This window comes from Hylemonella gracilis ATCC 19624 (genome assembly GCF_000211835.1).
GTDB classification, from domain to species: Bacteria; Pseudomonadota; Gammaproteobacteria; order Burkholderiales; family Burkholderiaceae_C; genus Hylemonella; species Hylemonella gracilis.
On the sequence record NZ_AEGR01000029.1, the window covers coordinates 57,672 to 113,346 of the forward strand.

54 protein-coding genes and 1 tRNA gene (2 of these 55 only partly in view) are annotated in these 55,675 nt (G+C 63.6%); 40 read left to right on the forward strand and 15 right to left on the reverse strand.

What is annotated here, in order from left to right; genetic code table 11:
• Nucleotides 1-130 carry the final stretch of an urea carboxylase gene (gene uca / locus HGR_RS02280; RefSeq protein ID WP_006296448.1) on the forward strand. The gene continues 3,524 nt to the left of window position 1, outside the view, so 130 of the gene's 3,654 nt are visible here — the last part of the coding sequence; its start codon lies off the left edge, out of view; its stop codon occupies nucleotides 128-130.
• Between the two features lie 116 nt (nucleotides 131-246).
• Here uca and HGR_RS02285 read toward each other — a convergent pair whose 3' ends face one another.
• Complete coding sequence (locus HGR_RS02285) at nucleotides 247-1,218, reverse strand: LysR family transcriptional regulator (RefSeq protein WP_006296449.1); 972 nt, start codon at nucleotides 1,216-1,218, stop codon at nucleotides 247-249.
• A gap of 189 nt (nucleotides 1,219-1,407) precedes the next feature.
• Between HGR_RS02285 and HGR_RS02290 the strand changes: the two genes are divergently transcribed.
• The 6 genes from HGR_RS02290 (at nucleotide 1,408) to HGR_RS02320 (ending at nucleotide 7,510) form a co-directional block, all read left to right on the forward strand.
• Entirely contained in the window at nucleotides 1,408-2,514 is a 1,107-nt protein-coding gene (locus HGR_RS02290; RefSeq protein WP_006296450.1) for an alpha/beta hydrolase, read from the forward strand.
• A 435-nt stretch (nucleotides 2,515-2,949) separates the two neighbouring features.
• Nucleotides 2,950-3,351: a (R)-mandelonitrile lyase gene (locus tag HGR_RS02300; protein ID WP_039852073.1), complete on the forward strand. Its 402-nt coding sequence runs from the start codon at nucleotides 2,950-2,952 to the stop codon at nucleotides 3,349-3,351.
• Between the two features lie 74 nt (nucleotides 3,352-3,425).
• Nucleotides 3,426-4,169: an SDR family oxidoreductase gene (locus tag HGR_RS02305; RefSeq protein WP_006296453.1), complete on the forward strand. Its 744-nt coding sequence runs from the start codon at nucleotides 3,426-3,428 to the stop codon at nucleotides 4,167-4,169.
• Between the two features lie 17 nt (nucleotides 4,170-4,186).
• The gene (locus HGR_RS02310; RefSeq protein WP_237701358.1) at nucleotides 4,187-4,651 is read left to right on the forward strand and encodes a cyclophilin-like fold protein; all 465 of its coding nucleotides are present in this window, start codon (nucleotides 4,187-4,189) and stop codon (nucleotides 4,649-4,651) included.
• A gap of 112 nt (nucleotides 4,652-4,763) precedes the next feature.
• Nucleotides 4,764-5,237, forward strand: a complete 474-nt coding sequence (locus HGR_RS02315; protein WP_006296455.1) for a (2Fe-2S)-binding protein — start codon at nucleotides 4,764-4,766, stop codon at nucleotides 5,235-5,237.
• The gene (locus HGR_RS02320; protein ID WP_006296456.1) at nucleotides 5,237-7,510 is read left to right on the forward strand and encodes a xanthine dehydrogenase family protein molybdopterin-binding subunit; all 2,274 of its coding nucleotides are present in this window, start codon (nucleotides 5,237-5,239) and stop codon (nucleotides 7,508-7,510) included. Before HGR_RS02315 ends, HGR_RS02320 begins: the two co-directional genes overlap by 1 nt.
• A gap of 166 nt (nucleotides 7,511-7,676) precedes the next feature.
• Here HGR_RS02320 and garD read toward each other — a convergent pair whose 3' ends face one another.
• The 8 genes from garD to HGR_RS02360 form a co-directional block, all read right to left on the reverse strand.
• Nucleotides 7,677-9,272, reverse strand: coding sequence for a galactarate dehydratase (gene garD, locus HGR_RS02325; RefSeq protein WP_039852121.1), 1,596 nt, complete (start codon nucleotides 9,270-9,272; stop codon nucleotides 7,677-7,679).
• Between the two features lie 22 nt (nucleotides 9,273-9,294).
• Nucleotides 9,295-10,377, reverse strand: a complete 1,083-nt coding sequence (locus HGR_RS02330) for a lactonase family protein (RefSeq protein WP_006296458.1) — start codon at nucleotides 10,375-10,377, stop codon at nucleotides 9,295-9,297.
• A gap of 88 nt (nucleotides 10,378-10,465) precedes the next feature.
• The gene (locus tag HGR_RS02335; protein WP_006296459.1) at nucleotides 10,466-11,473 is read right to left on the reverse strand and encodes a Bug family tripartite tricarboxylate transporter substrate binding protein; all 1,008 of its coding nucleotides are present in this window, start codon (nucleotides 11,471-11,473) and stop codon (nucleotides 10,466-10,468) included.
• A 125-nt stretch (nucleotides 11,474-11,598) separates the two neighbouring features.
• Nucleotides 11,599-12,894, reverse strand: coding sequence for a glucarate dehydratase family protein (locus HGR_RS02340; protein ID WP_006296460.1), 1,296 nt, complete (start codon nucleotides 12,892-12,894; stop codon nucleotides 11,599-11,601).
• 34 nt (nucleotides 12,895-12,928) lie between these two features.
• On the reverse strand, nucleotides 12,929-14,221 hold the full coding sequence (locus tag HGR_RS02345; RefSeq protein WP_006296461.1) for a TRAP transporter large permease: 1,293 nt from the start codon (nucleotides 14,219-14,221) through the stop codon (nucleotides 12,929-12,931).
• A 65-nt stretch (nucleotides 14,222-14,286) separates the two neighbouring features.
• Entirely contained in the window at nucleotides 14,287-14,826 is a 540-nt protein-coding gene (locus HGR_RS02350; RefSeq protein WP_006296462.1) for a TRAP transporter small permease, read from the reverse strand.
• A gap of 95 nt (nucleotides 14,827-14,921) precedes the next feature.
• On the reverse strand, nucleotides 14,922-15,899 hold the full coding sequence (locus HGR_RS02355; RefSeq protein ID WP_006296463.1) for a TRAP transporter substrate-binding protein: 978 nt from the start codon (nucleotides 15,897-15,899) through the stop codon (nucleotides 14,922-14,924).
• A 40-nt stretch (nucleotides 15,900-15,939) separates the two neighbouring features.
• Nucleotides 15,940-16,767 carry an NAD-dependent epimerase/dehydratase family protein gene (locus tag HGR_RS02360; protein WP_006296464.1) on the reverse strand — a complete coding sequence of 276 codons (828 nt, stop codon included), beginning with the start codon at nucleotides 16,765-16,767 and terminating at the stop codon, nucleotides 15,940-15,942.
• Between the two features lie 123 nt (nucleotides 16,768-16,890).
• Between HGR_RS02360 and HGR_RS02365 the strand changes: the two genes are divergently transcribed.
• The 6 genes from HGR_RS02365 (at nucleotide 16,891) to HGR_RS02390 (ending at nucleotide 23,794) form a co-directional block, all read left to right on the forward strand.
• Entirely contained in the window at nucleotides 16,891-17,655 is a 765-nt protein-coding gene (locus tag HGR_RS02365; protein ID WP_050797364.1) for a FadR/GntR family transcriptional regulator, read from the forward strand.
• 193 nt (nucleotides 17,656-17,848) lie between these two features.
• On the forward strand, nucleotides 17,849-18,760 hold the full coding sequence (kdgD, locus tag HGR_RS02370; protein WP_006296466.1) for a 5-dehydro-4-deoxyglucarate dehydratase: 912 nt from the start codon (nucleotides 17,849-17,851) through the stop codon (nucleotides 18,758-18,760).
• Nucleotides 18,761-18,879: 119 nt separating this feature from the next.
• On the forward strand, nucleotides 18,880-19,854 hold the full coding sequence (locus tag HGR_RS02375; protein ID WP_006296467.1) for a Bug family tripartite tricarboxylate transporter substrate binding protein: 975 nt from the start codon (nucleotides 18,880-18,882) through the stop codon (nucleotides 19,852-19,854).
• A gap of 31 nt (nucleotides 19,855-19,885) precedes the next feature.
• Nucleotides 19,886-20,842: a Bug family tripartite tricarboxylate transporter substrate binding protein gene (locus HGR_RS02380; RefSeq protein WP_006296468.1), complete on the forward strand. Its 957-nt coding sequence runs from the start codon at nucleotides 19,886-19,888 to the stop codon at nucleotides 20,840-20,842.
• A gap of 58 nt (nucleotides 20,843-20,900) precedes the next feature.
• Nucleotides 20,901-22,235, forward strand: a complete 1,335-nt coding sequence (gudD, locus tag HGR_RS02385; RefSeq protein ID WP_006296469.1) for a glucarate dehydratase — start codon at nucleotides 20,901-20,903, stop codon at nucleotides 22,233-22,235.
• Nucleotides 22,236-22,300: 65 nt separating this feature from the next.
• Nucleotides 22,301-23,794: an aldehyde dehydrogenase (NADP(+)) gene (locus HGR_RS02390; protein ID WP_006296470.1), complete on the forward strand. Its 1,494-nt coding sequence runs from the start codon at nucleotides 22,301-22,303 to the stop codon at nucleotides 23,792-23,794.
• A gap of 123 nt (nucleotides 23,795-23,917) precedes the next feature.
• On the opposite strand, the gene HGR_RS02395 is transcribed toward HGR_RS02390, so the two are convergent.
• The 3 genes from HGR_RS02395 to HGR_RS02405 form a co-directional block, all read right to left on the reverse strand.
• Nucleotides 23,918-24,364 (reverse strand): GatB/YqeY domain-containing protein, encoded by a 447-nt coding sequence (locus HGR_RS02395; RefSeq protein ID WP_006296471.1) that lies wholly within the window; start codon nucleotides 24,362-24,364, stop codon nucleotides 23,918-23,920.
• A 118-nt stretch (nucleotides 24,365-24,482) separates the two neighbouring features.
• A complete protein-coding gene (rpsU, locus tag HGR_RS02400; RefSeq protein WP_006296472.1) occupies nucleotides 24,483-24,695 on the reverse strand; it encodes a 30S ribosomal protein S21 in 213 nt (70 codons plus the stop codon).
• 293 nt (nucleotides 24,696-24,988) lie between these two features.
• Complete coding sequence (locus tag HGR_RS02405) at nucleotides 24,989-26,302, reverse strand: BaiN/RdsA family NAD(P)/FAD-dependent oxidoreductase (RefSeq protein WP_006296474.1); 1,314 nt, start codon at nucleotides 26,300-26,302, stop codon at nucleotides 24,989-24,991.
• A 296-nt stretch (nucleotides 26,303-26,598) separates the two neighbouring features.
• Between HGR_RS02405 and HGR_RS02410 the strand changes: the two genes are divergently transcribed.
• Together HGR_RS02410 and tsaD are read left to right on the forward strand one after the other, a co-directional pair.
• A complete protein-coding gene (locus HGR_RS02410; protein ID WP_237701359.1) occupies nucleotides 26,599-27,711 on the forward strand; it encodes an HD-GYP domain-containing protein in 1,113 nt (370 codons plus the stop codon).
• A 38-nt stretch (nucleotides 27,712-27,749) separates the two neighbouring features.
• Nucleotides 27,750-28,859, forward strand: coding sequence for a tRNA (adenosine(37)-N6)-threonylcarbamoyltransferase complex transferase subunit TsaD (tsaD, locus tag HGR_RS02415; protein ID WP_050797365.1), 1,110 nt, complete (start codon nucleotides 27,750-27,752; stop codon nucleotides 28,857-28,859).
• Nucleotides 28,860-28,983: 124 nt separating this feature from the next.
• Here tsaD and HGR_RS02420 read toward each other — a convergent pair whose 3' ends face one another.
• On the reverse strand, nucleotides 28,984-29,367 hold the full coding sequence (locus HGR_RS02420) for an Hsp20/alpha crystallin family protein (RefSeq protein WP_006296480.1): 384 nt from the start codon (nucleotides 29,365-29,367) through the stop codon (nucleotides 28,984-28,986).
• Nucleotides 29,368-29,520: 153 nt separating this feature from the next.
• Here HGR_RS02420 and HGR_RS02425 point away from each other — a divergent pair, with 153 nt between their 5' ends.
• From HGR_RS02425 to HGR_RS02545, 25 genes are all read left to right on the forward strand, one after another.
• Complete coding sequence (locus HGR_RS02425; RefSeq protein ID WP_006296482.1) at nucleotides 29,521-30,819, forward strand: branched-chain amino acid ABC transporter substrate-binding protein; 1,299 nt, start codon at nucleotides 29,521-29,523, stop codon at nucleotides 30,817-30,819.
• An 84-nt stretch (nucleotides 30,820-30,903) separates the two neighbouring features.
• A complete protein-coding gene (locus tag HGR_RS02430) occupies nucleotides 30,904-32,079 on the forward strand; it encodes a pyridoxal phosphate-dependent aminotransferase (RefSeq protein ID WP_006296483.1) in 1,176 nt (391 codons plus the stop codon).
• Between the two features lie 241 nt (nucleotides 32,080-32,320).
• A complete protein-coding gene (rpsO, locus tag HGR_RS02435; protein WP_006296484.1) occupies nucleotides 32,321-32,587 on the forward strand; it encodes a 30S ribosomal protein S15 in 267 nt (88 codons plus the stop codon).
• 255 nt (nucleotides 32,588-32,842) lie between these two features.
• Entirely contained in the window at nucleotides 32,843-34,996 is a 2,154-nt protein-coding gene (gene pnp, locus HGR_RS02440) for a polyribonucleotide nucleotidyltransferase (RefSeq protein ID WP_006296485.1), read from the forward strand.
• Nucleotides 34,997-35,015: 19 nt separating this feature from the next.
• Nucleotides 35,016-36,005 (forward strand): NAD(P)H-quinone oxidoreductase, encoded by a 990-nt coding sequence (locus HGR_RS02445; RefSeq protein WP_006296486.1) that lies wholly within the window; start codon nucleotides 35,016-35,018, stop codon nucleotides 36,003-36,005.
• A 7-nt stretch (nucleotides 36,006-36,012) separates the two neighbouring features.
• Nucleotides 36,013-36,756 (forward strand): triose-phosphate isomerase, encoded by a 744-nt coding sequence (tpiA, locus tag HGR_RS02450; RefSeq protein ID WP_006296487.1) that lies wholly within the window; start codon nucleotides 36,013-36,015, stop codon nucleotides 36,754-36,756.
• Nucleotides 36,757-36,827: 71 nt separating this feature from the next.
• Nucleotides 36,828-37,244: a preprotein translocase subunit SecG gene (gene secG, locus HGR_RS02455; protein ID WP_006296488.1), complete on the forward strand. Its 417-nt coding sequence runs from the start codon at nucleotides 36,828-36,830 to the stop codon at nucleotides 37,242-37,244.
• 233 nt (nucleotides 37,245-37,477) lie between these two features.
• Nucleotides 37,478-37,562, forward strand: a tRNA-Leu gene (locus HGR_RS02460).
• An 86-nt stretch (nucleotides 37,563-37,648) separates the two neighbouring features.
• Nucleotides 37,649-38,008, forward strand: coding sequence for an NADH-quinone oxidoreductase subunit A (locus HGR_RS02465; protein WP_006296489.1), 360 nt, complete (start codon nucleotides 37,649-37,651; stop codon nucleotides 38,006-38,008).
• Nucleotides 38,009-38,071: 63 nt separating this feature from the next.
• Nucleotides 38,072-38,551, forward strand: coding sequence for a NuoB/complex I 20 kDa subunit family protein (locus tag HGR_RS02470; RefSeq protein ID WP_006296490.1), 480 nt, complete (start codon nucleotides 38,072-38,074; stop codon nucleotides 38,549-38,551).
• A gap of 37 nt (nucleotides 38,552-38,588) precedes the next feature.
• Nucleotides 38,589-39,197 carry an NADH-quinone oxidoreductase subunit C gene (locus tag HGR_RS02475; protein WP_006296491.1) on the forward strand — a complete coding sequence of 203 codons (609 nt, stop codon included), beginning with the start codon at nucleotides 38,589-38,591 and terminating at the stop codon, nucleotides 39,195-39,197.
• A gap of 13 nt (nucleotides 39,198-39,210) precedes the next feature.
• On the forward strand, nucleotides 39,211-40,464 hold the full coding sequence (locus tag HGR_RS02480; protein WP_006296492.1) for an NADH-quinone oxidoreductase subunit D: 1,254 nt from the start codon (nucleotides 39,211-39,213) through the stop codon (nucleotides 40,462-40,464).
• Complete coding sequence (gene nuoE / locus HGR_RS02485; protein WP_006296493.1) at nucleotides 40,461-41,006, forward strand: NADH-quinone oxidoreductase subunit NuoE; 546 nt, start codon at nucleotides 40,461-40,463, stop codon at nucleotides 41,004-41,006. The genes HGR_RS02480 and nuoE overlap by 4 nt, the downstream gene beginning before the upstream one ends.
• A complete protein-coding gene (gene nuoF, locus HGR_RS02490; protein ID WP_006296494.1) occupies nucleotides 41,003-42,346 on the forward strand; it encodes an NADH-quinone oxidoreductase subunit NuoF in 1,344 nt (447 codons plus the stop codon). The genes nuoE and nuoF overlap by 4 nt, the downstream gene beginning before the upstream one ends.
• Before the next feature lie 8 nt (nucleotides 42,347-42,354).
• The gene (gene nuoG / locus HGR_RS02495) at nucleotides 42,355-44,481 is read left to right on the forward strand and encodes an NADH-quinone oxidoreductase subunit NuoG (protein WP_006296495.1); all 2,127 of its coding nucleotides are present in this window, start codon (nucleotides 42,355-42,357) and stop codon (nucleotides 44,479-44,481) included.
• Nucleotides 44,478-45,554, forward strand: a complete 1,077-nt coding sequence (gene nuoH, locus HGR_RS02500) for an NADH-quinone oxidoreductase subunit NuoH (protein WP_006296496.1) — start codon at nucleotides 44,478-44,480, stop codon at nucleotides 45,552-45,554. Before nuoG ends, nuoH begins: the two co-directional genes overlap by 4 nt.
• A gap of 9 nt (nucleotides 45,555-45,563) precedes the next feature.
• Nucleotides 45,564-46,106, forward strand: a complete 543-nt coding sequence (nuoI, locus tag HGR_RS02505) for an NADH-quinone oxidoreductase subunit NuoI (RefSeq protein WP_006296497.1) — start codon at nucleotides 45,564-45,566, stop codon at nucleotides 46,104-46,106.
• 93 nt (nucleotides 46,107-46,199) lie between these two features.
• A complete protein-coding gene (locus HGR_RS02510; protein WP_006296498.1) occupies nucleotides 46,200-46,853 on the forward strand; it encodes an NADH-quinone oxidoreductase subunit J in 654 nt (217 codons plus the stop codon).
• The gene (gene nuoK / locus HGR_RS02515; RefSeq protein ID WP_006296499.1) at nucleotides 46,850-47,158 is read left to right on the forward strand and encodes an NADH-quinone oxidoreductase subunit NuoK; all 309 of its coding nucleotides are present in this window, start codon (nucleotides 46,850-46,852) and stop codon (nucleotides 47,156-47,158) included. The genes HGR_RS02510 and nuoK overlap by 4 nt, the downstream gene beginning before the upstream one ends.
• Before the next feature lie 34 nt (nucleotides 47,159-47,192).
• On the forward strand, nucleotides 47,193-49,274 hold the full coding sequence (nuoL, locus tag HGR_RS02520; protein ID WP_006296500.1) for an NADH-quinone oxidoreductase subunit L: 2,082 nt from the start codon (nucleotides 47,193-47,195) through the stop codon (nucleotides 49,272-49,274).
• 33 nt (nucleotides 49,275-49,307) lie between these two features.
• Nucleotides 49,308-50,807, forward strand: coding sequence for an NADH-quinone oxidoreductase subunit M (locus tag HGR_RS02525; RefSeq protein WP_006296501.1), 1,500 nt, complete (start codon nucleotides 49,308-49,310; stop codon nucleotides 50,805-50,807).
• Nucleotides 50,808-50,862: 55 nt separating this feature from the next.
• The gene (gene nuoN, locus HGR_RS02530) at nucleotides 50,863-52,362 is read left to right on the forward strand and encodes an NADH-quinone oxidoreductase subunit NuoN (protein WP_006296502.1); all 1,500 of its coding nucleotides are present in this window, start codon (nucleotides 50,863-50,865) and stop codon (nucleotides 52,360-52,362) included.
• A gap of 21 nt (nucleotides 52,363-52,383) precedes the next feature.
• Entirely contained in the window at nucleotides 52,384-52,695 is a 312-nt protein-coding gene (locus HGR_RS02535) for a DUF2818 family protein (protein ID WP_006296503.1), read from the forward strand.
• Between the two features lie 82 nt (nucleotides 52,696-52,777).
• Nucleotides 52,778-53,383 (forward strand): NUDIX domain-containing protein, encoded by a 606-nt coding sequence (locus tag HGR_RS02540; protein ID WP_006296504.1) that lies wholly within the window; start codon nucleotides 52,778-52,780, stop codon nucleotides 53,381-53,383.
• Nucleotides 53,384-53,408: 25 nt separating this feature from the next.
• Nucleotides 53,409-53,909, forward strand: coding sequence for a DUF1178 family protein (locus tag HGR_RS02545; RefSeq protein ID WP_006296505.1), 501 nt, complete (start codon nucleotides 53,409-53,411; stop codon nucleotides 53,907-53,909).
• 16 nt (nucleotides 53,910-53,925) lie between these two features.
• Here the strand turns inward: HGR_RS02545 and HGR_RS02550 are convergent, their stop codons facing one another.
• On the reverse strand, nucleotides 53,926-54,423 hold the full coding sequence (locus HGR_RS02550; protein WP_039852084.1) for a TspO/MBR family protein: 498 nt from the start codon (nucleotides 54,421-54,423) through the stop codon (nucleotides 53,926-53,928).
• Nucleotides 54,424-54,477: 54 nt separating this feature from the next.
• Nucleotides 54,478-55,675, reverse strand: partial view of an ABC transporter transmembrane domain-containing protein gene (locus HGR_RS02555; protein ID WP_039852085.1) — the 3' portion only. 626 nt of this gene lie beyond the right edge of the window; 1,198 of the gene's 1,824 nt are visible here — the last part of the coding sequence; the start codon falls outside the window, past its right edge — the gene reads right to left on this strand; it ends in the stop codon at nucleotides 54,478-54,480.

A 55,675-nucleotide genomic window follows, 5' to 3' on the forward strand; every position in this document is an offset into this window, starting at 1 on the left:
CGTGCTGGAGTCCATGAAGATGGAAATCGCCCTGCAGGCGCCCTGCAAGGGCGTGGTGCGTGAGCTGCGCGTGCAGCCGGGCGCGCCCGTGCGCGCGGGGCAATACGTGGTGGTGCTGGAGGAGGGGTGAGCGTGGCTTGCACAGCTGGCCGACCTCGCCCACTCTCAGTGGAACTTTGTTGACAGACGCCGCATGGCGTGGACAGATGCGCTTCCAGGTCAATCGCGAATCGTTGAAGTTCCGGCTCAATGCCGTCGCCGAGGTTTCCCACTTCGTTGCGAAGCCGCGACCAGCTCCTTGTCGGACAGCACATAGTCCGGGCTGTCCAGCAAACGGGTGATCGCCAGATCCAGAAAGGCTCGCACGCGCTTGGGTTGCGCGGCGCGACTGCCGTAGTAGATGTGCAGCCCCATGTGATGGCTGATGTGGGGCAGCAGCAAGGGCACCAGCCGCCCGGCGCGGATGTGGGCCGCGACCAGAAAGTTGGCCAGCTGACCCATCACCTGACCGCACAGCACGGCCTCCAGTTCAAGCTCCGCGTCATTGGTCGAAAAAGCCGGTGACATGTGCCGGTGCTCGATGTCGCCATGGACAGTGAGGTACCAAGGGAACACCTTGCCCGTGGCCGGAAGCCGATAGACGCTGCAGCGATGGGCCGCCAAATCGTCCAAGGTGGCCGGAACGCCATGCGTGGCCAAGTAGGAGGGCGCTGCGCAGACGATCAGTTGCATGGGGAACAGCTGGCGGCTGATGACGCCTTCCTCCGCCGTCGCACCAATGCGAAAACCCACGTCCACGCGACTGCTCACCCAATTGCCGATGCCGTCGTCCAACTGAACGTCGGGCTGGATGCCTGGGTACAGCCGACAGAACTCGTCCAGTAGTGGCATCAGCAGGGCTGCGAAGCACGATTTGGGGCCAACGATGCGCAGCGGCCCGGCGATTTCGTCTTTGGCATCGCGGGCCAAGGCCAGTGCGCGGTCCAGCGCCGCCAGCGCGGGCTGCGTGTTCTCCAGAAAGTGCTGTCCCTCTTCCGTCAGCGCCAGGCTGCGCGTGGTGCGGTGCAGCAGGCGCACGCCCAGATGCTGCTCCAGCTGCGCGATGGCCTGACTGGCAGCCTGTGGCGTCACGCCATGCGCCAGCGCGGCTCGCCGGATGCTGCCCAACTCGACCGCCTTGGCGAAGGTGGCGATGGCCTTGAATTCATTGATCGGCATCCGCCGATTATCAATTTTCTCTTGTCACTGATGCAAGTCGAAATGGACTAGTTGCTTGCAACCCAAGTCCCTACAGTTTGGGCTCAAGCCGACAGCCTCTTGGAACTTTTGGGGCTTTTCGAGCAAGGCCGCCGCGCAACTGACAACGCAACCCCGCCGTCTGAACACGGCCCATTCGGAGAAATCGCGATGAACAAGCAACGTGAAACGGACACCGCAATCGCCCAGCATGACGCGCCCGACTCAGCGCGCCGAGACTTGTTGAAAATGGCCGGGAGCGGCATTGCCGCCTTGAGTGTGGGTGCGGCCGCGATGGGGCAAGCCCATGCGCAGTCCAAGATGCAACTCGGCACCACATGGGACAAGACGTTTCCCAAGAGCGCCAAGGTCGATCACAAGAAGGTCACCTTCAAGAACCGCTATGGCATCACCTTGGCAGCCGATCTGTACCAGCCCCAGGGCACGGGCGGCAAGCTGGCGGCGATCGCCGTCGGCGGTCCGTTTGGCGCGGTCAAGGAACAATCGTCGGGGCTCTATGCACAAACGATGGCGGAACGCGGCTTCATCACGCTGGCGTTCGACCCCTCCTATACCGGAGAAAGCGGCGGTGAGCCGCGCAATGTCGCCTCACCGGACATCAACACCGAGGACTTCAGCGCCGCCGTGGATTTTCTCGGCTTGTTGCCCAACGTGGACCGCGAGCGCATTGGCATCATCGGCATCTGCGGCTGGGGCGGCATGGCCTTGAATGCCGTTGCCGTGGACAAGCGCGTCAAGGCCGTCGTGGCCAGCACCATGTATGACATGACACGCGTCATGTCCAAGGGCTACAACGACAGTGTGACCCTCGAACAGCGAACGCAATTGCTGGAACAGTTGAGTCGGCAGCGCTGGAAGGATGCGGAAAAGGGAAGTCCTGCCTATCAACCGCCCTACAACAAGCTGCAGGGTGGCGAAGCACGGTTCTTGGTGGATTACCACGACTATTACGCGACGCCGCGTGGCTACCATCCGCGCGCGGTCAACTCCCTCAATGCGTGGACGCAAACGACACCCCTGTCGTTCATGAACATGCCGATACTGAGCTACATCAAGGAAATCTCTCCGCGGCCGGTCTTGTTCATCCACGGCGAAAAGGCCCATTCGCGCTACTTCAGCGAAACCGCCTATGCGGCGGCGGCCGAGCCCAAGGAGCTCATGATCATTCCGGGGGCTAGCCACGTTGATCTCTACGACCGTGTGAACGTGATCCCGTTCGACAAGCTGACTTCTTTTTTCAAGCAGCACCTGGCATAGGCATGATGGCCCCGGAGTCGGGGCGCGGTGCACATCACATCCAACCGGTTTTTCAGTGCTCGTTCATGTGGAAAGGCAATCCCATGCCCAACAGAACCTTTGGAACGACGAGCGGCTGGAGGGTCTTGAGATCGCGGGCCATCTACAGGCTGGGGCTGTCACTGCTTTTCACGGCACTGTGTGGTGGCCATTCAGCCCAGGCCATCGGTTCTGGGTCGTCGGCAGTGGCTCCCGAGTCCGCTCAGGCACTCAGAAAATCGGAGGAGCGACGCATGTGGATGACCGTTGGAGACAAGCACCGCTTTTCCATCACTCTCGCCGACACCGATGCCGCGCGCGCGTTTGCCGCGCTGGAGCGGCAACAGGCCTCCACGGCGGGGCGCTGACAAAAATTTCAGCCAGGCACTACTGGAGGAAGGAAAAAGAGGAAAAAAGATGGAACACAAACGTTGTGGCTCACAAGCTTCAGTGCAGGGACCAGCCGCCTGGTTCACAGGCCGGGTACGCATCGATCCCATACACCTTCAGGCGCAGGAGCCGTCACGCGTGACAGCGGGTCTTGTGACCTTCGAACCTGGCGCGCGCACGAACTGGCATACGCATCCGCTTGGACAGTTGCTGATCGTCACCTCAGGCAAGGGGTGGACCCAATGCGAACACGGTGAACGCGTGGAGGTGAACGCTGGCGACAGCATTTGGTGTCCGCCAGGCCATAAGCATTGGCATGGCGCGACCGACGCCACGGCCATGAGCCACATTGCCATCACCGAAATGCTGGGAGGTAAGGCCGTGGATTGGCTGGAGCCAGTCAGCGAAGCTCAGTACCTGGCTATTTGAAGTTGAGCGATGAAATGGCCGCGCAGTTGTCGTTCAGATAAAAGGTTCATTGACCGAACAGAAAGAAGCAGAAGATGATCAAGAACAACGTGATTGTGATTACCGGTGCATCCGCGGGAATTGGCGAAGCCACTGCCAAACTGCTTGCCCGCAAGGGCGCCAAAGTGGTCCTGGGCGCGCGACGCGAGGACAAGTTGAAACGCATCGCGGATGAAATCAGGCAAAGTGGTGGAGACGCCGTTTATCAAGTCCTGGACGTGACCCGGCGGGAGGACAACGACAACATCGTCAAATTGGCAAAAGACACCTTTGGCAAGGTGGACAGCATCTTCCTCAACGCGGGACTCATGCCCAGTTCCCCGCTATCGGCCATGAAGACGGACGAATGGCACCAGATGGTGGATGTGAATATCAAGGGTGTCCTCAACGGTGTTGCCGCGGTGTTGCCGACCTTCGTGAAGCAAAAGTCCGGCCATGTGATCGCCGTTTCTTCCGTGGCTGGTCTGAAAGCTTATCCAGCGGGTGCCGTTTACGGTGGAACCAAATGGTTCGTGCGCGACTTCATGGAAGTTCTGCGCATGGAGTCGGCGTTGGAAGGCACCAACATCCGTACCGCGACCCTGTATCCGGCGGCGATCAACACCGAGTTGTTGAGCACGATCACCGACACAGCGGCCAAGACACAGATGGAGGGTCTGTACGCGACCTACGGCATCCCGCCGGAACGTATCGCCGATGTGGTGGCCTTTGCAATGGACATGCCGCAGGACACCACGGTCAATGAATTCACCGTGGGCCCGGCCAAACAGCCCTGGTAATGGATCATCTGAGGAAAATGTTGATGAAGGTCCGGTTTCTCACGACGTCGATGGGGGCGAATGCCGCATGGCCGTTGCTTTGGGTGACCATGCTGTGCTTCGTCCCGACAGCCCGCGCACAGGAGAACCTCGTGAAGATTCGAATTGCTCTGGAGTCCTCAACGGTGATGGCAACGCTGGACGATAACCCGACGGCACGGGACTTCGCTGCTCTGCTTCCGCTGACTTTGCAGCTTGAAGACTACGCATCCACGGAGAAGATCAGCGATTTGCCGAAAAGGCTGACACGGGATGGTGCACCCAGTGCGTCCACGGGTAACGTGGGCGACATTTCGCTCTATGCCCCCTGGGGAAATCTCGCCATCTTTTATCGACAAGGTCCCCACGCGCCAGGACTCATACGGATAGGGCGGATCACATCTGGAATTGAGGTGCTGAGCCATCCAGGGTCCATGCGTGCAACGATTTCTCGGGTCGACTGACTGCCGAGATCGAATGCATGACCTTCATGAAATCTGAACGAATCAGAGCGATTTTCAATGTTCGCTTTATGGTGTCTTGAGCAACACAGCACATCCAGGAGAGAACCCCAACATGACAACCATCACCATCAACGGAAAAGCGCGGTCGGTCAGTTCCGCGGCGGAAACCCCATTGCTATGGGTCTTGCGAGACGAACTCGGGATGACGGGAACCAAGTTCGGCTGCGGCATGGCGTTGTGCGGTGCCTGCACCGTGCATCTGGACGGTGCACCCACACGGTCCTGCGTCCTGCCGATTTCGGCCCTCAGCGGGATTGCAGTCACGACGATCGAGTCTCTCGCGGCGGACCGGGTGGGCAGGACGGTGCAGCAAGCCTGGGTCGAACTGGATGTGGCGCAATGCGGCTACTGTCAAGGCGGTCAGATCATGTCTGCGGTGGGTCTGCTGAAAACGACGTCCAAGCCCAGTGAGCAGCAGATCGACGACGCCATGAACGGCAATCTGTGTCGCTGCGGCACCTACCCGCGCATCCGCGCTGCCATCAAGCTGGCAGCCAACCGTCTGGCAACAGGAGCAAAACCGTGATGACGCAGGCAGCAACAATTTCTCGCCGCACTTTCCTTCAGGGCAGCGTGGGCGCATTGACGCTGGCAGTTACCGCGACCGGCGAAGTCTGGGCGCAATCGGCTCGTAAGTACGGCGCGGACACCATGCCCGGTGGCACGGTGGACGACCCCTTGGTTTTTGTCTCGATCGCCCAGGATGGGACCGTGACCATCGTGGCCCATCGCGTTGAAATGGGGACTGGGATTCGCACCAGCTTGCCCATGGTCGTCGCCGACGAAATGGAGGCGCGCTGGGATCAGGTGAAAGTCGTGCAGGCGGAAGCCAACGAGGCGCGCTATGGCAGCCAAAACGTGGATGGCTCTCGCAGCATGCGCCATTTCCTGATGCCGATGCGTCGCGTCGGCGCCGCAGCCCGTCAGATGTTGGAGGTCACGGCCGCCGCGCGTTGGTCGGTTCCGGTGTCCCAGGTGCGAGCGGTCCAGCACCAGGTCATACACCAGCCCAGCGGTCGTCGCCTGGGGTACGGCGAGCTGGCCGCGGATGCCGCGAAGCTGACCGTACCCAAAGGTGAAGCACTGAAGCTGAAGTCGCAGAAGGAGTTTCGCTATATCGGCAAAGGCAAGATCCACATCGCCGACGCTGAAGCCATCACCCAGGGCCGAGCCACTTACGGCATGGACACCTGGATGCCCAATATGGTGTTTGCCGTGGTTGCACGTGCTCCCGTACTCGGTGCCAAGGTGCGGACCGTCCGGAGCGAAAAGGCGCTGGCCGTGCCAGGCGTGCTCAAGCTTGTCGAGATTCCCGCTTTTGCGGGGGCGCCAGCTTTCCAGCCCTTGGGTGGTGTGGCCGTGGTTGCGCGCAATACCTGGGCAGCCATTCAGGGACGAGCCGCACTGGAAATTGAATGGGACGAAGGGCCGAATCGCAGCTACGACTCGGTGGCTTATCGCAACACGCTGGAAGCCGCGGTCAGCGCGCCAGGCAAGCCGCTGCGCGATCAAGGAAATGTGCAGGCTACTTGGGCCACCGCCCCCGCCGCCAAAAAATTCGATGCACTTTATTACCTGCCTCATCTTGCCCATGCCAGCATGGAACCACCCGTCGCCACGGCGTTGGTGAAGGGCGATCGCTGCGAAATTTGGGCTTCGGTTCAAGCTCCACAAGGTGCATTAGAGCTGGCCGCTGCCGTTTTGGGCTACACGCCAGAGCAAGTCAAGCTCAACCCGTTGTTGCTGGGGGGTGGGTTTGGCCGCAAGTCGAAGCCGGACTACGTGGCCGAGGCTGCTCACGTAGCCAAGACCATGCCCGGTACGCCGGTCAAGTTGGTCTGGACGCGCGAGGACGATATTCATCACGACTACCTGCACACTGTTTCAGCCGAACGCCTCCAGGCCGTGTTGAATGACCATGGGCTGCCGGACTCCTGGCTACATCGCACCGCCGCGCCCACGATCGCATCCTTATTTGTACAGGGTGCCAAAGAACAACAACCCTTCGAAGTGGGGATGTCCGCCATCAACATCCCTTTCGATATTCGCGACGTGCGAATTGAAGTTGCGGAGGTGGAGGCGCGCACGCGCATCGGCTGGTTCCGCTCGGTGTCGAACATTCCGCATGCCTTCGCCGTGCAAAGCTTCATTGCCGAGCTGGCGCATCGCGCGGGCAAAGACCACAAGCAATATGCGCTTGAGCTGTTGGGGCCGTCTCGCAAGATCAACCCGGGTGAATTGTCGGATCAGACCAACTACTCAGAGTCCCCGACGCTCTATCCGGTGGATACGGCACGTTATCGTGGTGTGATCGAGGCGGCCACCCGCGGCGCCGGATGGGGGCGCAAGCTGCCACCAGGTCATGGCCTGGGACTGGCGTTTGCCTACAGCTTCCTTTCCTATACGGCGACGGTGGTTGAGGTTGCCATAGATGCACAGGGCAATGTGCAGATCGTGGCCGTTGACATGGCCATGGACTGCGGTCCGCAGATCAACCCTGAGCGTGTTCGTTCGCAAATGGAGGGTGGTGCCATCATGGGATTGAGCTTGGCACTGACGGGTGAGATCAGCTTCGAGAACGGTCGGGTCAAGCAGAGCAATTTCCACGATTACGAAGTGCTGCGTCATGCCGCTTCGCCGCGGGTGATTCGCACGCATCTCGTGAACAACGATTTTTCCCTTCCGCCTGGCGGCGTGGGAGAGCCGCCCGTTCCGCCCGTTGCCCCTGCGCTGTGCAATGCCATTTTTGCCGCCACTGGAAAGCGCATACGCGCGCTTCCGATCCGAACCGTGGCTTGATCCCTCGCCATGCTGGCAGGCCAGGGTTTTCGGATTGAACCTCCGCAGGGACCTGCACCGGCCTCGCGCTGACTGGCTGGAGCCGAGGCTGTCCTGCGAGGCGCGGCTTTGATGTGCCCTGCGAATTGCGTTCTCGACGAGCTCTCTTTCGGTCGCTGTTCTCAGTTCAGGTGATCGGCGCCGGATTGAACAGCACGAGCGAGTTATGCAGCTTCCACTGCTCGGCCCAGGTCTTCTTGCCGCTGGCCACGTCGAGCAGCAGGCGGAACAGTTCCCAGCCCGCTTCTTCGATGGTGAGTTCGCCGTCGGCCACGCGGCCCGCGTTGACGTCCATCAAGTCGTGCCAGCGTTTGGCGAGTTCGGTGCGCGTGGCCACCTTGACCACCGGGCATTCGGCCAGGCCATAAGGTGTGCCACGGCCGGTGGTGAAGACGTGCAGGTTCATGCCCGCCGCGAGCTGCAGCGTGCCGCAGATGAAGTCGGAGGCAGGGGTGGCCGCGTAGACCAGACCACGTTGCTCACGACTCAGCTTGTTGCCGGGCGAGAGCACGTGCGCGATGGGGGCCGTGCCGCTCTTGATGATGGAGCCCATGGCCTTCTCGACGATGTTGGAGAGGCCACCGGCCTTGTTGCCGGGCGTGGTGTTGGCCGCGCGGTCCACGCGACCGCGCTCCAGGTACTGGTCGTACCAGCCCAGTTCGCGCACGATTTCCTCGGCCACGGCGGGCGTGGCGGCGCGGCTGGTGAGCTGCTCCACCGCATCGCGCACCTCGGTGTTCTCGCTGAACATGATGGTGGCGCCCGCGCGCACCAGCAGGTCGGCCATGTAACCCACGGCGGGGTTGGCGGTGACACCGCTGAAGGCATCGCTGCCGCCGCACTGCACGCCCACCACCAGCTCGCTGGCCGGCACGGTTTCGCGCCGCCGCGCATTCAGGCGTTCCAGATGCCTCTTGGCCGTGACCATGATGTCGTCGATCATGCTCATGAAGCCGATGTGCGCGCTGTCTTGCAGGCAGACCACGTCGAGCTTGTCGTCGTTCTGTTCACTGGCCGAGCTGCCGGACTCACCGGGTTGGCGGATCGGGATGTTGCGAAAACTGCCGGGCGGCAGCAGGCGGTCCGGCTGCAGTTTCTCGCAGCCCAGGCTGACCACCATGACCTCACCGCCGAAGTTGGGGTTGAGGCTGATGTTGCGCAGCGTGCGGATCGGGATCGGCGCTTCCGGCGCGTCGATGGCGACACCGCAGCCGTAGGTGTGTTCCAGGCCGACAACGCCGTCGACATTCGGGTACTTCGGCAGCAGCTCCTTGCGGATGCGTTCCACCGCCACGTCCACCACCCCGGCCACGCACTGCACCGTGGTCGTGATGGCCAGCAGGTTGCGCGTGCCTACCGAGCCGTCCGGGTTGCGATAGCCCTCGAAGGTGTAGCCCGTCAAAGGCTCGGGCGTGGGGCGTTTGACGGTGGCCATCGGCAGGCCCTGCAACTCGCGCGCGGCCGGCATGTCCAGCAGGCGCTCATGCACCCAGCTGCCGGCCGGGATGTCGGCCTTGGCGTAGCCGATGGGCACGCCGTAGCGCAGCACGGCCGCGCCTTGGGGGATGTCGACCAGCGCGACTTTGTGCGCCTGCGGCACTTTCTCGCGCAGCGTGAGGTCACCATGCGGGGCGCCCAGCGCGGTGCCCGCGGGCAGGCCCCCTTCGTTGGCGACGATGGCCACGTTGTCGGTGGCCTGCATGCGGATGATGATGGCGTGCATGGATTTCTGCGAGAAGGAGGGGTCAGGGGCGATCAACGATCTCGATCCAGTTGGGCCCCTTGCCCACGGGGACGCGTTGGGCTTGGCTCAAGCGGCCGTTGTCTGGGTCGATGCGGTACAGCGTCACGGAATGCGAGAGCTGGCCGGCTGCCATCAGCCACTGGCCGGAGCTGTCGATCTGAAAACCGCGCGGTTGCTGCTCGGTCGCCTGGTGTCCGACCAGGGTCAGTGCGCCGCTGCCTGCGTCAACCCGCCAGATCGCCAGGGTGCTGGAGGTGCGTTCACTGGTGTAGAGGAAGCGACCATCCGGGGTCAGATGCAAATCGGCTGCCCAGGGCTTGCCCGTGAAACCAGCCGGGAGTGTGGACCAATGTTGCTTGCGGCTCAATTGGCCTTTGGCGGCGTCAACCTCGAGCAGCTCGACGCTGGCGTCCAGCTCGCCGAGCAAATAGGCGTGTCGACCGTTCGGATGAAACACCAAGTGGCGTGGGCCGCTGCCAGGGCGCGCGGCCATGGCCGGCGGATCGTTGGGCGTGAGCTGGCCGGTGGCGGCGTCAAAGCGCCACTGCAGCACCTGGTCGGTGCCCAGGCTGGTGATGTACACGTTGCGGTTGGCCGCATCTGGAATGGCGGCGTGCGCGTTCTTGCCATTGGGCACGATCTGCACGGCGGCGGCAGGCTTGCCAGCGGCATCGATGGGCGAGACGCTGGCGCGATGGCCGCCGTAGGATGCGGCGAAAAGCCAGCGCCCGCTGCGGTCCGTCGCGATGTTGGCCATGCTGTCGGGCAGCGCGGCACTGCCGAGCGGGCTCAGCTGTCCCGTGGTTGCATCGATCGTGAAGGCGGCGGCCGTGTAGGGCTCAGAGCGCAGGGCGACGTAGAGCTTCTTCTGGTCTGGGCTCAAGGCCAGCGGCATGGCGGTCCCGCCGACAGACACGGTTTGCAATGAACGCAGCGTGCCCTCACGCTTGTTCAACTCAAGCACGCTGATCTCGCGGCTGTCGGCGTTGCTGACATAAGCCGTGGCGGTGGTGGAAGTGGCGCAACCTTGCAGCATCAGGCAAACCGCCGCGGCGGCTCCGCAGAAGAGTTTAGGGAAGGACATGGAACAAGACTCCAGGTGGTCATCGTTGCAATCGTTTCAGAGAATTCAGCTCGGCGATTGGGAGGCCGTGCTCGGCCCTCCAAATCGCTCAGTCCGCCTTGATGCCCGCCGCCTTGATCACCTGGGCCCACTTCGCAACTTCCGCTTTCTGGTAGTCGGCAAGCTGGGCCGGCGTCATGGTGGACGAGACCATGCCAAAGCTCTTCAGGCGCGCCTGAATGTCCGGCGTGGCGATGATCTTCATGATTTCAGCGTGCAGTCGATCCACGATGGGTTTGGGCGTGCCGGCCGGCGCGAACACGGCTTGCCAGGAGCCCATGTCGAAGCCCTTCTGACCGGCTTCTGAAATGGTCGGCACATTGGGCAGCGAATCCAGTCGCTTGGAGCTGGTGACGGCGATGGGACGCAGCTTGCCGGACTCGATGTGCGGTCCCACGATCAGCGTGGTGTCGAACATCATGTCCACTTGACCTCCGATCACGTCCTGCACGGCTGGGCCGCTGCCCTTGTAGGGCACGTGGGTGAACTTCACGCCGGACTGGAATGCCAGCAGCTCCAGCGCCATGTGCATGGAGGTGCCCGTGCCCGCTGAGGCTGCCGACAGGCCGCCTGAGCGGGCCTTGCTGGCGGCCATCACGTCGGCCAGTGTCTTGTAGGGGCTGGATGAGGGAACCACCAACACCAGCGGCCCAGAGCCGAGCATGGCCACGGGCGTGAAAGACTTGATGGGGTCGTAGTCGATCTTGGCGTACATGCTCACATTGATGGCGTGCGAGCTGATGGTGCCGCCCAGGATGGTGTAGCCATCCGCAGGCGCTCGGGCCGCGATCGCGGAGCCCACGCTGCCGCCCGCGCCGCCCTTGTTGTCGATGATCACCGGCGTGCCCAAGGCCGTGCTCAAGGCTGGGGCAATCAGGCGAGCCAGCGTGTCGGTATTGCCACCAGGTGCGAAAGGCACCATGTAGGTGATGGCCTTGCCCGTGGGCCAGCTGCCCTGCGCGGCGGCGGGCAAGGCAGCGAACAAGCTGGCGCAGGCGCCACTCAGTAGCAGGGTGCTGGCAGCCAGAGAACGGCGGATCAGGTTGCGGCGTTGCATGATTGTCTCCTTGTCGACGTGGTTGAAAGCATGGGGTCCGGGCGTATCACGACCGCTTCGGGTGACGGTCTTGGGTGGCACGCTGAGTGTGGCATCTGTGGGAATCAGCGTCACGGGATTGGGGCTCAGAAGCGCGGCTGCACTCCCGTGAAGGCCGGGTCGTACTTCTTCATCTGTCCAAGGTCATCCCGGTTGCGGATGCCGCAGCGCAGGTAGTTGTCGTGCAGGCGGGCCAGGGCCTCGCGGTCAATGGTCACACCCAGGCCCGGGCCAGTGGGCACGCGCAGGCTGCCGTTCTCGAACTTCAGACGGCCCCCCGTGACGATCTCCTCGTCCTGCCAGGGGTAGTGCGTGTCGCAGGCGTAGGTCAGCAGCGGCACGCTGGCGCAGAGGTGCGTCATGGCCACCAGGCTGATGCCCAGGTGCGAGTTGCTGTGCATGGACAGCCCCAGGTCGAAGGTGCGGCAGAGCATCGACAACTGCTGCGTGGCGCGCAGGCCGCCCCAGTAGTGGTGGTCGCTCAACACGATCTTCACCGGGCAGCCCATGTCGGCGTTGCGGCGGAATTCCGCGAAATCGGTCACGACCATGTTGGTGGCCAGGGGCACGTCACATTCGCGCGCCACGGCAGCCATGCCGTCCAGGCGAGGCGCCGGATCTTCGTAGTACTCCAGCACGCCGTGCAGCTGCTGCACGATCTTCAGGCTCGTTTCGACGGTCCAATTGCCGTTGGGGTCGATGCGCAGCGGCGTGCCGGGGAAGGCCTGCGCCAGCGCGAGGATGCCCGCGGCCTCCTGCTCGGGCGGCAGCGCGCCCGCCTTGAGCTTGATGCTCTGGAAGCCGTATTGGTCGATCATGCGCCGCGCTTGCGCGACGAGCTGCTCAGGCTTCAGCGCCTCGCCCCAGGCATCGGGCGCATAGGGCTTTTCGATGTGCTCGGCGTACTTGTAGAACAGGTAGGCCGAGTAGGGCACGCGGTCACGCGCCGCGCCGCCCAGCAAATCCACCACGGGCGCGTTCGCCATCTGGCCTTGCAGGTCCATCATGGCCACTTCGAAGGCGCTGATCACCTTGGCCACGGTCTTGGAGACATGCGTGCCGGGCGCCAGCGAGACCTGTTGCGTCAGGAACTCCGAGGTGGTTTGCTTCGGGGGCGTGACCAGGGCACGCACGCGCGCTTCCATCTCGTTCAGCGACCAGGGGGACAAACCTTGGAGCGCGGGCGCGGCCTTGGCCAGCGCCTCCAGCATGGGCAGATCGCCGTAGCTTTCGTTGATGCCGACCAGACCAGCGGCTGTCTCGATTTCGATGATCGAGCGCAGCGCCCAGGGTTCGTGGATGCCCGCCGCGTTCAGCAGCGGCGGGTCGCGGAAGGCGATGGGCGTGATGCGGACATGCCGGATGGCGTGCGAGGTACTCATGAAGCGCGGAAAACGTGAAGGATGTTCTGGGGGCTCACTTGATCAGCATGTGCGGTAGCCACAGCGAGAAGCCCGGCACGTAGGTCACCAGCATCAGACACACCGTGAGCGCGCCGTAGAAGGGCAGGATGGAGCGCATCACCTGCCCGACCGATATCTCGCCAATCGCACAGCCGACAAACTGCGTCACCCCCACCGGCGGGGTGTTCAAACCCAGCGCGCAGTTGATCAGCATGACGATGCCGAACTGCACCGGGTCCATGCCGAACTGAACCGCGATGGGCAGAAAAATGGGCGTGCAGACCAGGATGGTGGCGGCCATGTCGAGGAAGGTGCCGAGCAGGAACAGCAAGATGTTGATCATCAGGAAGATCACCCAGGGCTCGCTGCTGATGCTCTGCATCAGCTCGCCGGTCTTCTGCGGCACTTCGTACAGGGCCATGAAGTAGCCGAAGGCCGAGGAGATGCCGATCAGCAGCAACACCACGCCCGTGGTCTTGCAGGCTTTCGCGCAGGCCTTCATGAAGTCCTGCCAATTGAGCGAGCGGTACACCAAGGCCGTGACCAGCAAGGCCCACAGCACCGCGACCGACGCCGACTCGGCGGGCGTGAAGATGCCTGAGAGAATGCCCGCCAAGATGATGACGACGATCAGCAGGCCCGGAGCGGCGGCCAACGCGGTGCGCAGTACTTCGCGCCAGCCGGGGAACTTGCCGCGGGTGGCATAGCCGCGCTTGACCGCGACGTAATAGGCCGCGCCCAGATTGCACAGCGTCAGCAAGATGGCGGGGATGATGCCGGCCAGGATCATGGCGAGCACGCTGACCGAGGCGATGCCCGTGGTGGCCAGCGTGAAGATGATGATGTTGTGCGAGGTGGGCATCAGCACGCCGACCAGGGCGGCGTGGGTGGTGACGTTGACGGCGTAGTCGGCGTCGTAACCCTCCTTCTTCATCAGCGGAATCATCACCGAGCCCATGGCGGACACGTCTGCCAAGGCGGACCCCGAGACACCGCCGAACAGCGTGCAGCCGACGACGTTGCTCATGCCCAGGCCACCGCGCACGTGGCCCACGAGGCTGTTGGCGAAGCGCACGATGCGGTCGGCGATGCCGCCGTAGAGCATGAGCTCACCGGCGAACACGAAGAAAGGGATCGCCATGAAGGAGAACACCTGCATGCCGCCGACCATCTTTTGGAAGACGATGGGTACCGGCACGCCCGCGTAGAGCACGGTGGCGACCGAGGCCAGGCCGATCGAGAACGCCACGGGCACGCCGACGAGCAGCAGGGCAATGAATGTGATTGAGAGTACGGCCAGTTCCATGAAGAGCGCCTTGTCGGGAAAATTTCAGTGCAGCAATCGATTGCGTGATTCGCCGATGCCGCGAATCAGTACCAGGCGGGCTCGACTTCTTCGCCGCGCAGCAGGGCCAGGATGTGTTCGAAGGAGAACATCACGATCAGCACGCCGGCGATGACCAGCGCAAGGTAGTCGAGTCCCGCGGGCACGCCCAGCAGGGGATCGAGTTCGTCCCACTTGAGACGGGTCCAGAGCCAGCCGCTAGAGACCATGATGGCGCCGAACAGGGCGATCAGGGCGTGAATCAGCACCTCCACTTTCAGGCGCATTGATTCGGGCAGCAGCGTGACCAGCGATTCCAGGCCAATGTGGCCCGCGTCGCGCACGCCCACGGCCACGGCCAGGGCCGTGATGTAGAGCACCAGCTCTAACGCCAGCGCTTCGGTCCAGGTGGGGGTGTCATTGAAGATGTAGCGGCCGATCACCTGGGTCTGCACCGACAAGATCAGCATGATCAGGCCCACGATGGCCAGAATCAGACTCGTCTTGCTGAGCAAGGCACAGAATCGGGTGTAGAGGTGTTTGGCTGGCGGGCGATGGGGCGAGCCAGCGTTGGGCGTGAAAGTCATGGGGGCGTCGTCGGAAGGACGGAGAGGGAAACAGGCGCACGTCCTGTGCAGCTACGGCTGCGTGGGACGTGCGCCTTGAGTCGCAGTCTTGGGGGTTACTTGGTGTCCTGGACAGCCTTCACCAGGCGCTGCAGGTCAGGCGTGGTGATGAACTTGTCGTAGACCGGCTTCATGGCGTTCTGGAACTCGGCCTTGTTCACGTCCTTGACGAGCGTGGCGCCGGCCTTGGTCACGATGTCGATGGCCTTGGCGGTCTGCTCGTCCCACTTTTGACGTTGGAACTTCACCGATTCCTTGGCGGTTTCACGGAACAGGGCTTGGTCAGCGGGCGACAGCTTGTCGAAGAAGGCCTTGGAGATCACCAGCATTTCCGGGGCCATCGAGTGCTCGGTGTACGAGTAGAACTTCACCGCTTCGTAGTGCTTGAAGCCTTCGTAGGAGGGCTCGTTGTTCTCGGCAGCGTCGATCACGCCGGTCTTGAGGGCCGTGTAGACCTCGGCGGTGGGCATGGGCGTGGCGTTGGCGCCCATGGCGCTGGCCACGGCCACCCACAGGTCCGACGGTTGCACGCGGATCTTCATGCCCTTGACGTCGGCGAGGGTGCGCACCGGCTTCTTGGAGTAGATGGAGCGCGCGCCGCTGTCATAGAAGGCCAGGCCGACCAGCCCCTGGTGTTCGCAACCCTTGAGGATTTCCTCGCCGATCGGGCCGTCCAGCGACTTGCGCATGTGCGAGATCGAACGGAACAGGAAGGGCATGGTGGGCACCAGGCTCTTGGGGCAGATGGCGTTGAGCGAGCTGATGTTGACGCGGTTCATTTCCAGCGCGCCGATCTTCACCTGGTCCAGGGTTTCCTTCTCGGAACCGAGGGCGCTCTTGTTGAAGACCTTGATCTTGTACTTGCCGCCGCTGCGCTTGTCGAGCTGTTCGCTCATGTAGCGCACGGCCGCGACGGTGGGGTAGTCGTCGCTGTTGTGCACGTCAGCCGAGCGCAGCTCGACGGCGGACGCCGCGCCGGCCAGGCCGATGGCGGCCAGCAGCGCGACGAGGGGACGCAAGGATTTCTTCATCATGGTTGTCTCCTGGTTGGTTGTGAGTGGAGGGAAGGGAAACTCAGGTCTTGTCGAAGGGGCCTTGCTTGACAAAGCCACCGCCGTGGTGGATCAGGCCAGCGTCCTTCGTGTCGATCACGGGCTGGCGGGCTTCGACGGCGGCGCGGAAACGCTCCGAGCTGTCTTGCGGGCGATAGCCGATGTGCCGCGCCTTGCTGTTGTCATACCAAGCGGTGGCGTTGTCGCTGATGCCATAAATCACGCTGTGGCCGACCACTGGTGCGGTCAGCGAGGACACGACCAGGCGTTCCAGGTCGTCGTAGCTCATCCAAGTGCCGAGCATGCGGCGGTCGCGCGGCTCAGGGAAGGACGAACCAATGCGCATGGACACGGTCTCGATGCCGTAGCGGTCCCAGTAGAACTGGGCCAAGTTCTCGCCGAACGCCTTGGACAGGCCGTAGTAGCCGTCGGGGCGCATGGGGACGTCGGTACCGACCACTTCGTCTTGGCGGTAGAAGCCCGTGACGTGGTTGGAGCTGGCGAAGACGATGCGCTTGACGCCATGGCGGCGCGCGCCTTCGTAGACGTTGAAAGTGCCCGTGATGTTGGCGGGCAGAATTTCTTCGAAGGAATGCTCGGTCGAGATGCCGCCAAGGTGCACCACGGCGCTGACGTCCTTGAGCAGAGCGTCCACGGCGGCCTTGTTTTCCAGGGCCACGGGCATGACTTCCTCCCCAGGTCCGGCGGCACCCAGGTCCGCGATGTCGGACAGGCGCAGCACGTCGCAGTAGGCCTTGAGGCGGCGACGCAACTCCCGGCCCAGGCCGCCGGCGGCACCGGTCAACAGCAGGCGAGGAAAGCGCAGGGAAGTGGAATGGGCAGCGGACATAAGGGGAAGCGAGGGGATGTGGCGGTTTAAAGCGCAGGATGGATCAGATAAAGTCGCGTGACAACTTGCAATTTGTTATCAGTTGTCGTACAACAATCTTCGTGCCTCACAGAAGGCTTGTCAATGCCAAGTAACTCAGGGGAATCCCCAGTGCACACTGCTTTCCGTCGTCGTCCCCGAACCTTGGCCCTGGAGTTGGTCGAGTCGCTCGGCGACCGCATCCGCGACGGTCGCATCGCTTCCGGTGACAAGCTACCGACCGAGGCGGCCATCATGGCCGAGTTCGGTGTCAGCCGCACGGTGGTGCGCGAAGCCATTTCCAAGATGCAGGCGGCCGGCTTGGTGGAGACCCGGCATGGCATCGGCACTTTCGTGGTCGGTTTGGGGGACAGCGCGGCCTTTCGCATCGCGCCGGAGCAACTGGGCACGCTGCGCGACGTGATCGCCGTGCTGGAGCTGCGCATCGGCATCGAGACCGAGGCGGCGGCGCTGGCGGCCACCCGCCGCACCCAGCGCAATCTTGAGGAAATGCGGTCCTCGCTGGATGCCTTCGCGGCGGCCTTGGTCGAAGGGCGCGACGCCGTGGGGCCCGATTTCCAGTTTCATCTGGAAATCGCGCGCGCCACGCAAAACCCGCATTTCGCTGAATTCATGGGCACCTTGGGGGCCATGATCATCCCGCGGGCGCGTCTGGGTGCGGGGGAGGACGCGCAGGAGGAGGCGTTGCGCTATCTGCGGCGCGCCAACGGCGAGCACGAGAACATCTACGACGCCATCGTCAGCCAAGACCCGGAAGCGGCCCGCGCCGCGATGCGCACCCACTTGGCCAACAGCCGGGAGCGCCGCCGCCGCGTGGCCCAGCTGTCCGGGGAATCTGGCGCTAAATAAGAGAAAAAGACCGGGTGCCAGCCGGTTCAAGGGGTGCTCGGTGCTTGCCCGAGGGTTTGCCTGAGGTTGACAGATGGTGTTCATGTTGTACGATGACTGATAAGTTGTGCGTTCTATCGCACATCCCGTCTCGCATTCCCCATTCCTCACCGCTCGCGTACCTCGCGGGCATTCGTACAAGCTCAGGAGTCCCATGAATCCGCAAGAACTCAAATCCATCATGTCTCACGGCCTGTTGTCGTTCCCGATCACGGACTTCGACGCGCAGGGTGAGTTCCGCCCCAAGACCTACATCGAGCGCCTGGAGTGGCTGGCCCCGTACGGCGCGAGCGCGCTGTTCGCCGCCGGTGGCACGGGTGAGTATTTCTCGCTGTCCGGTCCCGAGTACGGCCAGGTCATCAAGACCGCCGTGGACACCTGCCGCGGCAAGGTGCCGATCATCGCTGGCGCTGGCGGCCCGACCCGCACCGCCATCGCCCATGCACAGGAAGCCGAGCGCCTGGGCGCGCACGGCATCCTGCTGCTGCCGCACTACCTGACGGAAGCGGGGCAGGAGGGCTTGATCGCCCACGTGGAGGCCGTCTGCAAGAGCGTGAAGTTCGGCGTCATCGTCTACAACCGCGACCGCACCCGCCTCACGCCCAACTCGCTGGCCATCTTGGCTGAGCGTTGCCCCAACCTGATCGGCTTCAAGGACGGCGTGGGCAACATCGAGATCATGTCCTCCATCTACATGAAGATGGGTGACCGCTTCGCCTACCTGGGTGGCCTGCCGACCGCGGAGGTCTATGCCGCGGCCTACAAGGCGCTGGGCACGCCGGTGTATTCGTCGGCTGTGTTCAATTTCATTCCCAAGACCGCGATGGAGTTCTACAAGGCCGTGGCCGCCGACGACATGGCGACCCAGCATCGCCTGTTGAAGGATTTCTTCATGCCCTACCTGAACATCCGCAACCGCGTTGAGGGTTATGGCGTCAGCATCATCAAGGCCGGAGCCAAGATCGTGGGTCACGACGGCGGTCCGGTGCGCGCGCCCTTGACCGACCTCACGCCGGCCGAGATGGAAGAACTCGCCGCGCTGATCAAGAAGCTCGGCCCGCAATAAGCCAGGGTGGGGCGGTTCATCCGCCCCCCCTCGGCCGTGCTTGATCGCGCTGGATCCAGCCGCGGTCAGAGCCGCCGCGCCAACCATCGCCTCAGACAAAGACAAGGAGACAAGCCATCATGAAGAAACGTGCATTCCTGTTCGGCCTGTTCACCGCGCTGGCCTTGGCCGGCGCATCGGTGTTCGCGCAGCCGACTGCTTACCCCAGCAAGGCGATCCGCATCGTCGTGCCATTTCCCGCTGGAGGCACCTCGGACGTGCTGGCCCGTCTGATCGGCGTCAAAATGAGCGAGAAGTTCGGCCAGCCCGTGATCGTCGAGAACCGCCCGGGCAGCGCGGGCAACCTGGGTGCCGATCTGGTGGCCAAGTCGCCAGCCGATGGGCACACCTTTGTGCTGATGGACGTGGGCAACCTGACCATCAGCCCCGCGCTGTACAAACTGCCCTTTGACGTGCTGCGCGACTTCGCGCCCGTGGCCATGGTCGGTTATTCGCCCCACTTGCTGGTGGTGAGCACCCAAGTGCCTGCTGACAACCTCGCTGACTTCGTCAAGTACGCCAAGGCCAATCCCGGCAAGCTCAATTTCGCCGCGGCAGCGGGCATGGGCAGCGCCACCCACTTGGCGGGCGTGCAGTTCGCCCGCCGCCTGGGCATTGATTGGAGCTATGTGCCTTACAAGGGCGGTGCCCAGGCCATGACCGATCTGGTGGGGGGGCACATGGACGTGACCTTCAACGGCATGGTCGCCACCTACCCGCACGTCAAGTCCGGCAAGCTCAAGCTGCTGGCCGTTTCCAGTGCCAAGCGTTGGAGTGAACTGCCCACCGTGCCCGCGGTGGCCGAGAGCCTGCCTGGTTTCCTGACCGGCAGCTGGCAGGGCCTGCTGGCACCCGCGGGTACGCCGCCTGCCGTGATCCGCGCGGTGCACGACGAAGTGCTGCGCATCACGGCCTTGCCCGAAATCCGTGAAAAACTCCAGACCCTGGGTTTCGAGCCCTCGCAGATGAGTCCCGCCGAGTTCGGCACCTGGCTCAAGGCCGAGATTCCGGCCATGGCCAAGATCGTGAACGACGAGAAAATCACTGTCGAATGAAGCGGCCCTGGCGCTCAACCGGAGAAACACCATGAAAAAGACGTTGTTGACTTTTCTGTTGGCGATCAGCGCGAGTGTTGGCGCCTGGGCCTGGCCTGACAAGCCGGTCACCCTGCTGGTGCCGTTCCCGCCGGGAGGCTCCACCGACCTGATCGCGCGCACGCTCGCGGCCAAGTTGCAAGAAAAGCTCGGCGGCACGTTCATCGTGGACAACAAGGCCGGAGCCACTGGCACCATCGGTGCCGCCCAGGTCGCGCGTTCAGCGCCGGACGGCCACACCATCTTGGTGGCTTCGCTCGGCCCGTATGTGATCGCTCCGCACCTCCTGGCCAAGGTGCCGTATGACGCGCTCACGGACTTCGACTACATCACGGTCGCCGTGCAGGCCCCCAATGTGCTCGTGGTGCCGGCGGTTTCGCCGCACAATTCCCTGAAGGATGTGCTGTCCTATCTGCGCGCCAATCCGGACAAGATGACCTTCGCGTCGTCCGGCAGCGGCAGCAGTGACCACCTGACTGCCGAGCTCTTCTGGCAGCAGACCAAAACCTCCGGCGTGCACGTGCCCTACAAGGGCGGTGGCCCGGTGATGACGGACCTGCTGGGCGCCCAGGTGGACTCGTCCTTCATGAACATCAACACCGCCATGCCGCAGATCAAGGCGGGCAAGCTCAAGGCCTTGGCCATCACCAGCGCCAAGCGCTCTCCGCTGCTGCCCGAGGTACCCACCCTGGAAGAATCGGGCATCAAGGATGCCAATGTCTATTCTTGGCAGGCCATCGCAGCGCCCAAGGGTTTGCCCGCCGCGATCAAGACCAAGTTGCATGCGGCCATCGTGGCGGCGCTCAACGAGCCGGATGTCAAACCCAAGTTGCTGGAGTTGGGCTTTGAGATCGTGGGCAACACGCCCGCCCAATTCACTGCTTACCAAGCCGCCGAGTTCGCTCGCTGGAAGAAGCTGATCGCGGATCGCAAGATCACGGCCAACTGATTTCCTTGTCCATCACCACGGTTTTTTTCGAATCGCCCTGGATCCCATTGTCGAACCCATGTCCAAGCACTCCACTCCCGTCATCACCGAATTGCGCGCCGTGCCCGTCGCAGGGCAGGACAGCATGTTGCTCAACCTGTCGGGCGCGCACGCACCGTATTTCACGCGCAACCTGCTGATCCTGCGCGACAGCGCGGGTCGCACGGGCGTGGGCGAGGTGCCCGGGGGCGAGAAGATCCGCCAGACTTTGGAAGACGCCGCGGAATTGGTGGTCGGCCAGCCGCTGGGTGATGTGCAGGCGGTGCTCAACGCCATGCGCGCGCGTTTCGCCGACCGCGACGCGGGTGGGCGCGGACTGCAGACTTTCGATCTGCGCACCACCATCCACGCCGTGACCGCGGTGGAAAGCGCCATGCTGGATTTGCTGGGGCAGCACCTGAACGTGCCCCTGGCCGCCTTGCTGGGCGAGGGCCAGCAGCGCGCCTCGGTGGAGATGCTGGGTTACCTGTTTTTCCTCGGTGACCGGCGCAAGACCGACCTGCCCTACCGCGAGGAGTCGCGTTCAGATGACGCTTGGTTCCGTCTGCGCAATGAAGTCGCGATGACGCCCGAGGCCGTGGTGCGACTGGCCGAGGCCGCGCACGCCAAGTACGGCTTCAATGACTTCAAGCTCAAGGGCGGTGTGCTGCGTGGCGACGAAGAGGTCGAAGCGGTGATTGCCTTGCACGAGCGTTTCCCGCAGGCCCGCGTGACGCTGGACCCGAACGGCGGCTGGTTGCTCAAGGATGCGATCCGGCTGGGTCAGCGCATGCGCGGCGTGGTGGCCTACGCTGAAGATCCCTGTGGCGCGGAAGAGGGTTTCAGTGGCCGTGAGGTCATGGCCGAGTTCCGACGCGCCACGGGCTTGCCCACGGCCACCAACATGGTGGCGACCGATTGGCGCCAGATGGTGCACGCGCTTTCGCTGCAAAGTGTTGATATTCCCTTGGCCGACCCCCATTTCTGGACCATGGCCGGCTCCGTGCGCGTGGCCCAGACCTGCCGCGATTGGGGCTTGACCTGGGGCTCGCATTCCAACAACCACTTCGACGTCTCGCTGGCGATGTTCACGCACGTGGCTGCCGCGGCGCCGGGCAAGGTCACGGCCATCGACACGCACTGGATCTGGCAGGACGGCCAGCGCTTGACGAAGAACCCGCTGCAGATCGTTGGGGGCCATGTGCGCGTGCCCTCGAAGCCGGGATTGGGCGTCGAGTTGGACATGGCCGAAGTCGAAAAGGCGCACCAGCTCTACCTGCAACATGGTTTGGGCGCGCGCGACGACGCCGTGGCCATGCAGTACCTGGTTCCTGGCTGGAAGTTCGACAATAAGCGTCCCTGCCTCGTGCGCTGATTGCCGGTTCGCGACAACGATGCACATTCCCGCGGCCTGACTGCCGCGTTTTTCCTGGACTTCTCATGAGCACCACTTTCTCCTCTTACAACGCTCGCACCGGTGAGGTGCTGTCCACCCTGAATGCCTCCACGGCGCAGGACATCGACGCTGCCTGCACGGCCGCCGCCGCGGCTTTCCCGCTCTGGCAAGCCAGCAGCGGCGCGCAGCGCGCCACCTTGCTGCGCGCCTTGGCCCAGGGGCTAGAGACCGAACGCGAGGCCCTGATCGCACTGGCCGACCAGGAGACTGCGCTGGGACTGCCGCGCCTGTCGGGTGAGCTGGACCGCACGGCCTTCCAACTGCGCCGTTTCGCCGACATCGCCGAGCGTGGCGTGCCTTTCGAGTTCGTGGACGACCCCGCCGTAGCCGGCGCTCCGCCGGCGGGCCATCCGGCCATGCAACGCTGGAGCGTGCCGCTGGGTCCGGTGGCCATGTATGCGGCCAGCAATTTCCCCTTCGCTTTCTCGGTACTGGGTGGCGACACGGCCTCGGCCCTGGCGGCGGGTTGCCCCGTCGTGGTCAAGGCGCATCCGGGCCATCCGCGGCTCTCGCGCCAGGTGTTCGACATCATCCAGCGCACGCTGAGCGCTCAGGGCTTGCCGGCAGGTCTCGTGGGGATGGTGCAGGGCATCAGCAACGAAGTGGGCGTGCAACTGGTGCGCCACCCCGCGATCGCTGCAGCCGCCTTCACCGGGTCCACGCGCGGCGGCGCTGCCTTGTCCGCCGAGGCTGCGGCCCGTCCGCGCCCGATTCCCTTCTACGGTGAACTGGGCTCGATCAACCCGGTCATCGCCTTGCCGGCCGAGCTCCAGGCCAAGGGCGCCGACCTGGCGACCGCCTTGGCCGGTTCCATCGCCCTGGGCTCGGGCCAGTTTTGCACCAACCCCGGCGTTATCGTGTTGATCGATGGCCTCTTGCCCGATGGCAAGTCCATCAACGACGGCTTTGTCGCTCAGCTGGCCCAGGCTTTGGGCGGGCAAAAGCCCCATGCCATGCTGACGCAGGGCATGCGCAAGAACTTCGCCGCAGGTGTGGAACATTGGGCCGAGGCGGGCGCCACCCTGGTGTTGCACCAGCCCGCGCCGCTGGAGCAACCGCCCCATCCAGAATTGGCGCAGGTCACTGCCGCGCAGTTCATCGCCAAGTCCGTGCTGCGCGAGGAAGTCTTTGGCCCCAGCAGCCTGGTGGTGCGCGCGGCCAGCGCGGCCGAGGCTTTGCAAGTGTTGCAAGCCGTCGGCGGTAGCCTGACCGTGACCGTCTGGGGCGCGCAGGCTGAAAGCGCCGAGGTGCAGAGCCTGGTCCGTGGCGCGATGGCGATTGCGGGCCGCGTGCTGTTCGCGGGCGTGCCGACGGGCGTGGCCGTGACGGCAGCGCAGCAGCATGGTGGCCCCTGGCCCAGCAGCAGCCGCCCCGAGAGCACCTCGGTCGGTGACGCGGCACTGGCGCGCTTCCTGCGTCCGGTGGCTCTGCAGGACGCACCCGCTTGGCTCACGGCACGGCAGGGTCGGCCTCTCTGAGCGAGAGGCCCCCACCGCTGTATCCAACACGACCGCCACCTGACGGTGGCGGACTTTTTTCCGATCCGGCCACCGACATGGTGGCCGTTTGTTTTTCCCGGACCCTGGGGTAGGACAGGCGGCTCAGCCGTTGAGCGCGGCCTTCACGGCGGCGCTGACTTGGCCCATCTCGGCCTTGCCGGCGAGTTTGGTCTTGACCGCGCCCATGACTTTGCCCATGTCGCCTGGCCCCTTGGCTCCGAGTTCCGCGACGATGGCCTTGACCTCGGCGGCCACTTCTTCGGCGGACAGGCGCGCGGGCAGGTAGGCTTGGAGCACCGTCACCTCGGCTTTTTCCTTGTCCGCCAGGTCTTGGCGTGCGGCTTTCTCGAAGGCTTCGATGCTGTCCTTGCGCTGCTTGAGCAGTTTGTCCACGACCGCGACGACCGCGGCGTCATCGAGCGTGATGCGTTCGTCGACTTCCTTCTGCTTGATCGCGGCCGTCAGCAGGCGGATGGTGCCCAGGCGCTCCATGTCCTTGGCGCGCATGGCGCTCTTCATGTCTTCGTTGATCTGGTCCTTGAGGCTCATGGTCATCTCCATCTGGAAAGGAAAGGGAAGCCGGAAAAAACAAAACCCACGCCAAGCGTCCCCGGCGCGGGTTTCATGGGACTGTAGGCCTGGCGGCGTTCAGTCCTGCCGTACCGAATCAATACAGCTTCTTGGGCAACTGCATCGAGCGGATGCGCTTGTAGTTGCGCTTGACGGCGGCGGCCTTCTTGCGCTTGCGCTCGGCGGTGGGCTTTTCATAGAACTCGCGGGCGCGCAGGTCGGTCAGCAGGCCCAGCTTTTCGATGGTGCGCTTGAAGCGGCGCAGGGCCACGTCAAACGGCTCGTTTTCTTTGACACGGATGGTGGTCATTCAATCGTTCCGAAATGTGCGGTCAGAGGGAAGGCAGGAAGATCGGGCCTGTCAGCCATGCACCGCGAAGAGTCCCCCGTCTATGGTCTTAACTAGTATTTGGCCGACGGGGTTATGCCAGCAAAGCCGCTAATTATAGCCGGTTTGCCATGCGCGACAAGTTGGATTCGGCCAAACCAGCGCCTTGCAGTCCCATCCAGGGTGGCTGGACCTATCGCTCGAACCATGGGTTGGGTCGGCGCCGTCCATCGGGCGCGGGCGCATCGGTTCGGACGTGCATGCCGCCTCCGTGCTCAACGTGGCCCCGGCGTCAGGGCCATTGCGCAGGCATGGGCGCTGGCCCAGGCCCATTGGAAGTTGTAGCCCCCAAGCCAGCCCGTCACATCCACCACTTCACCGATGAAATACAGGCCGGCCTGGGCACGAGCCTCCAAGGTCTGGCTGCTCAGTTCGCGGGTGTCCACGCCACCGGCGGTCACCTCAGCCTTGGCATACCCCTCGCTGCCGGCGGGGGTGAGCGTCCAGCGCCTCAAGCGCTCGGCGAGGGCGGAGAGGGCCTTGTCACTGGTTTCGGCCACGGGCCGCTGCCATGCGGGGTCTTGCGCGGTCCAGGTTTCGGCCAAACGGGTTGGCAGGAGATGGGCCAGTTCCTTGGAGAGCAGCTTGCGCGACTGCTGTTTGGCCTCGGCGAGGTGGGCGGCGATGTCCTGCCCTGGCAGCAGGTCGATGTGCAAAGGCGTGCCCTCTTGCCAATAGCTCGATATCTGCAGAACCGCGGGACCCGAAAGGCCTCGGTGGGTGAACAGCAGGTCTTCCAGAAATGCCATGCCGGTGTGTTGGCTCTTGCCGCGAGGACGCTTTGGGGCGCCGTCCGCAGTGTCGCCTGCTGGGGCTGGGGCTGGGGCTGGGGCTGCGGCTGGCGGTTCGGCCTCGATCTTCACGGGCAGGGCCAGGCCGGCCAGTTCGGCGTAAGGCGCCCAAGCCGAGCTGTCAAAGGTCAAGGGCACCAGGGCTGGGCGCGGTGTGACGACGCGCAGGCCGAACTGCCGCGCGAGGCGATGCCCGAAGTCCGTGGCGCCAATCTTGGGAATGGACAAGCCGCCCGTGGCGACCACGAGGGAATGGCTTTGCACCGGGCCGCGTTCGGTGTCCAGCTCATAGGTCGTCCCCCCGGCAAGGCTTGCAACGTGCCGCACCGCCCGCACCGCGCAGGGTTGCCAGTGCGTCACCCCGCCAGCCGCGCATTCGCGCAGCAGCAGTTGGACGACGTCGTCGGCCGAGCGATCACAGAACAGCTGGCCCTTGTGCTTTTCATGCCAGGGAATTCCCGCGCCTTGCAGCAGGTTGATGAAGTCTGCCGGTGTGTAGCGTGCCAGCGCGGACCGGCAGAACTCCGGGTTTTCACCGAGGTAATGCTTGTGGGGGGCGCGCGGGTCCAGGTCGCGATTGGTGAAGTTGCAACGCCCGCCGCCAGAGATGCGGATTTTTTCGGCCACCTTGACCGCGTGGTCAATGAGCAAGACTTTGAGGCCACGTTGTCCCGCGACGCCCGCGCAAAACAGGCCGGCCGCACCTGCCCCGATCACCACCACATCGAATTGCTGCATGGGGCGGCAGTGTAAGTGCCATGCTCCTTCGCACTCGCGACGCCAAGGAATGGACGTAGGTCGACGTTGTTGATCGGTGTCGGCCGACCGAAGGAGCTAAAAAAATGATTTCGGTGTTACCGTCAATCTGATTACGATTGGCGATTGATTTGTCTCATCTTGCCCGCCAGGTCCTGTAAGCGCCTTGATGTATTCTTTTCGCCCAAAAAACGTGCGAGCTGATCGAGACATGGGCAAAGGGATCGGCACATAAGAAAGGTCTGGACACGATGGCTGCAGAGAAAGCATTGGTTCCCGTGAATATCTCGGGAATCCGGGAGGGTGAGCCTTTGCCCTTTCACCTTCGCAACGAAGATGGCCAGATCTTGGCTTACCGGGGGCAGTTGGCGCAGCGCGACGTCTTGGAGCGCCTGATTTTTCGCGGTAGACAGCTGTTCATCGACGCGGCGGAGGACTATTCCGGCGCCTGGGACGAATCGAGCGGCAACGGCCCGATCTTGCGGCCGCGCGGGCAGAACTGGTATGACTACCAGGAGGAAGCCAACGTCCTGCTGCGGCTGCCCGAGGATCCCCGCTTCTTGGCGAGGCTGACTCGTTTCCACGACCACCTGCGCGAACTCGCCATCGCCAACCCTGACGCGGCCTTGCTGGCGCTTTTTTATCTGTCGACCATCGAGGTGCGCTTCTACAGCGCGACGCACGCCATGTTGGTCAGTGTGATGTGTGGCCTGGCGGCTCGCAATGTGTTGAACTGGCCCGAGGACAAGGAGCGCACGCTGAGCCTCGCGGCCCTGTCCATGAACGTCGGCATGACAGAGCTGCAGGACACCCTCGCACGCCAGACCACCGTGCTGGCGCCGGATCAAAAAGTGCTGGTGGCCAACCACTCGTCGCGGTCGATGAGCCTGTTGCACCGCGCGGGAGTGACCGACCCGGAGTGGCTGGAAGCCGTGCGCATGCACCACGCCACGTTCTCCGGTGGCCTGGGCGCCGAAGTGCCATGGGCCGAGCGCATGGCGCACCTGATCCAGCGCGCGGATTCCTTTGGGGCGCGTCGAGCGCCCCGCGCCACGCGCGCGCCCCTCGTCGCCGCGCGCGCCATGCAGTCCATTTATTTTGATCAGAACAAGCAGATCGATCCGGCGGGTGCGGCCCTCATCAAAGCCGTGGGCATCCATACGCCCGGGTCTTTCGTTCAGCTGGAGACCGGGGAAGTGGCCATCGTGGTCAAGCGTGGGCAGATCACGACCACGCCCAAGGTGCTGGTCCTGACCAATGGCGATGGCGTCGCCCTTTCCCGGTTCATTGCGCGAGACACCGCGCTGCCTGGACAGCGGGTGGCTCGCGCGGTGGAGCGCAGCGAGATCAAGATCAGCATCAACCTCGAGAAAATCCTCGCATTCGCTTGAGTCCGCGCGGGTTTGGGGGAGGGCCTACACTGCGCGCCATGCCTGACCACCCCCTTTCCTCGTCGCCTGATGCTGTCACGCGCATCCTTGGCATCGAATCCTCTTGTGATGAGACCGGCGTGGCCTTGGTCGAAACCCGCGACCAGGCCGCGCCGCGACTGCTGGCCCACGCGCTGCACAGCCAGATCGCCATGCACCAGGCCTATGGGGGCGTGGTGCCCGAATTGGCCAGTCGCGACCACATCCGCCGGGTACTGCCGCTGACGGCGCAGGTGATGCGCGAAGCGGGTCATGTGCTGGCCGACATTGACGTGGTGGCCTACACGCGCGGCCCTGGCCTCGCTGGCGCCCTGCTGGTGGGGGCAGGCGTGGCCTGCGCGCTGGGCGCGGCCCTGGGCAAGCCGGTGCTGGGCGTGCACCACCTCGAAGGGCATCTGCTGTCGCCGTTCCTGAGTGCCGACCCTCCGGAGTTCCCCTTCGTGGCCTTGCTGGTCTCGGGCGGACACACTCAGCTGATGCGCGTGGATGGGGTGGGGCAATACCAGCTGCTGGGCGAAACCATCGATGATGCAGCGGGCGAGGCCTTCGACAAGTCGGCCAAGTTGATGGGCTTGGGTTACCCGGGCGGGCCGGCTTTGGCGAAACTGGCAGAGCAAGGTGACCCCGCGGCCTTCAAGCTGCCGCGCCCTTTGCTGCACAGTGGCGACCTGGACTTTTCCTTCGCGGGTTTGAAGACGGCGGTGCTCACGCAATCGCAGCGCCTGCGGCAGGTCTCCGACGAGGAATTCGAGGCGCGCAAGGCCGATCTGGCGGCGTCGACACAGGCGGCCATCGTGGACGTGCTGGTGAAGAAGTCACTGGCCGCTCTGGAAACCACCGGGCTCAAGCGCCTGGTCGTGGCCGGTGGCGTGGGGGCCAACAAGGCACTGCGCGCGCAACTCAACGCAGCCTGTGCCAACCCCCGCCGCAGGGGGGGGGTGGTGCGCGTGCATTACCCCGAATTGCACCTGTGCACCGACAACGGCGCCATGATCGCCTTGGCTGCCGCCATGCGTTTGCAATCTGGTCAGCAGCGGGCGCTGCCTGCCGCCAGCTTCGAGGTCAAGCCACGCTGGCCGCTCGACGCAATCACCGTCGCCACGGCCTGAGCCACTCGTGCGGCTCAGGGCCAGTGGACTGGCGAATGACGGTGCGTCAGCAAAAACGCCCTATCGGACACGGTGAGGTGCTGCATCGCAACACTCGCCTGGGCTGGCGGGCCCAGGGGCGTCTTCAGTTGACCGTCAGCTTGACGCTGCGGTCTTGGGGCTGCACCTTGGCGAGTTTCAGCGTGAGTACGCCATGCTCGAGCTTGGCTTCGCTGGCGCTGGCGTCGATGTCCTGGGCCAGTTCGTAGACAGCCTTGTACTGCCGCTTGGCTTCGGCCAGCGTCTCGATGCGCACGACATTGCCTTCGATGCCGATGGACAGCTGTTCGCGAGAGACGCCAGGCATGTCGAAGGTCAGTTCGATGAACTTGTCGTCTTGCGTGGCCTCGGCGGCTTCGCCGAAGAAGCGGCCGCGCGCGGCATGGTCGAATACCCGATCAAGCGAGCGGTCAAAAGCGCGCAGAGAGGGAACGAAGGTGGAACGACGCAGAGCGGGAACGAACAACATGGTCAACTCCTGAGTTGAAAATCGGCGGGCTACGGCACGCGACTCGCGTGCTTGCAACCCTTACACTGCGCGGCTTTCAACCACGATTGCCGCTTGGTCCACATCTGTTGGCGCGGCCCTGTTTTTCAAGAGAGCTCCTCCGTGCACCACCGCATGTTTTCCCGGGTCTTGAAGCTGGCCATCGCGGCCCTATCTGTCGCGGTTTCGGCATACGCCCAAATCGCCGCGCCAGCGCCTCAGGCCGCGCAGGCATCTGCCGCGCAGCCCGTCCGCATCGCCATGATCGAAGGCTTGAGCGGGCCACTGGGCAATGCGGGTGAGGCGGTGCACCGCAATCTGGTGTGGGCCATCGAGCGGGTGAATGCTCGGGGCGGTCTGCAGTTGGATCTGCGTCGTTACGACAGCAAGGGCCAGACCGAGGAGGCCTTGGCCGCCCTGCGCGCCGCGATCGACGATGGCGCGCGCTTCATCATGCAGGGCAACAGCTCTTCCGTGGCGGCGGCTCTGATCGACGCCATCGACAAGCACAACGAGCGCGATCCGGCGCGGCGCGTGCTCTTCCTCAATTACTCGGCGGTCGACCCCATTCTCACCAACGAGAAATGCAGCTTCTGGCACTTTCGTTTTGACGCGCATGCCGACATGCGCATGGCCGCGCTGATGCGGGTGCTGCAGGAAGACCGCACCGTGCGCTCGGTCTACCTGATAGGTCAGGACTACAGCTTCGGCCAGGCGGTGCTGCGCGAGGCTCGGCGTCAACTCGGCGCCTTGCGGCCCGATATTCAGATCGTGGGCGAGGAGCTTCATCCCATCGGACGAGTGAAGGACTTCCTGCCCTACGCGCAGAAGATCAAGGCCAGGACGGCTGAAGTGCGTGGCACTTCGGCCGTGATCACGGGCAATTGGGGCAATGACCTCACCCTCTTGATCAAGGCAGCCCGCGAGGCAGGCTATGACGGCAAGTTCTACACCTTCTACGGCAATGCCCTCGGCGCGCCTGCCGCCCTTGGCGCGGCCGGTGTCGGGCAGGTCGTGGCCGTGGCGGATTGGTTGCCCAATGTGCCAGGCGCTCAGAGTGAGGTCTTCTACCGCGCCTTCCGCGAGCGCTTCCCCCGGCCCGAGGACGACTATGTGCACATGCGCATGCAGTTGATGATGGAAACCCTGGCGCAAGCCATCCAAAAGGCGGGTTCCACGGACGCGACGGCGGTGGCCCGTGCCTTGGAGCAGGCGGACGTGACCCTGTCCGGCCAACGAGGCCGCATGCGCGCGGGCGATCATCAATTCCAGCAGCCCTTGGTGGTGGGGGTGATGGCACGTCAGGCTGGTGATGGCGAGAAGGATGGCGTGAAGTTCGACGTGGAAGGCTCGGGTTATGGTTTCCGCGTGATCCGCCAGTTGAAGGCGGAACAGGCCGAGCAGCCGACGACCTGTCAGATGGTGCGGCCCTGACCCTTTACGCTTCGCTCCGCGCGCCTGAGTTCCCTTTCTTCACGTTCCTTTGTTTCAACAACCGCTCTAGCACCGTGGTCGACCATGCGACGCATCATCCGAAATCTTGAAGAATCCAAAATTCGCGAAGTGGCCAACGCCGGTCTGGGGCGCGCTGATCTCCTGACGTTCTGGTTTGGAGAGAGTGACGAAACCCCGCCAGACTTCGTGCGCCAAGCGGCCGTCAACTCGCTGGAAAAAGGGGAGGTCTTCTACACGCATAACCTGGGCTTGCCCGAGCTGCGCCAGGGGTTGGCTGGGCATCTGAGTCGCCTGCACGGCGCGGTCAGCGCCGACCGCATCGCCGTGACCTCGGGGGGCGTCAATGCCCTCATGATCGCCATGCAAGCCCTGCTGGACGCGGGCGATGAGGTGGTCATCGTCACGCCGGTTTGGCCCAATTTGGTGGCTCAGCCGCAGATATTGGGCGCCAAACTCAAGCCCGTGCCGCTGCGGCCCAGCGATGGCGCCTGGATGCTCGACATGGACGCGCTGCTGGCGGCGGTGACGCCCGCGACCAAGCTGCTCGTGGTCAACGCGCCGTCCAACCCCACGGGGTGGGCGCTCACGCGGGCCGAGCAGCAGCGCATCTTGGCGCATTGTCGTCAAACCGGCACCTGGATCCTGGCCGACGAGGTGTATTCGCAGCTCTATTACGACGCTGAAGGTGGCGGGCCGCGAGGCGCTGCGCCCAGCTTTCTGGACATTGCCTCCCCGGAGGACCGGCTGATGGTCGTGGGCAGTTTCTCCAAGGCCTTCCTGATGACGGGCTGGCGCCTGGGCTGGCTGGTGCTGCCGCCGTCCTGCACGCATGACGTGGGCAAGCTCATCGAGTTCAACACCTCGTGTGCCAGCGTCTTCACTCAGCGCGCGGCCATCACCGCCCTGGAGCGCGCTGACGAGATCACGCCTCGCGTGGTGGCGCATTTGAAGCAATGCCGCGACACCTTGGTGCCGCTCCTGCAGGCGGTGCCGGGCGTTGAACTGGCCATGCCGCGGGCAGGCATGTACGCCTTCTTCCGCATCGCGGGCGGCGCGGGCGAGTTCGCGGATGGCGTGGCTCTGGCCAAGCGCCTGGTGGCCGAGGCAGGATTGGGCTTGGCACCGGGGGAGGCCTTCGGCCCGGAGTCCGCGGGGTGGCTGCGCTGGTGCTTTGCCTCACGAGACCTGGCGCGCTTGTCGCAAGGCGTGGGGCGTCTTCAGGATTGGATGAAGGCCTGAGCGTGGCTCGGTCTGGGGCTCGTCCATGGCTCCGTCGCAGACTGCCATGAGGTTTTCGCTATAATTGGCCGGTTTTGCATGTCGGGAAGCCTTGGAAGCAGGGCGGTCAGGCGTGCTGAACGCACGCCGGCAAGCAGTTCCAGCCGCTGGCGCAAGTTGAAACCCGGGACGTTGTGGTCAGGCTCTCCGATTGTTGGCGAGTACCGCCTGCGCTTCGTCCATTCCGCTCAAAGGAAAGAAAATGATTGCATCCAATGTCAAGGCCGAAGTCGTCAAGGCCAATGCCCGTGCCGCCAATGACACCGGCAGCCCCGAAGTCCAGGTTGCCCTGCTGACCGCTCGCATCAACGAGCTGACCCCGCACTTCAAGACCCACGCCAAGGATCACCACGGTCGCCGTGGCCTGCTGCGCATGGTGAGCCGTCGCCGCAAGCTGTTGGACTACCTGAAGTCCAAGGATGCCGCGCGCTACACTGCGCTGATCACCAAGCTGGGTCTGCGCAAGTAAGACCAGATCATGAACAACGACGCCTGAGTTGGTGCCCATCCGCAAAGATGGTCTGCTGATTCAGGCGTTGTTCACTTCGGAGCCTGCAAGCACAGAGCGAAGCTGTGTCATTCCAAAGCCCCTCCCTGCGGGGGAGTCGCTCTGGAATGGCATCGTGTTCTGTGAGGCCTGCTTCGAGCCATGCGGGGGAGTCGCCCTCCGTTCACTGAAAGCGGAAAGAGCATTTCTTTCACGCTCAACCTAAAGGAGCAGCACATGAGCATGTTCAACAAAATCACCAAGACCTTCCAGTGGGGTCAGCACACCGTCACCATGGAAACCGGCGAAATCGCTCGCCAGTCCAGCGGCGCGGTGCTCGTCAACGTCGATGACACCGTGGTGCTGGCCACTGTGGTGGCATCCAAGTCCGCCAAGCCCGGTCAGGACTTCTTCCCACTCACCGTGGACTACTTGGAAAAGAGCTACGCGGCGGGCAAGATCCCTGGCAGCTTTTTCAAGCGCGAAGGCCGCCCCAGCGAGTACGAAACGCTGACCAGCCGCCTGATCGACCGTCCGATCCGCCCGCTGTTCCCCGAGGGCTTCTTCAACGAAGTCCAGGTGGTGATCCACACGGTCTCGCTGAACCCCGAAGTCGATGCCGACATCCCGGCCATGATCGCGACCAGCGCGGCCCTGGCCATCAGTGGCATTCCCTTCAACGGCCCGATTGGTGCCGCACGCGTGGGTTACATCAATGGTGAATATGTCCTGAACCCGGGTCAGACCCAGCGCAAGGACAGCCAGATGGACCTGGTGGTTGCCGGCACCGAAACCGCCGTGCTGATGGTGGAATCCGAGGCGCTGCAGCTGTCGGAAGAAATCATGCTGGGTGCCGTGGTCTTCGGCCACGACCAAGGCAAGATTGCCATCAACGCGATCCATGATCTGGTGCGCGACGCTGGCAAGCCGGCCTGGGACTGGAAGGCCCCGGCCAAGGACGAGGCCTTGATCGCCAAGGTGGTCGCGCTGGGCGAGGAAAAGCTGCGCGCCGCCTACCAGATTCGCAACAAGCAAAGCCGCACCCAGGCTTGCCGCGAGGCTTATGCCGCCGTCAAGGCGGGCCTGGCCGAGCAGGGTGTGGAGTTCGATGACGTCAAGGTCGAAGGCCTGCTGTTCGACATCGAGGCGCGCACCGTGCGCGGCCAGATCCTGGCCGGCGAGCCGCGCATCGACGGTCGCGACACCCGCACCGTGCGCCCCATCGAAATTCGCGACAGCGTGCTGCCGCGTACCCACGGTTCCGCGCTCTTCACGCGCGGCGAAACCCAAGCCCTGGTGATCACGACCTTGGGCACCGAACGCGATGCCCAGCGCATCGATGCGCTGGCGGGCGAGTTCGAAGACCGCTTCATGCTGCACTACAACATGCCTCCCTTCGCCACCGGCGAGACGGGTCGCGTGGGCACCCCCAAGCGTCGTGAAATCGGTCATGGGCGCTTGGCCAAGCGTGCCCTGGTCGCGGTGCTGCCGACCAAGGAAGAATTCCCGTACACCATGCGCGTGGTGTCGGAGATCACCGAGTCCAACGGTTCCTCGTCCATGGCCTCCGTGTGCGGCGGCTGCCTCTCGCTGATGAATGCGGGCGTGCCCCTGAAGGCGCACGTGGCTGGCATCGCCATGGGCCTGATCAAGGAAGACAACAAGTTCGCCGTGTTGACCGACATCCTGGGCGACGAGGACCACCTTGGCGACATGGACTTCAAGGTCGCGGGTACCACCAATGGCATCACGGCCCTGCAGATGGACATCAAGATCCAGGGCATCACGCGCGAGATCATGCAGGTCGCCCTGGCCCAGGCCAAGGAAGCGCGCATGCACATCCTGGGCAAGATGCAGGCCGCCGTGGGCGAGGCCAAGGCCGAGGTGAGCCAGTTCGCGCCGCGCCTGTACACGATGAAGATCAACCCCGAGAAGATCCGTGACGTGATCGGCAAGGGCGGCGCGACCATCCGCGCCCTGACCGAAGAGACCGGCACCCAGATCGACATCGCGGAAGACGGCACCATCACCATCGCCTCGACTGAGTCCGCCAAGGCCGAGGAGGCCAAGCGCCGCATCGAGCAGATCACCGCTGAAGTTGAAATCGGCAAGGTCTATGAAGGCCCGATCACCAAGATCCTGGACTTCGGCGCCCTGGTCAACCTGCTGCCCGGCAAGGACGGCCTGCTGCACATCAGCCAGATCGCGCATGAGCGCGTCGAGAAGGTCACGGACTACCTGTCCGAGGGCCAGATCGTCAAGGTCAAGGTGCTGGAGACCGACGAAAAGGGTCGCGTCAAGCTGTCCATGAAGGCGCTGCTGGAGCGTCCGGAGCAGCCGCAACGCGCGGAGCGCGCCGAAGCCCCCGCGAACGGCGGCGAACAAGGCTGAGGCCTGAGGCGGTGCGGGCATGAAGGCCGTTGAAATCACGCGTTATGGCGAGCCCGAGGTGCTGGTGCTGGGCGAGCGCCCAGACCCGGTGCCTGCCGCTGGCGAGTTGCTGATCCGTGTCGCGGCCAGTGGCATCAACCGGCCCGACGTGTTCCAGCGTCAAGGCAACTACCCGGTGCCTCCGGGAGCGTCCGACATCCCGGGCCTGGAGGTGGCGGGCCAGATCGTTGGCGGCGATGCCAAGGAACTCGCGGCGGCCGGTTTGAAGCTGGGTGACAAAGTGTGTGCCTTGGTGGCTGGTGGTGGCTACGCCGAGTTGTGCACCGCCCCGATCGCGCAGTGCCTGCCGTATCCGAAGGGGTTGAGCGATGTTGAGGCGGCCTCGCTACCCGAGACATTCTTCACGGTCTGGAGCAATGTCTTCGACCGTGGACGCCTGCAACCGGGTGAGACCCTGCTGATTCAAGGCGGATCCAGCGGCATCGGCGTCACGGCCATCCAATTGGCGAAAGCCTGGGGCGCGACCGTCATCGTGACGGCCGGGAGCGACGACAAATGCGCGGCCTGTCTGGACTTGGGTGCTGATCACGCCATCAACTACAAGGCGCAGGACTTCAAGGAAGAAGTCAAGCGGCTGACCGATGGCAAGGGCGTGGATGTGATCCTCGACATGGTGGGGGGTGAATACGTCGCCCGCGAGGTCGAGAGCCTGGCCGAGGATGGCCGCATCGTCATCATCGCGGTCCAGGGCGGTACCAAGAGTAGCTTCAACGCTGGCCTGGTGCTGCGCAAGCGCTTGACCATCACCGGTTCCACGCTGCGTCCGCGCCCCGTGGCCTTCAAGGCCGCCATCGCTCAAGCCTGCCGTCAGCATGCTTGGCCGCTGATCGAGGCTGGCAAGATCAAACCCGTGATTCACAGCACGTTCCCGCCCGCGCAAGCTGCCCAGGCCCACGCGTTGATGGAGTCGAACCAGCACATCGGCAAGATCGTGCTGACATGGAATTGAATCGGCCATGACGAGCAAGTTGATTGCTGGCAATTGGAAGATGAACGGCAGCTTGGCTGCGAATGCGGCCTTGCTTCAGACCATCCTGTCGGGCGTGCGGCAGCCAGCCTGTGCTGTGGCGGTATGTGTGCCCGCGCCCTATCTGGCGCAATGCCAGGCTTTGCTCTCGGAAACCTCGGTTGAACTGGGCGCGCAGGATGTGTCGGCGCACGAAGCCGGTGCCTACACGGGCGAGGTCTCCGCACTGATGCTGCGCGACTTCGGTGTGCGTTACGCCATCGTGGGGCACTCCGAACGTCGCCAGTACCATGGCGAGACGGACTTGGTCGTCGCCGAGAAGGCTCAGCGCGCCCTGGCCACCGGTATCACGCCCATCGTCTGCGTCGGAGAGACCTTGGCGCAGCGCGACGCCGGCTTGACCGAAGAGGTTGTCAAGCGCCAGCTGGCGGCCGTCATCCATCTCAATGGCCATTGCATCAGCGAGATCGTTGTCGCCTATGAGCCCGTCTGGGCCATCGGCACGGGCAAGACCGCCACACCGGAGCAGGCCCAGGCTGTGCACGCGGTGCTGCGTGCACAGCTGCAGGCCGCCTCGACCCAAGCCGGACGCATCCGCATCCTCTACGGCGGCAGCATGAATGCCGCCAACGCGGCCAGCCTGCTGGCGCAGCCCGACATCGACGGCGGCCTGATCGGCGGCGCGTCGCTCAAGGCGACGGATTTTCTTTCCATCATCAACGCGGCGAGCTGAGCGACACCGTTCGGCGCCGCATCCAAGCTCTCAGTCTCACGACATTTGTCTCGAATTCAGGAGTTCATCGCATGAGTTTCATCGTCACCCTACTCGTCACGGTGCAGATCATCACGGCCTTGGTCATGATCGGTCTCGTGCTGATCCAGCACGGCAAGGGCGCCGACATGGGCGCGGCTTTCGGCAGCGGCTCGTCGGGCAGTCTTTTCGGCGCCAGTGGCAGCGCGAATTTTCTCTCGCGAACGACTGCGGTGCTGGCCACCGTGTTCTTCGCTGTGACGCTGGCCCTCGCGTACTTCGGCAATGCGCGGCCGACGAGCTCGGGCAGCGTGCTGGAAGGTCCGGCTGCGGTGGTGCCTGCTTCGTCCGAGAACGCCGCGCAGATTCCGGGAGGCGCGCCTGCCGCGTCCGCTGAGAGTCAGGTTGCGCCAGTGAAGAAGGATGCGGCGCCCGCCGCGGGTGGCGCCGCGCAGATTCCTGCGCAATAACTCAGCGAGGGACGCGAGCGTCCTGCTGAGCGAGCGTTGTCGCGTGAGCTTGTCCTGTCCGCGGGTGGGCAGCATCACTCACGCGAGCAGGATCGTCGGGTCCAGACGCCCCTTGTCCAGAATCAAGTTTTCATAACTTCTCTGTTTGCCGTCCCCGGAAGTGGGGGAATTCCGGGTAAACTTCCAGCTGCTGGTCGAACGCAACTCCTCATGCAAGTCCGGCAGACAAATCAGCCGTCGTGGTGAAATTGGTAGACACGCTATCTTGAGGGGGTAGTGGCGAAAGCTGTGCGAGTTCGAGTCTCGCCGACGGCACCAAACAGAAGTCGGCCTGGCCCGCGGCCCTCGCGCGGTGCTGGTCGAATGCGTGACCTAACCCAGAGCAGCAGAGGCAGAGCAGCAAGATGAGCCTTGACCAGTACCTTCCCGTTCTGTTGTTCATCTTGGTCGGTCTTGCCGTGGGCGTTCTGCCCCAGGTCATCGGCTATGTGCTCGGGCCCAATCGCCCCGACGCGGCCAAGAACTCCCCCTACGAATGCGGCTTTGAAGCTTTCGAGGACGCGCGCATGAAGTTCGACGTGCGTTATTACCTCGTCGCCATCCTGTTCATTCTTTTCGATCTCGAGATCGCCTTCCTCTTTCCGTGGGCTGTCGCGCTCAAGGATGTTGGGGCGGTCGGTTTTTGGGCGGCGATGGTGTTCATCGCCATCCTCGTCGTGGGTTTTGTCTACGAGTGGAAGAAGGGTGCTCTCGACTGGGAGTAACGTTCCGCAGCCAGGCCACCGGACACGACGCGGGACAACTGATTCTTTGCAAGGAACGCAGCCATGATTGAAGGCGTGTTGAAAGAAGGCTTCGTCACCACCAGCTACGACACCGTGGTGAATTGGGCCAAGACGGGTTCGTTGTGGCCCATGACCTTCGGTCTGGCTTGCTGCGCCGTGGAGATGATGCACGCTGCTGCGGCGCGCTACGACATCGCGCGTTTCGGTTCCGAGGTGTTTCGCGCCAGCCCGCGTCAGTCCGATTTGATGATCGTCGCCGGCACGTTGTGCAACAAAATGGCTCCCGCCTTGCGCAAGGTCTACGACCAAATGAGTGAGCCGCGCTGGGTCATTTCCATGGGGTCCTGTGCCAATGGCGGTGGTTATTACCACTACAGCTATTCCGTGGTTCGCGGCTGTGACCGTATCGTGCCGGTGGACGTCTACGTGCCGGGCTGTCCGCCCACGGCCGAGGCGTTGATCTACGGCATCATCCAGCTGCAGCAGAAGGTCCGCCGCACGCAGACCATTGCGCGCGTCTGAGTCGCCTTGTACAAGGCCCGCGCCTGAAGGAAAACAAATGACCGCTGTCGCCGTGAACCCCGAGGCTCTCAAAAACGCCGTGACCGCCGCGCTGGGCGAGCTGGTGCGCCGCATTGAGGTGCGCCTGGACGAAGTCACCGTGGAAGTTGCTCCCAAGGACTACCGTACGGCCGCCATGCTGCTGCGTGACGCGCCGGGTTGTCAATTCGAGCAGCTCATCGATCTGTGCGGCGTGGACTATTCCGCTTATGGTGACGGCGCCTGGGAAGGTGCTCGTTACGCCGTGGTGTCGCACCTTCTCTCCGTCAGCTTGAATCAGCGCGTACGCCTGAAGGTCTATGCCACGGACGACGAATTCCCCGTGTTGGACTCCTTGACCAGTGTCTGGGCGGCGGCCAATTGGTACGAGCGAGAAGCCTTCGATCTGTTCGGCATCGTCTTTGAGGGGCATGATGACCTGCGCCGCATCCTGACGGACTATGGTTTCATCGGTCATCCGTTCCGCAAGGACTTCCCGCTCTCCGGGCATGTCGAGATGCGCTACGACGCCGAATTGCAGCGCGTGGTCTACCAGCCCGTGAGCATTGAGCCGCGCGAGATCACGCCGCGCATCATCCGTGAAGACAACTACGGTGGCCTGAAGTAAGGCGAGACGGCATATGGCAGAAATCAAGAATTACACGCTGAACTTCGGTCCCCAGCACCCGGCTGCGCACGGCGTGCTGCGCTTGGTGCTGGAGTTGGACGGTGAGGTCGTGCAACGCGCTGACCCGCACATCGGCCTGCTGCACCGCGCCACCGAGAAGCTGGCCGAAAGCAAGACCTACATCCAGTCCTTGCCGTACATGGACCGCTTGGACTACGTCTCGATGATGTGCAATGAGCAGGCCTACTGCCTGGCCATCGAGAAGATGCTGGGCATCGAAGTGCCGCTGCGCGCCAAGTACATCCGCACCATGTTCGGCGAGATCACGCGCCTGCTCAACCACCTGATGTGGCTGGGCTCGCACGGCAACGACTGTGGCAGTTCGACCATCCTGATCTACACCTTCCGTGAGCGCGAAGATCTGTTCGACATGTACGAGGCGGTGTCAGGCGCGCGCATGCACGCGGCCTATTTCCGTCCGGGCGGCGTCTACCGTGACCTTCCCGACAGCATGCCCCAGCACCAGGCCAGCAAGGTGCGCAGCAACCGTTCCTTGGCGGATCTCAACGCCAAGCGCCAGGGCTCACTGCTGGACTTCATTGACGACTTCACGCAGCGTTTTCCGAAATGCGTGGACGAGTACGAGACCCTGCTGACCGACAACCGCATCTGGAAGCAACGCACGGTGGGCATCGGCGTGGTCACGCCCGAGCGCGCGCTCAACCTGGGCATGACCGGCCCCATGCTGCGCGGTTGCGGCATCGCCTGGGACTTGCGCAAGCAGCAGCCCTACGACGCCTATGACCGCGTGGACTTCGACATCCCCGTTGGCAAGACCGGCGACAGCTACGACCGTTATCTCGTGCGCGTGGCCGAGATGCGCGAGTCGAACAAGATCATCAAGCAGTGCGTGGACTGGCTGCGCGCCAACCCCGGCCCGGTGATCACGGACAACCACAAGGTCGCGCCGCCCTCGCGCGAGGCCATGAAGTCCAACATGGAAGAGCTGATCCACCACTTCAAGCTCTTCACCGAGGGCTTCCGCGTGCCGGCCGGCGAGGCCTACGCGGCGGTGGAACATCCCAAGGGCGAGTTCGGCATCTACCTCGTCAGCGATGGCGCGAACAAGCCCTATCGCCTGAAGATTCGTGCCCCTGGCTTCGCGCATCTGGCCACGCTGGACGAACTGGCGCGCGGGCACATGCTGGCCGATGCGGTGGCCATCATCGGCACGCTGGACATTGTTTTTGGAGAAATCGACCGATGATTTCCGACGCGACCAAAGCACGCACGTCGCCGCTGTCGGCGGCGACCCTTGCCCGATTCAGCAAGGAAGTGGCGAAGTACCCCGCAGAGCAAAAGCAGTCCGCCGTGATGGCCTGCCTGTCCATCGTGCAGCAGGAGCAAGGTTGGGTGAGCAGCGAGGCCGAGGCCGAGATCGCCGCCTACCTGGGCATGCCTGCCATGGCGGTGCACGAGGTCACGACCTTCTACAACATGTACAACCAGCGGCCGGTGGGCAAGTTCAAGCTCAACGTCTGCACCAACCTGCCGTGCCAGCTGCGCGATGGTCAAAAGGCGCTGAACCATCTGGCCGCCAAGCTGGGCATCTCCAAGGGCGAGACGACGGCCGACGGCCTGTTCACCCTTCAGGAAAGCGAGTGCCTGGGTGCCTGCGCCGACGCGCCCGTGATGCTGGTCAACGACCGCACCATGTGCAGCTTCATGAGTGGTGACAAGCTGGATCAGCTGATCGACGGGCTGAAAGGAGTGGCTGGTGGCAGCGACTCCAAAGGAGTCGTGGCATGAACGCAGAACAAATCCTGTCGCAGTTCGCCGCCACCGGCGTGCAGACCTGCTTCCATGACCGCCACATCGGCCCGCAGATCTACGCGGGATTGAACGGAGCGAACTGGCGACTGAAGGACTACGAGTCGCGCGGCGGCTACGAGGCGCTGAAAAAAATCCTGAAGGAAGGCCTGACCCAGGACCAGGTGATCGCCACCGTCAAGGAATCGGGTTTGCGTGGCCGTGGCGGCGCGGGCTTCCCGACTGGCCTGAAGTGGAGCTTCATGCCGCGCCAGTTCCCGGGCCAGAAGTACCTGGTCTGCAACTCGGATGAGGGCGAGCCCGGCACCTGCAAGGACCGGGACATCCTCATGTACAACCCCCACATCGTGATCGAGGGCATGGCGATCGCCGCCTACGCCATGGGCATCACGGTGGGTTACAACTACATCCACGGCGAGATTTTCGAGGTGTACGAGCGCTTCGAAGCCGCGCTGGAAGAGGCGAGGGCTGCCGGCTACCTGGGTGACAAGATCCTGGGCAGCGGTTTCAGCTTCCAGCTCCACGCCCACCACGGTTTCGGCGCCTACATCTGCGGCGAAGAAACCGCCTTGCTCGAGTCGCTCGAGGGCAAGAAGGGCCAACCGCGCTTCAAGCCGCCGTTTCCGGCCAGCTTCGGTCTGTATGGCAAGCCGACCACGATCAACAACACCGAGACTTTCGCGGCCGTGCCCTGGATCATCCGCAACGGTGGTCAGGCCTACCTGGAGATCGGCAAGCCGAACAACGGCGGCACCAAGATTTTCTCGGTCAGTGGCGACGTGGAGCGTCCGGGCAATTACGAGATTCCCCTTGGCACGCCTTTCAGCAAGCTGCTGGAACTGGCGGGCGGCGTGAAGGGTGGCAAGAAACTCAAGGCCGTGATTCCTGGCGGTTCCTCGGCACCCGTGCTGCCGGCGCACATCATGATGGAATGCACGATGGACTACGACTCCATCTCCAAGGCGGGCTCCATGCTCGGCTCGGGTGCGGTCATCGTGATGGACGAGACCCGCGACATGGTCGAGTCGCTCAAGCGTCTGTCGTATTTCTACATGCACGAGTCCTGCGGCCAGTGCACGCCGTGCCGTGAAGGCACGGGCTGGCTCTGGCGCTTGGTTGACCGCATCGAGCGCGGCGAAGGTCGCCCCGAGGACATGGCCACGCTGGACTCCGTGGCCGGCAACATCATGGGGCGCACCATTTGCGCCTTGGGCGACGCAGCGGCCATGCCGGTGCGCGCCATGATCAAGCACTTCCGCCCCGAATTCGAGGCGCTGATTCCCAAGCCCACGACTGAAAAGTCGGTTACCGCGGCCTGAAAGTAGCTATGGTTGAAATCGAACTCGACGGCAAGAAGGTGGAGGTGGTCGAAGGTAGCATGGTCATGCATGCCGCCGAGAAGGCCGGAACCTACATCCCCCATTTCTGCTATCACAAGAAACTCAGCATCGCCGCCAACTGCCGCATGTGCTTGGTGGATGTGGAGAAGGTGCCCAAGCCGGTGCCGGCCTGTGCCACCCCCGTGACCCAGGGCATGATCGTGCGCACCAAGAGCGACCGCGCCATCAAGGCCCAGCAGTCGGTCATGGAGTTCCTGCTGATCAACCACCCGCTGGATTGCCCGATCTGCGATCAGGGCGGTGAGTGCCAGTTGCAGGATCTGGCCGTTGGTTATGGCGCCTCGGCCTCGCGCTACGAGGAAGAAAAGCGCGTGGTCTTCCACAAGGATGTGGGCCCGCTCATCAGCATGGAAGAGATGAGCCGCTGTATCCACTGCACCCGCTGCGTGCGCTTCGGCCAGGAAGTGGCCGGCGTGATGGAGCTGGGCATGAGCCACCGCGGCGAGCATTCCGAGATCGAAACCTTCGTCGGCAAGTCGGTGGATTCCGAGTTGTCCGGCAACATGATCGACATTTGCCCCGTCGGCGCGCTGACGAGCAAGCCCTTCCGCTACAGCGCCCGCACCTGGGAGCTGTCGCGTCGCAAGTCGGTCAGTCCGCACGACAGCACGGGTGCCAACCTGATCGTGCAGGTCAAGAACAACCAGGTCATGCGAGTCGTTCCGCTGGAGAACGACGCGGTCAACGAATGCTGGATCGCCGACCGCGACCGTTATTCCTACGAAGCCCTGAACGGCCCGGACCGCCTGACCATGCCCATGCTCAAGCAGGGCGGTGAATGGAAAGAAGTCGACTGGCAGACCGCGCTCGAGTACGTGGCCACCGGCCTGCGTGACGTCAAGGCTCAGCATGGCGCCAACAGCATTGGCGCCCTGGTCAGTCCGCACAGCACGCTGGAAGAGTTGTTCCTGGCCACGAATCTGGTGCGTGGCCTGGGCGGCGACAGCATCGACCATCGCCTGCGCCATGCCGAGTTCACGAAGAGCGAGGGCGTGCGCCACCTGGGTCTGCCCATCGCTGCATTGAGCCAGCTCCAACGGGTGTTGGTTGTGGGCAGCAACCTGCGCAAGGACCATCCTCTGTTCGCCCAGCGCATCCGCCAGGCCGCGCGCCATGGTGCACAGGTCAGCGCCATCACCTCGGCCAAGCTCTACAAGAGCGCGGACGCCTGGGCTCTGCCCGTCGCGAACGCATTGGTGACCGAGGCCGGGCAATGGGCGCAGGCCCTGGCCGCCGTGGCTGCCGCCGTCGCGGCGGACAAGGGCGTCGCCGCACCGGTGTCGGTGCAGGCCACGCCCGAGGCGACGGCCATCGCCAAGTCCCTGCTGGGTGGCGAGCGCAAGGCGGTGCTGGTGGGCAACGCTGCCGCGCACGCGGCCAATGCCTCGACGCTGCTGGCCCTGGCGAATTGGATCGGCGCCCAGACGGGTGCTTCCGTGGGTTACCTGACCGAGGCGGCCAACACCGTGGGCGCGCAGTGGGTCGGCGCGCAGCCTCAGGGCGCGGGCCTGAACGCGGCGCAGATCCTGGCCGGCCAAAGCAAGGCCGTCGTGCTGTTGAACGTCGAACCCGAGGACACCGTGGCGGGGCCTGTGGCCGCGATGGGTCTGGGCAAGGCCGAGATGGTCGTGACCTTGTCGCCGTTCAAGACCAACCTTGCTTTCAGTGACGTGCTGCTGCCGATCGCGCCATTCAGCGAAACCTCGGGCAGCTTCGTCAACGCCGAAGGCCGTGTGCAGAGTTTCCACGCCGTGGTCAAGCCTCTGGGCGAGACGCGTCCGGCCTGGAAGGTGCTGCGTGTGCTGGGCAATCTGCTGGAGCTGCCGGGTTTCGATTTCAATACGTCGCAGGACGTGTTGGCGGTAGCCACGGCCAAGCCTGCGCCTCTGTCGAACGCCACCGGCGCTGCCATCAACCTGTCCGCGTCCGCCGGTGAACCGGTCAGCGCGGCGATTTATCAACTGGATGGGCTTGTGCGCCGCGCCACGTCGCTGCAACTGACGGCCGATGCCAAAGCCAGCCAACAACGCGCGAACGAGGGAGCCGCCGCATGATAGACGCGCTCTACAACGGCGGCCTGAACCTGATCGCCGCGGGCTGGTGGGGCGACATCGCCTGGCCTGTGATCTGGACACTGATCAAAATCGTCTGCGTGCTGCTCCCGGTGCTGATCGCCGTGGCCTACCTCACGTTGTGGGAACGTCGCCTGCTGGGTTTCATGCAGGTGCGCCTGGGTCCGAACCGTGTCGGCCCTTTTGGTCTGTTCCAGCCGTTTGCCGATGCGCTCAAGCTGCTGACCAAGGAAATCATCCAGCCGACGGCGGCGGCCAAGGGCCTGTTTGTACTCGGTCCCATGCTGGCCATCATGCCGGCCCTGGCGGCCTGGGTGGCGATCCCCTTCGGACCGGATGTCGCGCTGACCAATGTCAACGTCGGCCTGATGCTGATCATGGCCATCACCTCCATCGAGGTCTATGGCGTCATCATCGCCGGTTGGGCTTCCAACTCCAAATACGCCTTCCTGGGCGCGCTGCGTGCCTCGGCGCAGATGGTCAGCTATGAGATCGCGATGGGCTTCTGCTTCCTCGTCGTTCTCATGGTCACGGGCAGCATGAACCTGACCGACATCGTGCAGGCGCAGGAGCAGGGCCAGTTCGCCGCGATGGGCCTGAACTTCCTGTCCTGGAACTGGCTGCCGCTGCTGCCCATCTTCGTGGTTTACCTCATCTCCTCCGTGGCCGAGACCAACCGCCATCCTTTCGATGTGGTGGAAGGCGAAGCCGAGATCGTGGCCGGTCACATGGTCGAGTACTCGGGCATGGGCTTCGCCATCTTCTTCCTGGCGGAATACGCCAGCATGTGGCTGGTGTCCATCCTGGCGGTGGTCATGTTCCTGGGCGGCTGGTCCGCGCCAGTGGCCGCGCTGGATTTCATCCCCGGCTGGATTTGGCTGGGTCTGAAGACCTTCTTCATCGTCTCTTGCTTCATCTGGATTCGCGCGACTTTCCCGCGCTTCCGGTACGACCAGATCATGCGTCTGGGCTGGAAAATCTTCATCCCGGTCACCTTGGTGTGGCTGCTCGTCGTCGGCATCTGGATGCAGACGCCCTGGAACATCTGGAATTAAGGAGTGGTCATGCAAGCCTCCGCTGCGACAACTTCCGCAGCCGCCTCGCCGGCCGCCGTGCGCGCCTTCTCGGTCAAGGATTTCTTCAAGAGCTTCATGCTCGTGGAACTCCTGAAGGGCATGGCGCTGACTGGGCGCTACACCTTCGCGCGCAAGGTCACGCTGCAGTACCCCGAGGAGAAGACGCCGCTGTCCCCGCGCTTCCGTGGCCTGCACGCGCAGCGCCGCTACGAGAACGGTGAGGAGCGCTGCATTGCCTGCAAGCTCTGCGAGGCGGTCTGCCCGGCGATGGCCATCACCATCGAGAGCGATGCGCGCGCCGACGGCACGCGTCGCACCACGCGCTACGACATCGACCTGACCAAGTGCATCTTCTGCGGCTTCTGCGAGGAAGCCTGCCCGGTGGATGCCATCGTCGAGACGCACATCCTTGAATACCACGGCGAGAAGCGCGGTGATCTGTACTTCACCAAGGACATGCTGCTGGCCGTGGGCGACCGTTACGAAAAGGAAATCGCCGCGGCCAAGGCGGCGGACGCCAAATACCGCTGAGGAAACTCGTGCGCTTGGCGTTAGGCGTCACGCGGACACCCCCGACACGCCCAACCTTTCAGGCCTGAAACGCAACGGATCATTCCAACGACCATGGACGTCAAAACCGGTTTCTTCTTTCTGTTCTCGGCGGTGCTGCTGATCGCGGCGCTGCGCGTCGTCACGGCGCGCAACCCGGTGCACGCCGTGCTCTTCTTGATGCTCGCCTTCTCGCAAGCCTCCGCCATCTGGCTGTTGTTGCAGGCCGAGTTCCTGGCCGTGGCCTTGGTGCTCGTTTACCTGGGCGCGGTGATGGTGTTGTTCTTGTTCGTGGTCATGATGCTGGACATTCGCATCGACCAGCTGCGACAGGGTTTCTGGAAGCACCTCCCGCTGGCCCTGCTGCTGGGCGGCATCGTGGTCGTCGAAATGGCCGCGGTGCTGCTGACTGGTTTTGACATGGTCGATCCGCAGGTGGCTGCTCAGCTGCCCGCTGGCGTGGCCGAGGAGTCGAATGCCAAGGCGCTGGGTATCCTGCTCTACACCCGTTATGTGTGGCCGATCCAGATCGCCGCCGCCATCTTGCTGGTGGCGATGATCGCCGCCATCGCGCTGACGCTGCGTGCCCGCAAGGACAGCAAGGCGATTGATCCATCCATCCAGGTGCGCGTGCGCGCCGCCGACCGGTTGCAACTCGTCAAGGTGGAGCCCACGCGCCCCGCGGAGCCCATGGCCGATGCGGCCGCGACGGAGGAGAAAAAAGCATGACATTGACGCTGGGTCACTACCTCACGCTGGGTGCCGCGCTGTTCGCGATCGCGGTGGTCGGCATCTTCATGAACCGCAAGAACCTCATCGTTCTGCTCATGGCCATCGAGTTGATGCTGCTGGCCGTGAACACGAACTTCGTGGCCTTCTCGCATTACCTGGGCGACATGCATGGCCAGGTCTTCGTGTTCTTCATCCTGACCGTCGCCGCGGCCGAGTCCGCCATCGGCCTGGCCATTTTGGTGCTGTTGTTCCGCAACAAGAGCAGCATCAACGTGGAAGAACTGAACGAGCTGAAGGGCTGACAGGCCAACGGGGCAAGAAAAAGGCAAGAACGACATGAGTGCAACCCTGAACGCATCCACCCTGCTGGCCGTGCCGCTCGCGCCGCTGGTCGGCGCCGCGCTGGCCGGCATCTTCGGCACCAAGCTCGGCGGCAATCTGTTGGGCCGCCGCGCATCGCATTGCGTCACCATCCTTGGCGTGCTGGTGGCCTTCATCCTGTCGGCGCTCACGCTGAAGAGCGTGGCGCTGGATGGCGCACGCTTCAACGCCACCCTCTACGAGTGGATGGTTGTGGGCGGCCTGAAGATGGAGGTGGGCTTCCTGGTGGATGGTCTGACCGCCATGATGATGTGCGTGGTGACCTTCGTCTCCCTGATGGTCCACCTCTACACCATCGGCTACATGGAGGAAGATGAGGGCTACAACCGCTTCTTCTCCTACATCTCGCTGTTCACGTTCTCGATGCTCATGCTGGTCATGAGCAACAACCTGCTGCAGCTGTTCTTCGGCTGGGAGGCGGTGGGCCTGGTGTCCTACCTGCTGATCGGCTTCTGGTACAACAAGCCCACGGCCATCTTCGCCAACATGAAGGCCTTCCTGGTCAACCGCGTGGGCGACTTTGGCTTCATCCTCGGCATCGGCCTCATCGCCGCTTACGCCGGCACCCTGAACTACAGCGAAGTCTTCGCCAAGGCGAACCAGCTGGGCGCTATCGAGTTCCCCTGGTACATCCTGGGTCAGGACGCCATGCTGATCACCGTGATCTGCATTTGCCTCTTCATCGGCGCCATGGGCAAGAGCGCGCAGTTCCCGCTGCACGTCTGGTTGCCGGATTCGATGGAAGGCCCGACCCCGATCTCCGCGCTGATTCACGCCGCCACCATGGTGACGGCTGGCATCTTCATGGTCGCGCGCATGTCCCCGCTGTACGAGCTGTCCGACACGGCCTTGAGCTTCATCATGGTCATCGGGGCCATCACGGCGCTGTTCATGGGTTTCCTGGGCATCATCCAAAACGACATCAAGCGCGTCGTGGCGTATTCGACGCTGTCGCAGCTGGGTTACATGACGGTGGCGCTGGGCGCATCGGCCTATTCCGTGGCGGTGTTCCACCTGATGACGCATGCGTTCTTCAAGGCGCTGTTGTTCCTGGGTGCGGGCTCGGTCATCATGGGCATGCACCACAACCAGGACATCCGCTGGATGGGCGGCGTGCGCAAGTACATGCCCATCACCTGGATCACTTCTCTGTTGGGTTCTTTGGCGCTGATCGGCACGCCGCTGTTCTCGGGCTTCTATTCCAAGGACAGCATCATCGAGGCCGTGCATGAGAGCCATCTCTGGGGTAGCGGTTTCGCCAGTTTCGCGGTGCTGGCCGGTGTGTTTGTCACGGCTTTCTATTCCTTCCGCATGTATTTCCTGGTGTTCCACGGCAAGGAGCGCTACGACCAAAACCCCGATGCGCACCATGATGACCACGCGGCGCATGGGCATGACGATCATCACGATGACCATGGGCACGGTCATGACGCCAAACCGCACGAATCGCCTTGGGTGGTGACCGTGCCGCTGGTTCTGCTGGCCATCCCCTCGGTGCTGATCGGCTACTTCACCATCGAGCCGCTGCTTTACGGTGACTTCTTCAAGGATGCCATCTTTGTCGACGCGGCCAAGCACCCGGTGATGGAAGAGCTGCGCGCGATCTTCCACGGGCCCGCGGCCATGGCGAGCCATGCCCTCAGCACCGCGCCCCTGTGGCTGGCGCTGGCCGGCGTGGTGACGGCCTGGGTCTTTTACATGCTGGCGCCGGCCATTCCGGCTGCTCTTGACCGCGTTTTCAAGCCGCTGCGTGTCGTGCTGGAAAACAAGTACTACATGGACTGGATCAACGAGAACATCCTCGCGCGCGCAGCGCGGGGTCTGGGCCTGGGCCTATGGAAGGGCGGAGACCAGGGCGTGATCGAGACTGGCGTGGTCAATGCCAGCTGGAAGCTGGTGGGCAAGGTGGCTGGCGTCGTGCGCTGGCTGCAGTCCGGCTATCTGTACCACTACGTGCTGCTCATGATTGTCGGTATCGTCGTGTTGATGTCGTACTTCGTGACCTGGCCCACGCTGCGCGTCATGTTCGGCCTCTGAGTCGTCGGCCTGGTATTACTGGAGAACAACAGAATGGGTTTGCTGAGCCTGGCAATTTGGTTGCCAATTGCTTTCGGCGTGCTGCTGCTCACGCTCGGGCGCGAGAGTCAAGCGCGCGCGGTGCGCTGGGTTGCCTTGATCGGCGCGTTGGCGAGCTTCCTGGTCACGCTGCCGCTGTGGGCTGGTTTTGACAACAGCACGGCAGCCATGCAGTTCGTCGAGCAGACGGTCTGGATGGCGCGTTTCAACGTCAATTACCAGGTCGGCGTGGACGGCATCTCGCTGTGGTTCGTCCTGCTGACCGCCTTCATGACGGTGATCGTGGTGATCGCGGGCTGGGAAGTCATCACCGAGCGCGTGAACCAGTACATGGGCGCCTTCCTGATTCTCAGCGGCTTGATGATTGGCGTGTTCTCCGCGCTTGACGGACTGCTGTTCTATGTCTTCTTCGAGGCGACGCTGATCCCGATGTACCTCATCATCGGCATCTGGGGCGGCCCGAACAAGATTTACGCGGCCTTCAAGTTCTTCCTCTACACCTTGCTGGGCTCGCTGCTGTTGCTGATCGCGCTGATTTACCTGTACCTCGCCTCGGGTGGCAGCTTTGACATCGCGACCTGGCACCAACTGCCCTTGACAGGCACGGCGCAGACCTTGGTCTTTTTTGCCTTCTTCGCGGCCTTCGCGGTGAAGGTGCCGATGTGGCCGGTGCACACCTGGTTGCCCGACGTGCACGTCGAGGCGCCCACCGGCGGCTCCGCTGTGCTGGCCGCCATCATGCTCAAGCTGGGTGCCTACGGCTTCCTGCGCTTTTCGCTGCCGATCGCCCCTGATGCCGCGCACGAATGGTCCTGGCTGATGATCACGCTGTCGCTGGTCGCGGTGATCTACGTCGGCCTGGTGGCCCTCGTGCAGCAGGACATGAAGAAGCTGGTGGCCTACTCGTCCGTGGCGCACATGGGTTTCGTGACCCTGGGCTTCTTCCTGTTCAATGACCTCGGCATCAGCGGGGGACTGGTTCAGATGATCGCCCACGGTTTCGTGTCGGGCGCCATGTTCCTGTGCATCGGCGTGCTTTACGACCGGATGCACTCGCGTCAGATCGCGGACTACGGCGGCGTGATCAACACCATGCCCAGGTTCACGGCCTTTGCACTGTTGTTCGCGATGGCGAACTGCGGCCTGCCGGCGACGGCGGGTTTCGTCGGCGAATGGATGGTCATCCTGGGTGCGGTCAAAGCCAACTTCTGGGTCGGCCTGCTGGCCGCCACCGCCCTGATCTTCGGCGCGGCTTACACGCTGTGGATGTTCAAGCGTGTCTACCTGGGCCCGGTGGCCAACGATCACGTCAAGGAGCTGACGGACATCAATGGGCGCGAGTTCTTGATGTTGACCGTGCTGGCCTTGGCCGTGCTCTGGATGGGCGTCGACCCCAAGCCCTTCACCGACGTGATGGATGCCTCGGTGGCCGAACTGCTCAAGCACGTGGCCGTTTCCAAGCTGCCATTGCCGGGCGGCGTGCTGGGCAATTGAGCGCGTGCCCTCGACGCATTGAACTACCGCATCAAAACGATTAGCGAGTACCCAAATGATTGATGCCTTTAGCTGGATCGCGGTCTTTCCCGAGCTGGTCCTGCTCGTCATGGCTTGCGCCATCACCTTGCTGGACCTGCTGGTCAAGAGCCGTCTGCGCACGGGCAGTTTCGCGCTGACCCTCATCACCCTGGGGGCCGTGGCCATCCTGCAGGCGTTTTATGCCAACACGGGCGCCACCGTTTACGGCTTGTCCAACACGGTGGTCAGCGACCCCATGGGCAACTGGCTCAAGTGCTTCTCCGCCTTCGCCGTGATGATCACGCTCATTTACGGCCGTGCTTACGCGGGTGACCGCGACATGTTGCGCGGCGGTGAGCTGTTCAGCCTGTCGTTGTTCGCGTTGCTGGGTATGTTCATCATGATCGGTGGCAACAATTTCCTGATGATCTATCTGGGCCTGGAGTTGCTCACGCTGTCCAGCTATGCCCTCGTGGCCCTGCGCCGTGATCATGGGCAATCCACCGAGGCGGCGATGAAGTACTTCGTGCTCGGTTCGCTGGCTTCCGGCCTATTGCTTTATGGCCTGTCCATGATGTACGGCGCCACCGGCACGCTCAACATCAACGAGGTTTTTCGCGTCACCAACTCGGACTTGGTGAATCCCCAGGTCTTGACCTTCGGTGTCGTCTTCGTGGTCGCTGGCTTGGCCTTCAAGCTGGGTGTGGCCCCGTTCCACATGTGGATCCCGGATGTCTACCAAGGCGCACCCACCGCGGTCACGTTGATGATCGGCGGCGCGCCCAAGCTGGCGGCTTTTGCCATCGTCATCCGCCTGCTGGTCGAGGGCATGCTCCCGCTGTGGTTCGATTGGCAGCAGATGCTGATGATCCTCGCCGTGGCCTCGCTGCTGGTGGGCAATTTCGCCGCCATCGCCCAGACCAACCTGAAGCGCATGCTGGCTTTCTCCACCATTGCGCAGATGGGCTTCGTGCTGCTGGGTCTGATGTCTGGCGTCGTGAACGGCCATGCCGGTTTCGCCGCTAACGCTTACAGCTCGGCGATGTTCTACATCCTGAGTTATGTGCTGACAACCCTGGCCGCTTTCGGCATCATCCTGCTGCTGGCGCGCGAGGGCTTCGAGAGCGAAGAGATCGCCGATCTCTCCGGCCTGAACCAGCGCAGTCCTCTGTACGCGGCGGTGATGGCGATCTGCCTGTTCTCCTTGGCTGGCATTCCGCCCATGGTCGGCTTCTATGCCAAGCTGTCCGTGCTGCAAGCCTTGATTGCGTCGGGCAGCTTGGTTAACTTGGGCATTGCCATTTTCGCGGTCATCATGTCCTTGATCGGCGCCTTCTACTATCTGCGCGTGGTCAAGGTCATGTACTTCGATGCCCCCGTGGCACAGGGCCCGGCGAGTGAAGGAGTGCGTGCGCCCTTCGGCACGCGCGCGGTGTTGACGGTCAACGGTCTGCTGGTGCTGGTGCTCGGCATCCTGCCCGGTGGTCTGATGATTCTCTGCGCCCGTGCGGTGGTACAGATGCTCAGCGCCTGACCGCGGTTGACCGGAAATTCAATGAGCTCCTCCAGCGGCGCCATCTGGTTCCTGATCGTGCTCGCGCTGCTGGCGGCCAATCTGCCGTTCTTCACCGAGCGCCTGCTCGCCGTCCTGCCCTTGCCCACGGCCCTGGCCCCCAAGAATCTGGGCTTGCGCCTGCTGGAACTGTTGCTGCTGTACTTTTTGGTCGGTGGCATCGGCCTTGGGTTGGAACAGCGCGCTGGCCGCATGGCTGAGCAGGGCTGGGAGTTCTATGCCGTCACGGCGACGCTTTTTCTGACCCTGGCGTTTCCGGGTTTCGTGTGGCGTTATCTCAGGAGGCGACCCTGAGTTGCCTGATCGGGCCGCACCTCAGTCGCCGACCTGGTCAAGAAAATGCCTTGTTTGCACGCATGCCCGCCCATCCATCACCATGCCCCCGGTTGACCAGCACCTGATTGAGCGGCCGCTGGCCAGCGAGACGCTGTTTCGGGGCAATTTCCTCGATGCCCGCCGCGATACCGTGGCCCTGCCGGATGGCGGAACCGCCACCCGCGAGTACGTCGTTCACCCCGGTGCCGTGGTCATCGTGCCCCTGTTGGACGATGGCCGTGTGGTCATTGAGCGGCAGTTCCGTTACCCCGTGGACCGCGTGATGATCGAATTTCCCGCCGGCAAGCTGGACGCTGGCGAGGATCCCCTGGTCTGCGCCCGGCGCGAATTGCTGGAGGAAACCGGTTATACCGCTCGCGAATGGGCCAAGGCGGGGCAGATGCATCTGGCGATTGCCTATTCCACCGAAGTGCTGCACATTTACTTCGCGCGTGGCTTGCGGCAAGGCGAACGCAAGCTCGACGAGGGCGAATTCCTCGACGTGTCCACCGCCACCCCCGCCCAGCTGCTGGATTGGAGTCGCAGCGGCGAACTCACCGACGCCAAGAGTCTGAGTTGCTTGCTCTGGCTGCAAAACGTGCTGTCGGGGGCCTGGGGCCTCGATTGGCAAGCCTTTCCTGGCAACGCCCCCACGCCGGCAGGATGAACGGGAACGCTGGAGAATCCCGTTCATGAAAGTCCTCAACTTGCGCTGTGGCGCGAACCATGCCTTCGAGGGCTGGTTCGCCTCGGAGGAGGACTACGCCAGTCAAACCGAGCGCGGCCTGCTCGCATGCCCGGTCTGCGGTGACCACGCCGTGCACAAATTGCCGAGCGCTCCCCGCCTCAACCTCGGTGCCAAGCCGACGGCAGCGGCCGATGACAGCCCGGCGCGTGCCGACACCGAAGGCAAAGACGCCACGAACAAGGGCGAAGTCAGCAGCGCGGACCCCTTACAGGCCATGCAGGCCATGCAGGCGGCGTATTTGCAGTTTGCCCGTCACGTGGCCCAGCACACCGAGGACGTGGGTGAACGCTTCGCCGAGGAGGCGCGCAAGATCCACTATGGGGAAAGCGAGGAGCGGGGCATACGCGGCAAGACCTCGCCCAAGGAAGCCGAGGCCTTGCTGGAGGAGGGCATCAGCGTGATGCCCTTGTTCCTGCCCGAGGGCATCGAAGGCCCGCTGCAGTGAGCAGCGCAGCCCTCGCTCAGAACAGCAGCGTGGGATTGTTCCGCCACACCGACCAGGTGAGGGCCGAGGCAAAACCCACCCAGGCCAGATAGGGCAGCAAGAGCAGTCCCGCCAAGCGGTGGATGCGCCAGAACAGGGTCATCGTTCCCGCGACCAGCGCGAGCAGCAGCAGCGCGTCCAAGAAGGCCCAGGCGCCCAGGTGCCAGACGAAAAACAGCCATGACCAGAGCGCGTTGACGATCAGCTGCGCGACGAACATGCCCAGTGCAAGGCCCAGCCGCGCGGCGCCTCGTTCCCGCCAGGCCAGCCAGGCGGCCACTCCCATCATCAGGTAAAGCACGGTCCAGACTGGCCCGAACGCCGAGGCGGGCGGCGCCCATTCGGGGCGCAGCAACTGGCGGTAGAAACTGCCGGCTTCGACCGAGGCGACCGCGCCCACGGCCGCCGTCGTGAAGGCCAGCGCCAGCCAAGCCATCAGGCCAAGAACTTGTGCGGGGAGTGAGCGTCGTGGCATGGATCTTTGAGTTGGGTGTCGCATGGAGGTGAAGCTTCCAAGGCTGGCGAGGTTCTAGGATTTGAATTGCAACGCCGCCAACCGCGCATACAGCCCGCCCGCTGCCGTCAGTTCCGCGTGCGTGCCTTGCTCGACGATGCGGCCTTGGTCGATCACCACGATGCGATCGGCTTTTTGCACGGTGGCGAGACGGTGGGCGATGACCAGGGTGGTGCGGTCGCGCATGGCGGATTCCAGCGCGGCTTGCACCATGCGCTCGCTCTCGGCGTCCAATGCGCTGGTCGCTTCATCCAGCAGCAGCAAGGGCGCGTTCTTGAGCATGGCGCGAGCGATGGCGATGCGCTGGCGCTGCCCTCCCGACAGGCGCACACCGCGCTCACCCAGGAAGGTGTCATAACCCTCGGGTAGGGCGCGGATGAAGTCGTCCGCGTGCGCCGCGTGCGCGGCGGCATGCACGTCCGCATCGCTCGCATCGGGGCGGCCGTAGCGGATGTTTTCGAGCGCGCTGGTCGAGAAGATCACCGGCTCCTGCGGCACCAGCGCCATGCGGTCGCGCAATGCTCGCAGGTTTGCGCTCGTGAGGGGTGTGCCGTCCAGCATGACACGGCCGGCCTGCGGGTCGTAGAAACGCAGCAGCAGTTGCAGCACCGTGCTCTTGCCCGCGCCGCTGGGGCCGACCAGGGCCACGGTCTCGCCAGGGCGGACTTCCAGCGTGAAGTCTCGCAAGGCCGCTTGCATGGGGCGTGAGGGGTAATGAAAGGTCACGGCTTCGAAACGCACGTGACTGGGGCCATCGGTCGGGGGCAAGGGCTGGGCTTGCGCGGGTGAGCGGATGGGGGAGCGCAGGTTCAGCAGTTCCATGAGTCGCTCGGTCGCACCCGCCGCGCGCAGCAGCTCACCATACACCTCGCCCAGCACGGCGAAGGAACTGGCCAGCATGATCACGAAGACCACGGTCTGGCCCAGGTGCCCGGCGCTGATCTGCCCGGCCAGCACGGCCTGGGTGCCCTGGTACAGACCCCAGAGCAGAGCGGCCGAGGTGGCGATGATGATGAAGCCCATGAGCGTGGCGCGCGCCCGGACCCGCCGGCGGGCGGTCATGAAGGCGTTTTCGGTGGCGTCTGCGAAGCGGCGGGTTTCACGCGCCTCGGCGGTGTAGCCTTGAACCACGGGGATCGCATTCAGCACCTCGCCCGCGATGGCGCTGGAATCGGCCACGCGGTCCTGGCTGGCGCGTGACAGTCGCCGCACG

Bases quoted from the DNA above. Each gene is read 5' to 3' on its own strand.
- HGR_RS02510 (WP_006296498.1), top strand. From the start codon at position 46,200: ATGGACGTCAAAACCGGTTTCTTCTTTCTGTTCTCGGCGGTGCTGCTG.
- gudD (WP_006296469.1), top strand. From the start codon at position 20,901: ATGTCCAAGCACTCCACTCCCGTCATCACCGAATTGCGCGCCGTGCCC.
- HGR_RS02315 (WP_006296455.1), top strand. From the start codon at position 4,764: ATGACAACCATCACCATCAACGGAAAAGCGCGGTCGGTCAGTTCCGCG.
- nuoG (WP_006296495.1), top strand. From the start codon at position 42,355: ATGGTTGAAATCGAACTCGACGGCAAGAAGGTGGAGGTGGTCGAAGGT.
- HGR_RS02285 (WP_006296449.1), bottom strand. From the start codon at position 1,218: ATGCCGATCAATGAATTCAAGGCCATCGCCACCTTCGCCAAGGCGGTC.
- nuoF (WP_006296494.1), top strand. From the start codon at position 41,003: ATGAACGCAGAACAAATCCTGTCGCAGTTCGCCGCCACCGGCGTGCAG.
- nuoH (WP_006296496.1), top strand. From the start codon at position 44,478: ATGATAGACGCGCTCTACAACGGCGGCCTGAACCTGATCGCCGCGGGC.
- HGR_RS02470 (WP_006296490.1), top strand. From the start codon at position 38,072: ATGATTGAAGGCGTGTTGAAAGAAGGCTTCGTCACCACCAGCTACGAC.
- HGR_RS02545 (WP_006296505.1), top strand. From the start codon at position 53,409: ATGAAAGTCCTCAACTTGCGCTGTGGCGCGAACCATGCCTTCGAGGGC.
- HGR_RS02550 (WP_039852084.1), bottom strand. From the start codon at position 54,423: ATGCCACGACGCTCACTCCCCGCACAAGTTCTTGGCCTGATGGCTTGG.
- HGR_RS02465 (WP_006296489.1), top strand. From the start codon at position 37,649: ATGAGCCTTGACCAGTACCTTCCCGTTCTGTTGTTCATCTTGGTCGGT.
- nuoK (WP_006296499.1), top strand. From the start codon at position 46,850: ATGACATTGACGCTGGGTCACTACCTCACGCTGGGTGCCGCGCTGTTC.
- HGR_RS02355 (WP_006296463.1), bottom strand. From the start codon at position 15,899: ATGATGAAGAAATCCTTGCGTCCCCTCGTCGCGCTGCTGGCCGCCATC.
- rpsU (WP_006296472.1), bottom strand. From the start codon at position 24,695: ATGACCACCATCCGTGTCAAAGAAAACGAGCCGTTTGACGTGGCCCTG.
- HGR_RS02365 (WP_050797364.1), top strand. From the start codon at position 16,891: ATGCCAAGTAACTCAGGGGAATCCCCAGTGCACACTGCTTTCCGTCGT.
- HGR_RS02330 (WP_006296458.1), bottom strand. From the start codon at position 10,377: ATGTCCTTCCCTAAACTCTTCTGCGGAGCCGCCGCGGCGGTTTGCCTG.
- pnp (WP_006296485.1), top strand. From the start codon at position 32,843: ATGAGCATGTTCAACAAAATCACCAAGACCTTCCAGTGGGGTCAGCAC.
- HGR_RS02290 (WP_006296450.1), top strand. From the start codon at position 1,408: ATGAACAAGCAACGTGAAACGGACACCGCAATCGCCCAGCATGACGCG.
- HGR_RS02335 (WP_006296459.1), bottom strand. From the start codon at position 11,473: ATGCAACGCCGCAACCTGATCCGCCGTTCTCTGGCTGCCAGCACCCTG.
- tpiA (WP_006296487.1), top strand. From the start codon at position 36,013: ATGACGAGCAAGTTGATTGCTGGCAATTGGAAGATGAACGGCAGCTTG.
- HGR_RS02475 (WP_006296491.1), top strand. From the start codon at position 38,589: ATGACCGCTGTCGCCGTGAACCCCGAGGCTCTCAAAAACGCCGTGACC.
- HGR_RS02390 (WP_006296470.1), top strand. From the start codon at position 22,301: ATGAGCACCACTTTCTCCTCTTACAACGCTCGCACCGGTGAGGTGCTG.
- HGR_RS02300 (WP_039852073.1), top strand. From the start codon at position 2,950: ATGGAACACAAACGTTGTGGCTCACAAGCTTCAGTGCAGGGACCAGCC.
- rpsO (WP_006296484.1), top strand. From the start codon at position 32,321: ATGATTGCATCCAATGTCAAGGCCGAAGTCGTCAAGGCCAATGCCCGT.
- HGR_RS02535 (WP_006296503.1), top strand. From the start codon at position 52,384: ATGAGCTCCTCCAGCGGCGCCATCTGGTTCCTGATCGTGCTCGCGCTG.
- HGR_RS02395 (WP_006296471.1), bottom strand. From the start codon at position 24,364: ATGAGCCTCAAGGACCAGATCAACGAAGACATGAAGAGCGCCATGCGC.
- HGR_RS02375 (WP_006296467.1), top strand. From the start codon at position 18,880: ATGAAGAAACGTGCATTCCTGTTCGGCCTGTTCACCGCGCTGGCCTTG.
- HGR_RS02445 (WP_006296486.1), top strand. From the start codon at position 35,016: ATGAAGGCCGTTGAAATCACGCGTTATGGCGAGCCCGAGGTGCTGGTG.
- tsaD (WP_050797365.1), top strand. From the start codon at position 27,750: ATGCCTGACCACCCCCTTTCCTCGTCGCCTGATGCTGTCACGCGCATC.
- HGR_RS02360 (WP_006296464.1), bottom strand. From the start codon at position 16,767: ATGTCCGCTGCCCATTCCACTTCCCTGCGCTTTCCTCGCCTGCTGTTG.
- HGR_RS02480 (WP_006296492.1), top strand. From the start codon at position 39,211: ATGGCAGAAATCAAGAATTACACGCTGAACTTCGGTCCCCAGCACCCG.
- secG (WP_006296488.1), top strand. From the start codon at position 36,828: ATGAGTTTCATCGTCACCCTACTCGTCACGGTGCAGATCATCACGGCC.
- HGR_RS02320 (WP_006296456.1), top strand. From the start codon at position 5,237: ATGACGCAGGCAGCAACAATTTCTCGCCGCACTTTCCTTCAGGGCAGC.
- HGR_RS02525 (WP_006296501.1), top strand. From the start codon at position 49,308: ATGGGTTTGCTGAGCCTGGCAATTTGGTTGCCAATTGCTTTCGGCGTG.
- nuoE (WP_006296493.1), top strand. From the start codon at position 40,461: ATGATTTCCGACGCGACCAAAGCACGCACGTCGCCGCTGTCGGCGGCG.
- nuoN (WP_006296502.1), top strand. From the start codon at position 50,863: ATGATTGATGCCTTTAGCTGGATCGCGGTCTTTCCCGAGCTGGTCCTG.
- kdgD (WP_006296466.1), top strand. From the start codon at position 17,849: ATGAATCCGCAAGAACTCAAATCCATCATGTCTCACGGCCTGTTGTCG.
- HGR_RS02425 (WP_006296482.1), top strand. From the start codon at position 29,521: ATGTTTTCCCGGGTCTTGAAGCTGGCCATCGCGGCCCTATCTGTCGCG.
- garD (WP_039852121.1), bottom strand. From the start codon at position 9,272: ATGCACGCCATCATCATCCGCATGCAGGCCACCGACAACGTGGCCATC.
- HGR_RS02405 (WP_006296474.1), bottom strand. From the start codon at position 26,302: ATGCAGCAATTCGATGTGGTGGTGATCGGGGCAGGTGCGGCCGGCCTG.
- HGR_RS02340 (WP_006296460.1), bottom strand. From the start codon at position 12,894: ATGAGTACCTCGCACGCCATCCGGCATGTCCGCATCACGCCCATCGCC.
- HGR_RS02310 (WP_237701358.1), top strand. From the start codon at position 4,187: ATGTTGATGAAGGTCCGGTTTCTCACGACGTCGATGGGGGCGAATGCC.
- HGR_RS02540 (WP_006296504.1), top strand. From the start codon at position 52,778: ATGCCCCCGGTTGACCAGCACCTGATTGAGCGGCCGCTGGCCAGCGAG.
- HGR_RS02350 (WP_006296462.1), bottom strand. From the start codon at position 14,826: ATGACTTTCACGCCCAACGCTGGCTCGCCCCATCGCCCGCCAGCCAAA.
- HGR_RS02430 (WP_006296483.1), top strand. From the start codon at position 30,904: ATGCGACGCATCATCCGAAATCTTGAAGAATCCAAAATTCGCGAAGTG.
- HGR_RS02305 (WP_006296453.1), top strand. From the start codon at position 3,426: ATGATCAAGAACAACGTGATTGTGATTACCGGTGCATCCGCGGGAATT.
- HGR_RS02420 (WP_006296480.1), bottom strand. From the start codon at position 29,367: ATGTTGTTCGTTCCCGCTCTGCGTCGTTCCACCTTCGTTCCCTCTCTG.
- nuoL (WP_006296500.1), top strand. From the start codon at position 47,193: ATGAGTGCAACCCTGAACGCATCCACCCTGCTGGCCGTGCCGCTCGCG.
- nuoI (WP_006296497.1), top strand. From the start codon at position 45,564: ATGCAAGCCTCCGCTGCGACAACTTCCGCAGCCGCCTCGCCGGCCGCC.
- HGR_RS02380 (WP_006296468.1), top strand. From the start codon at position 19,886: ATGAAAAAGACGTTGTTGACTTTTCTGTTGGCGATCAGCGCGAGTGTT.
- HGR_RS02345 (WP_006296461.1), bottom strand. From the start codon at position 14,221: ATGGAACTGGCCGTACTCTCAATCACATTCATTGCCCTGCTGCTCGTC.